Annotated in this window: 56 protein-coding genes (1 of these 56 running past the window's edge); 26 read left to right on the top strand and 30 right to left on the bottom strand. The window is 61.7% G+C overall.

Features of this window, described 5'->3' with window-relative positions; translation table 11 throughout:
* From ABR989_RS06255 to ABR989_RS06225, 7 genes are all read left to right on the top strand, one after another.
* Positions 1-523, top strand: partial view of a retron St85 family RNA-directed DNA polymerase gene (locus ABR989_RS06255; RefSeq protein WP_428126660.1) — the 3' portion only. Its footprint begins 425 nt before the window's first position; 523 of the gene's 948 nt are visible here — the last part of the coding sequence; the start codon falls outside the window, past its left edge; its stop codon occupies positions 521-523.
* A 260-nt stretch (positions 524-783) separates the two neighbouring features.
* Positions 784-1,602: a class I SAM-dependent methyltransferase gene (locus tag ABR989_RS06250; protein ID WP_428126657.1), complete on the top strand. Its 819-nt coding sequence runs from the start codon at positions 784-786 to the stop codon at positions 1,600-1,602.
* Between the two features lie 156 nt (positions 1,603-1,758).
* Complete coding sequence (gene rpoZ, locus ABR989_RS06245; RefSeq protein WP_324094404.1) at positions 1,759-1,953, top strand: DNA-directed RNA polymerase subunit omega; 195 nt, start codon at positions 1,759-1,761, stop codon at positions 1,951-1,953.
* Positions 1,954-2,015: 62 nt separating this feature from the next.
* On the top strand, positions 2,016-3,200 hold the full coding sequence (locus ABR989_RS06240) for an RNA polymerase factor sigma-32 (RefSeq protein ID WP_428126656.1): 1,185 nt from the start codon (positions 2,016-2,018) through the stop codon (positions 3,198-3,200).
* 97 nt (positions 3,201-3,297) lie between these two features.
* Positions 3,298-4,029, top strand: coding sequence for a competence/damage-inducible protein A (locus ABR989_RS06235; protein ID WP_428126654.1), 732 nt, complete (start codon positions 3,298-3,300; stop codon positions 4,027-4,029).
* 33 nt (positions 4,030-4,062) lie between these two features.
* Positions 4,063-4,614 (top strand): hypothetical protein, encoded by a 552-nt coding sequence (locus ABR989_RS06230; protein WP_428126652.1) that lies wholly within the window; start codon positions 4,063-4,065, stop codon positions 4,612-4,614.
* A 31-nt stretch (positions 4,615-4,645) separates the two neighbouring features.
* Entirely contained in the window at positions 4,646-4,996 is a 351-nt protein-coding gene (locus tag ABR989_RS06225; protein WP_428126650.1) for an arsenate reductase family protein, read from the top strand.
* 111 nt (positions 4,997-5,107) lie between these two features.
* On the opposite strand, the gene ABR989_RS06220 is transcribed toward ABR989_RS06225, so the two are convergent.
* Entirely contained in the window at positions 5,108-6,133 is a 1,026-nt protein-coding gene (locus ABR989_RS06220; protein ID WP_428126648.1) for a LysR family transcriptional regulator, read from the bottom strand.
* Positions 6,134-6,375: 242 nt separating this feature from the next.
* Between ABR989_RS06220 and ABR989_RS06215 the strand changes: the two genes are divergently transcribed.
* Together ABR989_RS06215 and ABR989_RS06210 are read left to right on the top strand one after the other, a co-directional pair.
* Entirely contained in the window at positions 6,376-7,545 is a 1,170-nt protein-coding gene (locus ABR989_RS06215; protein WP_428126646.1) for an acyl-CoA dehydrogenase, read from the top strand.
* A 74-nt stretch (positions 7,546-7,619) separates the two neighbouring features.
* Entirely contained in the window at positions 7,620-8,435 is an 816-nt protein-coding gene (locus ABR989_RS06210; RefSeq protein WP_428126644.1) for an SDR family NAD(P)-dependent oxidoreductase, read from the top strand.
* A 60-nt stretch (positions 8,436-8,495) separates the two neighbouring features.
* Here ABR989_RS06210 and ABR989_RS06205 read toward each other — a convergent pair whose 3' ends face one another.
* Positions 8,496-9,926, bottom strand: coding sequence for a 4-hydroxyphenylacetate 3-hydroxylase N-terminal domain-containing protein (locus ABR989_RS06205; protein WP_428126642.1), 1,431 nt, complete (start codon positions 9,924-9,926; stop codon positions 8,496-8,498).
* A 138-nt stretch (positions 9,927-10,064) separates the two neighbouring features.
* Between ABR989_RS06205 and ABR989_RS06200 the strand changes: the two genes are divergently transcribed.
* Together ABR989_RS06200 and ABR989_RS06195 are read left to right on the top strand one after the other, a co-directional pair.
* A complete protein-coding gene (locus ABR989_RS06200; protein ID WP_428126641.1) occupies positions 10,065-10,829 on the top strand; it encodes an SDR family NAD(P)-dependent oxidoreductase in 765 nt (254 codons plus the stop codon).
* Between the two features lie 88 nt (positions 10,830-10,917).
* Positions 10,918-12,471: a PfkB family carbohydrate kinase gene (locus ABR989_RS06195; RefSeq protein WP_428126639.1), complete on the top strand. Its 1,554-nt coding sequence runs from the start codon at positions 10,918-10,920 to the stop codon at positions 12,469-12,471.
* On the opposite strand, the gene murJ is transcribed toward ABR989_RS06195, so the two are convergent.
* The gene (murJ, locus tag ABR989_RS06190) at positions 12,410-14,083 is read right to left on the bottom strand and encodes a murein biosynthesis integral membrane protein MurJ (RefSeq protein ID WP_428126636.1); all 1,674 of its coding nucleotides are present in this window, start codon (positions 14,081-14,083) and stop codon (positions 12,410-12,412) included. The two genes, ABR989_RS06195 and murJ, sit on opposite strands and share 62 nt — an antisense overlap.
* A gap of 78 nt (positions 14,084-14,161) precedes the next feature.
* Between murJ and hemW the strand changes: the two genes are divergently transcribed.
* Positions 14,162-15,316, top strand: a complete 1,155-nt coding sequence (hemW, locus tag ABR989_RS06185) for a radical SAM family heme chaperone HemW (RefSeq protein ID WP_428126634.1) — start codon at positions 14,162-14,164, stop codon at positions 15,314-15,316.
* Here hemW and lysS read toward each other — a convergent pair.
* Together lysS and ABR989_RS06175 are read right to left on the bottom strand one after the other, a co-directional pair.
* The gene (gene lysS / locus ABR989_RS06180; protein ID WP_428126632.1) at positions 15,313-16,953 is read right to left on the bottom strand and encodes a lysine--tRNA ligase; all 1,641 of its coding nucleotides are present in this window, start codon (positions 16,951-16,953) and stop codon (positions 15,313-15,315) included. The two genes, hemW and lysS, sit on opposite strands and share 4 nt — an antisense overlap.
* 30 nt (positions 16,954-16,983) lie before the next feature.
* Positions 16,984-17,235, bottom strand: coding sequence for a hypothetical protein (locus ABR989_RS06175; protein ID WP_428126629.1), 252 nt, complete (start codon positions 17,233-17,235; stop codon positions 16,984-16,986).
* A gap of 231 nt (positions 17,236-17,466) precedes the next feature.
* Here ABR989_RS06175 and ABR989_RS06170 point away from each other — a divergent pair, with 231 nt between their 5' ends.
* Both ABR989_RS06170 and ABR989_RS06165 read left to right on the top strand, forming a co-directional pair.
* Complete coding sequence (locus ABR989_RS06170; protein WP_428126627.1) at positions 17,467-18,513, top strand: DHH family phosphoesterase; 1,047 nt, start codon at positions 17,467-17,469, stop codon at positions 18,511-18,513.
* A gap of 112 nt (positions 18,514-18,625) precedes the next feature.
* The gene (locus tag ABR989_RS06165; RefSeq protein ID WP_428126624.1) at positions 18,626-19,678 is read left to right on the top strand and encodes a hypothetical protein; all 1,053 of its coding nucleotides are present in this window, start codon (positions 18,626-18,628) and stop codon (positions 19,676-19,678) included.
* A gap of 33 nt (positions 19,679-19,711) precedes the next feature.
* Here ABR989_RS06165 and ABR989_RS06160 read toward each other — a convergent pair whose 3' ends face one another.
* Complete coding sequence (locus ABR989_RS06160; protein WP_428126621.1) at positions 19,712-20,221, bottom strand: hypothetical protein; 510 nt, start codon at positions 20,219-20,221, stop codon at positions 19,712-19,714.
* A gap of 105 nt (positions 20,222-20,326) precedes the next feature.
* Positions 20,327-20,461 (bottom strand): type II toxin-antitoxin system HicB family antitoxin, encoded by a 135-nt coding sequence (locus ABR989_RS06155; RefSeq protein ID WP_428126620.1) that lies wholly within the window; start codon positions 20,459-20,461, stop codon positions 20,327-20,329.
* Between the two features lie 325 nt (positions 20,462-20,786).
* Here ABR989_RS06155 and ABR989_RS06150 point away from each other — a divergent pair, with 325 nt between their 5' ends.
* The 5 genes from ABR989_RS06150 to ABR989_RS06130 all read left to right on the top strand — a co-directional run bounded on the left by ABR989_RS06150 (position 20,787) and on the right by ABR989_RS06130 (position 25,742).
* A complete protein-coding gene (locus tag ABR989_RS06150) occupies positions 20,787-22,241 on the top strand; it encodes an MFS transporter (protein WP_428126618.1) in 1,455 nt (484 codons plus the stop codon).
* Between the two features lie 43 nt (positions 22,242-22,284).
* Positions 22,285-22,563, top strand: coding sequence for an HPr family phosphocarrier protein (locus ABR989_RS06145; RefSeq protein ID WP_428126616.1), 279 nt, complete (start codon positions 22,285-22,287; stop codon positions 22,561-22,563).
* Positions 22,564-22,825: 262 nt separating this feature from the next.
* On the top strand, positions 22,826-24,013 hold the full coding sequence (metK, locus tag ABR989_RS06140) for a methionine adenosyltransferase (RefSeq protein WP_428126614.1): 1,188 nt from the start codon (positions 22,826-22,828) through the stop codon (positions 24,011-24,013).
* A gap of 52 nt (positions 24,014-24,065) precedes the next feature.
* Positions 24,066-25,382, top strand: a complete 1,317-nt coding sequence (ahcY, locus tag ABR989_RS06135; RefSeq protein ID WP_428126611.1) for an adenosylhomocysteinase — start codon at positions 24,066-24,068, stop codon at positions 25,380-25,382.
* Between the two features lie 72 nt (positions 25,383-25,454).
* The gene (locus tag ABR989_RS06130) at positions 25,455-25,742 is read left to right on the top strand and encodes a HigA family addiction module antitoxin (protein WP_428126609.1); all 288 of its coding nucleotides are present in this window, start codon (positions 25,455-25,457) and stop codon (positions 25,740-25,742) included.
* Between the two features lie 3 nt (positions 25,743-25,745).
* Here ABR989_RS06130 and ABR989_RS06125 read toward each other — a convergent pair whose 3' ends face one another.
* The gene (locus ABR989_RS06125) at positions 25,746-26,450 is read right to left on the bottom strand and encodes a TVP38/TMEM64 family protein (RefSeq protein WP_428126606.1); all 705 of its coding nucleotides are present in this window, start codon (positions 26,448-26,450) and stop codon (positions 25,746-25,748) included.
* Between the two features lie 133 nt (positions 26,451-26,583).
* Between ABR989_RS06125 and ABR989_RS06120 the strand changes: the two genes are divergently transcribed.
* Positions 26,584-27,366: an SDR family NAD(P)-dependent oxidoreductase gene (locus ABR989_RS06120; protein WP_428126604.1), complete on the top strand. Its 783-nt coding sequence runs from the start codon at positions 26,584-26,586 to the stop codon at positions 27,364-27,366.
* Positions 27,367-27,381: 15 nt separating this feature from the next.
* On the opposite strand, the gene rapZ is transcribed toward ABR989_RS06120, so the two are convergent.
* From rapZ to ABR989_RS06045, 15 genes are all read right to left on the bottom strand, one after another.
* Positions 27,382-28,257 carry an RNase adapter RapZ gene (rapZ, locus tag ABR989_RS06115; protein WP_428126601.1) on the bottom strand — a complete coding sequence of 292 codons (876 nt, stop codon included), beginning with the start codon at positions 28,255-28,257 and terminating at the stop codon, positions 27,382-27,384.
* 48 nt (positions 28,258-28,305) lie between these two features.
* Positions 28,306-28,767 carry a PTS sugar transporter subunit IIA gene (locus ABR989_RS06110; RefSeq protein WP_428126598.1) on the bottom strand — a complete coding sequence of 154 codons (462 nt, stop codon included), beginning with the start codon at positions 28,765-28,767 and terminating at the stop codon, positions 28,306-28,308.
* A gap of 92 nt (positions 28,768-28,859) precedes the next feature.
* Complete coding sequence (gene hpf, locus ABR989_RS06105) at positions 28,860-29,285, bottom strand: ribosome hibernation-promoting factor, HPF/YfiA family (RefSeq protein WP_428126596.1); 426 nt, start codon at positions 29,283-29,285, stop codon at positions 28,860-28,862.
* 56 nt (positions 29,286-29,341) lie between these two features.
* Positions 29,342-30,907: an RNA polymerase factor sigma-54 gene (gene rpoN / locus ABR989_RS06100; protein WP_428126593.1), complete on the bottom strand. Its 1,566-nt coding sequence runs from the start codon at positions 30,905-30,907 to the stop codon at positions 29,342-29,344.
* 14 nt (positions 30,908-30,921) lie between these two features.
* Positions 30,922-32,154 (bottom strand): LptA/OstA family protein, encoded by a 1,233-nt coding sequence (locus tag ABR989_RS06095; RefSeq protein ID WP_428126591.1) that lies wholly within the window; start codon positions 32,152-32,154, stop codon positions 30,922-30,924.
* The gene (gene lptC, locus ABR989_RS06090; protein ID WP_428126588.1) at positions 32,132-32,731 is read right to left on the bottom strand and encodes an LPS export ABC transporter periplasmic protein LptC; all 600 of its coding nucleotides are present in this window, start codon (positions 32,729-32,731) and stop codon (positions 32,132-32,134) included. The genes ABR989_RS06095 and lptC overlap by 23 nt, the downstream gene beginning before the upstream one ends.
* 149 nt (positions 32,732-32,880) lie before the next feature.
* The gene (kdsA, locus tag ABR989_RS06085) at positions 32,881-33,723 is read right to left on the bottom strand and encodes a 3-deoxy-8-phosphooctulonate synthase (protein ID WP_428126808.1); all 843 of its coding nucleotides are present in this window, start codon (positions 33,721-33,723) and stop codon (positions 32,881-32,883) included.
* A complete protein-coding gene (gene pyrG, locus ABR989_RS06080; protein ID WP_428126586.1) occupies positions 33,711-35,366 on the bottom strand; it encodes a CTP synthase in 1,656 nt (551 codons plus the stop codon). Before pyrG ends, kdsA begins: the two co-directional genes overlap by 13 nt.
* Before the next feature lie 19 nt (positions 35,367-35,385).
* Positions 35,386-36,114, bottom strand: a complete 729-nt coding sequence (gene kdsB / locus ABR989_RS06075; protein ID WP_428126583.1) for a 3-deoxy-manno-octulosonate cytidylyltransferase — start codon at positions 36,112-36,114, stop codon at positions 35,386-35,388.
* A gap of 573 nt (positions 36,115-36,687) precedes the next feature.
* Positions 36,688-36,813, bottom strand: coding sequence for a hypothetical protein (locus ABR989_RS06070; RefSeq protein ID WP_331960894.1), 126 nt, complete (start codon positions 36,811-36,813; stop codon positions 36,688-36,690).
* On the bottom strand, positions 36,810-37,997 hold the full coding sequence (locus ABR989_RS06065; protein ID WP_428126581.1) for a serine hydrolase: 1,188 nt from the start codon (positions 37,995-37,997) through the stop codon (positions 36,810-36,812). Before ABR989_RS06065 ends, ABR989_RS06070 begins: the two co-directional genes overlap by 4 nt.
* Positions 37,998-38,109: 112 nt before the next feature.
* Entirely contained in the window at positions 38,110-38,676 is a 567-nt protein-coding gene (locus tag ABR989_RS06060; protein WP_428126578.1) for a tetratricopeptide repeat protein, read from the bottom strand.
* A 432-nt stretch (positions 38,677-39,108) separates the two neighbouring features.
* On the bottom strand, positions 39,109-39,402 hold the full coding sequence (locus ABR989_RS06055; RefSeq protein ID WP_428126576.1) for a hypothetical protein: 294 nt from the start codon (positions 39,400-39,402) through the stop codon (positions 39,109-39,111).
* 192 nt (positions 39,403-39,594) lie between these two features.
* Complete coding sequence (locus ABR989_RS06050; protein ID WP_428126574.1) at positions 39,595-40,341, bottom strand: glycosyltransferase family 2 protein; 747 nt, start codon at positions 40,339-40,341, stop codon at positions 39,595-39,597.
* A 15-nt stretch (positions 40,342-40,356) separates the two neighbouring features.
* Complete coding sequence (locus tag ABR989_RS06045; protein ID WP_428126572.1) at positions 40,357-40,836, bottom strand: flavin reductase family protein; 480 nt, start codon at positions 40,834-40,836, stop codon at positions 40,357-40,359.
* 217 nt (positions 40,837-41,053) lie between these two features.
* On the opposite strand from ABR989_RS06045, the gene ABR989_RS06040 reads away from it, so the two are divergent.
* Positions 41,054-41,869 (top strand): L,D-transpeptidase family protein, encoded by an 816-nt coding sequence (locus tag ABR989_RS06040; RefSeq protein ID WP_428126570.1) that lies wholly within the window; start codon positions 41,054-41,056, stop codon positions 41,867-41,869.
* Here ABR989_RS06040 and nuoD read toward each other — a convergent pair.
* From nuoD to ABR989_RS06025, 3 genes are read right to left on the bottom strand one after another with little or no spacing between them, the layout of a single operon-like run.
* Positions 41,866-43,080, bottom strand: coding sequence for an NADH dehydrogenase (quinone) subunit D (gene nuoD / locus ABR989_RS06035; RefSeq protein ID WP_428126569.1), 1,215 nt, complete (start codon positions 43,078-43,080; stop codon positions 41,866-41,868). The two genes, ABR989_RS06040 and nuoD, sit on opposite strands and share 4 nt — an antisense overlap.
* A 21-nt stretch (positions 43,081-43,101) precedes the next feature.
* A complete protein-coding gene (locus ABR989_RS06030) occupies positions 43,102-43,602 on the bottom strand; it encodes an NADH-quinone oxidoreductase subunit C (RefSeq protein WP_428126566.1) in 501 nt (166 codons plus the stop codon).
* A gap of 5 nt (positions 43,603-43,607) precedes the next feature.
* Positions 43,608-43,961 (bottom strand): NADH-quinone oxidoreductase subunit A, encoded by a 354-nt coding sequence (locus ABR989_RS06025; protein ID WP_428126564.1) that lies wholly within the window; start codon positions 43,959-43,961, stop codon positions 43,608-43,610.
* 267 nt (positions 43,962-44,228) lie between these two features.
* On the opposite strand from ABR989_RS06025, the gene ABR989_RS06020 reads away from it, so the two are divergent.
* The 5 genes from ABR989_RS06020 to ABR989_RS06000 all read left to right on the top strand — a co-directional run bounded on the left by ABR989_RS06020 (position 44,229) and on the right by ABR989_RS06000 (position 51,219).
* Positions 44,229-45,554, top strand: coding sequence for a DUF1329 domain-containing protein (locus ABR989_RS06020; protein ID WP_428126561.1), 1,326 nt, complete (start codon positions 44,229-44,231; stop codon positions 45,552-45,554).
* Between the two features lie 164 nt (positions 45,555-45,718).
* The gene (locus tag ABR989_RS06015; RefSeq protein ID WP_428126559.1) at positions 45,719-46,798 is read left to right on the top strand and encodes a phosphotransferase; all 1,080 of its coding nucleotides are present in this window, start codon (positions 45,719-45,721) and stop codon (positions 46,796-46,798) included.
* A 15-nt stretch (positions 46,799-46,813) separates the two neighbouring features.
* Positions 46,814-47,602: a nucleotidyltransferase family protein gene (locus tag ABR989_RS06010; RefSeq protein WP_428126557.1), complete on the top strand. Its 789-nt coding sequence runs from the start codon at positions 46,814-46,816 to the stop codon at positions 47,600-47,602.
* 167 nt (positions 47,603-47,769) lie between these two features.
* Positions 47,770-49,065 (top strand): glycosyltransferase family 87 protein, encoded by a 1,296-nt coding sequence (locus ABR989_RS06005; protein WP_428126554.1) that lies wholly within the window; start codon positions 47,770-47,772, stop codon positions 49,063-49,065.
* Positions 49,066-51,219, top strand: coding sequence for a YybS family protein (locus ABR989_RS06000; protein WP_428126552.1), 2,154 nt, complete (start codon positions 49,066-49,068; stop codon positions 51,217-51,219).
* Positions 51,220-51,266: 47 nt separating this feature from the next.
* Here ABR989_RS06000 and ABR989_RS05995 read toward each other — a convergent pair whose 3' ends face one another.
* From ABR989_RS05995 to ABR989_RS05980, 4 genes are all read right to left on the bottom strand, one after another.
* The gene (locus ABR989_RS05995; RefSeq protein WP_428126550.1) at positions 51,267-52,475 is read right to left on the bottom strand and encodes a CaiB/BaiF CoA transferase family protein; all 1,209 of its coding nucleotides are present in this window, start codon (positions 52,473-52,475) and stop codon (positions 51,267-51,269) included.
* On the bottom strand, positions 52,475-53,743 hold the full coding sequence (locus tag ABR989_RS05990; RefSeq protein WP_428126547.1) for a CaiB/BaiF CoA transferase family protein: 1,269 nt from the start codon (positions 53,741-53,743) through the stop codon (positions 52,475-52,477). Before ABR989_RS05990 ends, ABR989_RS05995 begins: the two co-directional genes overlap by 1 nt.
* A gap of 2 nt (positions 53,744-53,745) precedes the next feature.
* Positions 53,746-54,438 carry an HAD family hydrolase gene (locus ABR989_RS05985; protein WP_428126544.1) on the bottom strand — a complete coding sequence of 231 codons (693 nt, stop codon included), beginning with the start codon at positions 54,436-54,438 and terminating at the stop codon, positions 53,746-53,748.
* Between the two features lie 66 nt (positions 54,439-54,504).
* Entirely contained in the window at positions 54,505-56,655 is a 2,151-nt protein-coding gene (locus ABR989_RS05980) for a transglycosylase SLT domain-containing protein (protein WP_428126542.1), read from the bottom strand.
* Positions 56,656-56,716 lie beyond the last annotated feature (61 nt).

Below are 56,716 nucleotides of genomic sequence, written 5' to 3'. Positions count from 1 at the left end.
TGGGCTAGTGATCGGCGCACCATCGTCGCCTGCCTTGTCGAATCAAATTATGTTTCAATTTGACGATCTCTTGCACCGATGGTGCGCAGACTCAAACGTGACGTATACGAGGTACGCCGACGACTTATATTTTTCCACGCGTACACCTGATGTCTTGCGGCTGGCTCGGGAAAAGGTCTTGGAGCTTTTGGGCTCGATAGAATACCCGAAGCTCAGCTTAAACGACGATAAAACGGTTCACACCTCACGCAAGAAGAAGCGCCTGGTTACCGGGCTGTCGCTTTCCTCTGACGGAAAGGTGTCATTGGGAAGAGAGAAGAAGCGCAAGATACGAAGCATGATACACAAGCATAAAGTTGTTGCGGGCTTGGAATCGAAAGAGCGGGCTTATTTGGCTGGCTACCTCGCATATGCGCGCTCCGTGGAACCGGAATTTATCGCCAGCTTGGTGCGGAAATACGGGTCAGAGACGATGCGGGCTGTGATGACGATGTCCCAGGCTCCAAGGTCTGGGCACCAATAAGGCGCCTCACCTTTCGGGCGGTTATCCGGGGTCCCTCGGCTTCGCTCGGGATGACGGAGGGAGGGATGACACAAAAGAAGAGCGCGCAAGCGCAGAAAGCTGTACCCTCATCTACCGGCCGCCAGGTGGCCTGGCGGGTCGCGCCGTGGGTGAGTGCGGGGTAACATTGTTGTCCTTGGAAACTCAGGCGCCACGCGTCTCGCAATTGAAAGAGTGGAAAAGTGAAAAAGTGAAAAAGTGAAAAAAGGGCCTCCATGCAAATGAAGCACCGAATCCGATTCCCGTTGTTCGTCCTGCTTATTCTATCGATAGTTGCGATCTCGCCGATGCCGTCGGCGAGAGCAGCCCGCGACGACACCGGCACGCAGGCCGCGCTTGCCGCGGCGATCGCCGGACCGCATCGTTCCGAGGCAAATAAGGCCCGCGACAAATATCGCCATCCGCTGGAAACGCTCACTTTCTTCGGGATTAAGCCCGAGATGACCGTGGTCGAGATCTCGCCCGGCGCCGGTTGGTTTACCGAGATCCTGGCGCCCTTTCTCAAGGACCACGGCAAGCTCTACGAAGCGGTGGGCGGCGGACCGGGCGCCAAGACCTTCGAGGACAAGCTCAAGGCCGATCCCGCCGTCTACGGCCGGATCATCGTGAGCACGCTCAAGCCGCCGGCCGAAACCGACATCGCGCCCGCAGGCACGGCCGATATGGTCGTGACCTTTCGCAACGTCCACGACTGGCTCGCGCACGGCAACGCGGCAGACTACTTCAAGGCCTTTTACCGCGCGCTGAAACCCGGCGGAATCCTGGGCGTAACCGACCATCGCGCCGATCCCTCGCAGCCGCAGGACCCTCTCGCCAAGAACGGATATGTGCGCCAGGACTATATGATCCGACTCGCGGAGCAGGCCGGCTTCAAACTGGCGGGCGCCTCGGAAATCAATGCAAATCCCAAGGACCTGCGGGACCATCCGGTGTGGTATCTGCCGCCAACCTTGCGCCTGGGTGAAAAGGATCGCGCCAAGTATCTGGCAATCGGAGAGAGTGACCGGATGACGCTCAAGTTCGTCAAGCCGCAGGGCTGAGCCCTGCACCCAGTGTTAAGACCGCGCTCCGTTGTCGCGCGCGGCCCCTGGCCGTGGCGACGGCAGCGCAGTGTTAAGACCGCGCTCCGTTGTCGCGCGCGGCCCGATCTCGGGTGCGTTGACAAGAGGCGCGATGCACCGGAGAATTGATGCCTAATGGCACGAATTACCGTTGAAGATTGCCTGGAAAACATCCCCAACCGCTTCGAGCTCGTGCTCGGCGCGGCGCGGCGCGCCAAACAGCTGCTCAAGGGCGCGCGGCCACTGGTGGAATCGGACAACAAAGAAGTAGTCACGGCGTTGCGCGAAATCGCCGCCGGCAAGGTCACGATCGAAGAACCCGACGCCTGACCGGGCACGATCGATTCGACAACAACCGACACAGCTCCTCGCCGCCGACGGCTCGAGCATTGGTGTCCGCATCTCATGCCAGCGTGTGGCGGAGCTGGAGCCAGCCTGTGGCGCGCAAACCCGGCAAACCGATCGGTCGCAAGCGCACAACGAAACGCGATAGCAAAGCCGGCGGCGAAGTTCGTCGCAGGCGCGCGATCGCCGAGCCGATCGCACCTGAAGAGTCCGAATCGGATCTCGACCTCGAAGCCGGCGCCGTCGCCGAAGCTGCCGACGAAAACGCGCCGATCGAAGTCTCCGAGTTTCATCCGGTCGCAGGCGCCGACGACGAAGCGGCCGCAGAACCCGTGGAGTCCGCCGAGGTTGAAGCCGACGCCGCCAAGGACGGCGGCGCGCTCGTAGCCGCCGATCCGCTGGGCCGCTACCTGGCCGAGATTCGCCGCTTCCCGCTGCTGTCGCGCGAGGCGGAGGCCGTGATCGCGCGGCGCTACGTCAAGGACAAGGATCCGGAGGACGCTTACCGGCTGGTCACCGCCAATCTGCGCCTGGTCGTGAAACTCGCGTTCGAGTTCGCGCGGGCGACGAAAAACGTGCTCGACCTTATACAGGAGGGCAACGTCGGCCTGATGGAAGCGGTCAAGAATTTCGACCCCGAGCATGGAATCCGCTTTCCGTCTTACGCGGTGTGGTGGGTGCGCGCGTATATCTACCGTTACCTGATCAACAACTGGCGGCTGGTCAAGATCGGCACAACTCAAGCGCAGCGCAAACTGTTCTTCAATCTCCGCAAAGAGACCGACCGGCTGGAGCGCGAGGGATTCAAGCCGCAACCTCTTTTGCTGGCGCATCGGATGGGGGTGCGGGAAAGCGACGTGCGCGAGATGCAGGAGCGGATGGGGCACAGCGAGCTATCGCTCGATCAACCGGCCGGCGCCGACGACGATACGCGGCTGCTCGACGTAATCCCCGACGCCGGGCACAACCCGGAAACCGAAACGGCCGACCGCGAGTGGCGCGAGTTCGCCCACGACAAGGTCGAGCAGTTCGCCGCGACGCTGGCGGGCAAGGAGCTGGAGATTTTCAAGGCGCGCCTGCTGTCGGAGGATCCCGAGACGCTGCAGGTGATCGGCACGCGCTTCGGAATCAGCCGCGAACGGGTGCGGCAGATCGAAACGCGGCTCAAGCGCCGGCTGAAGGAGTTTATCGAGGCGTCGGCGCCCGACGTCGACGACGCCGGCCCGTCGTAGGCATCGCTGTTTCACACTGGGTTACCCCATTGCCGCTGATGGCCGCCGCTTGCGATAATGCGGTCCGAGGCGGATCGCGCAGGGAGCCTGCAGTCGAATGCGAGAACGCAGTTGCGCGCTGGTTGTGGTGGGTAACGAAATCCTTTCCGGCAAGGTTCAGGATTCCAACGCGTATTTCGCGGCTCGCGAGCTGCACAAGATTGGCGTCGCGCTGGCCCGTATCGCAACCATCCCGGACCAACTTGCGGCGATCGCGGGCGAAGTTTCGTACTGCTCGCGCAACTTCGATTTCGTGATCACTTCGGGTGGCGTCGGCCCAACCCATGACGATCTCACGATGGAAGGCGTCGCGCGCGCATTCAACCGGCGTCTCGTGGTCCATCCCGACCTCGAGCGCCTCATCCGCGAATATTACCGCGAGCGCTCGGTCGGCGCAGGCCTCAAGATGGCCGAAGTGCCTGAGGGCGCGGTCCTCAACGAAGCCGGCGACATCCGTTTCCCGACCGTGCAGATCGAAAATGTGTACGTGCTGCCTGGAATTCCGCAACTGTTCGAGGCCAAGCTGCGGGCGCTGAGCAGCCGTTTTGCGACCGACCCGTATTTCATGCGCGCGATTTACCTGACCGCCGGCGAGGGCACGATCGCCGATCAGCTGAACGACTGCATGCGCAATTTTCCGGAGTTGATGCTGGGCTCGTATCCGCGGATCGGAGATCCCGACTACCGCGTGAAGTTGACGCTCGAGTCGAAGGACGCCGAGTATCTCGAGCGCGCGTTTCGTCATCTGATGGGGCTGCTGCCGGCCGAGGCGGTGGTCAAAACCGAGTAGCAATTTACGCCCGAGGCGGCGGTGGAGGAAATCATGAGGAAAAGAAGTTTCAGATTCGCCGTGATCGCGCTGGGATTGTCGGTGATGCTCGCGATGCCGGCCGGTCCGCTGGCAGAGTACGCCGCGGCACAGACGCAGCCGGCAGGCGCCGGGACGCCAACGCAGGTCCCGGAGCCGAACGCAGACGCCGTCAACTGGCCGGGCATGGGTTACGGCGTCGGCGCGTTGTTCTGCAATGTTCTCTATATCCCCGCCAAGCTGGTTTACGCGCTGCTCGGCGGCCTCGTTGGCGGCGGAACCTACCTGGTGACCGCCGGCAACACGCAGGCTGCCGACACGGTGTGGCGCAGTGCGTTCGGCGGCGACTACGTCGTGACGCCGCAAATGCTGGCCGGTCAGGAGCCGATCAACTTCAGCGGGCCGACCGCAACCCCGCCTGAAGGTCCCTCGACAAGTTCATCGTCGGGTGGCGTCGCGCCGATAGCGCCGCTTCCGCAGGCGGGCTCGTCGTCGGCAGGCGGGCAGCCGCTGGATCACGGCAGCGGTCCCGCGGGCGCATCGGCGCCGAACTCGAACATCGAGTAGCAGCAAGACGCCGGAACGTGGAAGGTCGCGCATGAAGAAGATCCGTTTCGTCTGGAAATCCACCTGCACCACTTGCCGCGACGCGCGAAGTTTCCTGCGCAAGGATCTTGGCGCCGAGCTCGACGAGCGCGACTACGCGCGAGTTCCTCTGAGTGCCGGTGAGCTGAAGGATCTGTTTGCGGGCCGCGACCCGCGCGATTTTCTAAACCCGCGCAGTCCGGCCTTCAAGGCGATGGGCCTGGCGGGTAAATCGCTCACGGTCGAGCAGGCGTTTGCGCTGATGGTGAAGGAGCCGAATCTAATCAAGCGGCCGATCGTCGTCGCGGGCAGAGAAATGATCGCGGGCTTCGATCGCGAGCGGCTGCGCGCCGCGCTGAAGTAAAGTGCGGTAGATTGCACCTGATCCTGTACCCGTTGGCACGGGAGGCCAGTATTAAAAGGCCGCGCGCGACAACGGAGCGCGGTCTTAGCACTGCGCTGCCGTCGCCACGGCCTACGCCGTCTTCTCGGTCTTCTCCGCTTTCTCGGCCTTCTCGGCGCGATCCGAGTTGTTCGCGTCGTTGTTGCGTTCAGCGCGCTCGCCGCGCGGCGCGCGCTCGGTCTTGTCGCCGGTCTTGTCGCCGCGAGCACGGGGCACGACGTTGCTGGTCGTCAGCACCTCGATAAACTTGTGCACCGCAGGCGAGAGTTCGCGGCCGCGCTTGTAGATGATCGCCAGCGGACGCAGAAAGCTCCCTTCCTGGAACTCGAGCATCCGCAGAGTGCCGCGCGCGACCTCGTTCTCGATCGTCATCCGGGGCACGATTGCGCATCCAAGGCCAATCTCGACGGCGCGCTTGATGGTCTCAATGTTGTCGAATTCGAGCGCGTAGATCGGCTTGACGCCGTACTGGCGCAGGATTCGATCGGAGGCCTTTCGGGTCGGGATATCGCGCTCGTATCCGACAAACTTCTGACCCTGCAACTGTCCGACATTTACCTTCGAGTGCTTGGCCAGCGGATTGTCGGGCGGCACGGCGAGCACGAGTTCGTCATGGCGAAACGGCACCGAGACGATTTGGCTGCGCTTGGCCGGATAGGCAACGACGCCAAGATCGACCTTGCCTTCGATGAGGTCTTCGTAAATTTTGTTCGAGCGCAGATATTCGAGATGGACATTGACGGCCGGAAAGTTGCGGAGAAATTCGGTCAGATACGGCGGCAATTCGTGCAAGCCAACGCTGTAAACGGTGCCGACGCGAATCGTGCCCGCGACCACCGAGCCGATTTCACGCAACCGATTCTCCAATTCCAGGAAACGGCGCACGATTTCCTTGCTGGCGGTGTACAGAATCTGTCCGGCCGGCGTGGGTTTGACTCCGGCTCGTCCGCGTTCTATCAATCGGCAGTCGTACTTCTCTTCCAGGCTTCGGACCTGCTGGCTGACCGCCGACTGAGTAACGAAGTTTTGCGATGCGGCATAAGAAAAGCTTCCGCTCTCGATTATGTCGCAGAAGACCTTTAGCGTTTCTATATGCATGCTACCGACTTGGCGCATAAGCCTACGTGATAGATCACTCTGACGCAAGTAGTAGCCATGATGACAAAATTATCGGCCCTCAAACAGCGCACGGAACGAACGCGCGTGGGTCGAGAGGGCAGGATACGAGAGGGCATGATTCCGGTAATCCAGAAGATCGCTCGACGCGGCCGGACTGTGGCGGCGGTCTGCGTCCACAATCTTATAGTAAAACGCCTTTCGAAAATCGCAAGGAGCGCAAGATGTTGGATTTATTAAGAGACCTCGATTTTTTTCACCTCGACGAACTGCTGACCGATGAAGAACGGATGGCCCGCGACACGGCTAAACGCTTCGTGGATCGCGAAATCATCCCGCAGATCGAGCACCATTTTGCGAATGAAACCTTCCCAATGCATCTCGTACCGCAAATGGCCGAGCTTGGGATGTTTGGAGCTAATCTGAAGGGTTATGGATGCGCAGGCATGAATAACGTGGCGTACGGTCTGATCATGCAGGAGCTCGAAGCAGGAGACTCGGGGTTGCGCTCGTTCGCGTCCGTGCAAAGCGCGCTTTCGATGTACGCGATTTATGCAAACGGCAGCGAAGAACAGAAGCAGCGCTACTTGCCGGAAATGGCCAAGGGAAAATTGATCGGCTGCTTCGGTCTGACTGAGCCTGACCACGGGTCGGACCCGGGCGGGATGGAAACGCGGGCGCGGCGCGATGGCGATGGATGGATCCTCAACGGGACCAAGCGATGGATCACGAACGGCTCGATCGCGGACGTCGCCATCGTGTGGGCGAAGGTCGAGGAGGGTATAACCGGGTTCCTCGTCGAGAAGGGGACGCCGGGATTTTCGACGCGCGATATCCACGGAAAATTTTCGATGCGCGCGTCGATCACTTCGGAACTGATTTTAGAGGACGTGCGAATTCCCAGGACAGCGCATCTGGAAAAAGCGCGCGGGCTGAAGGGTCCGCTCGGATGCCTGACGCAGGCGCGCTACGGAATCGCGTGGGGCGCGATCGGCGCGGCGCGATCGTGTTTCCATTGCGCGCTGGATTACACGAAATCGCGCAAGCAATTTTCGCGTCCGCTGGCCGGCTATCAACTGGTGCAGGCAAAGCTGGTGAGGATGCTGACCGAGATCACCAAGGCGCAGATGGTTTGCCTGCGGCTGGCTCATCTGAAGGATCAGGGCAAGATGCGCCCGGAGCACGTCTCGTTCGCAAAGAGAAATAACGTCAACGAGGCGCTCAAGATCGCACGCGACGCGCGCGACATGCTCGGCGCCAACGGAATCGTGAACGAGTACCCGGTGATCCGTCACATGCTGAACCTGGAGACGGTGAACACCTACGAGGGCACCTTCGACGTGCATACGTTGATCCTCGGCCGCGACATCACGGGCGAGAACGCGTTTGAGTAAACGCCGGCTGCGCGCTTGCCGCTATCCGCAGCCGTCGTGCTAGAGATAGCACGTAGAGCGGGGAGAAAAATCGGATGGAACTCAAGGGCAAGAATGCAATCGTCACCGGCGCGGCGCGGGGAATCGGCCGCGGAATCGCGCTCAAGCTGGCGGCGGCGGGTGCAAACGTCGCGCTCGTCGATCTCGGGAGTCCGGCAGACCGCGCGCTTACCTACAATCTCAGCGCGCAAACTGAACTGAATCGCACGGTCGAGGAAGTCAAGGGAATCGGCGTGAAGGCTATCCCGATCCTCGCCGACGTGACGCGGTTCGCCGACCTGGAGCGGATGGCGTCGGAGGTGGTCGCGAAACTCGGCGCCATCGACATCCTCGTGAACAACGCGGGGATCATCGCGTTCGGGCCGGTGAGCGGCTTGGCCGAAGAAGCATGGGACCGCGTGATGGCGGTGAATGTGAAGGGCCAGTTCCTGTGCGCCAAGGCGTGTATCCCGCACATGATGAAGCAGAGCGAGGGCGCGATCGTGAATATCGCGTCGGTGGCGGGCAAGACCGGTCACGGCGGCATATCGGCATACTGCGCGAGCAAGTTCGCGTCGGTCGGCTTCACGCAATCGCTGGCGGAAGAGCTTGGCCCGGCGAACATTCGCGTCAACGCGGTATGCCCCGGGTACCTGCGCACTGCGATGTGGACCGACGTGCTCGGTCCGATCGTCGGCGTTCAGTACGGGATGAATCGCGAGGCGGCGTTCGACGAATTTATCGCGCGCAACACGTTCCTCAAGCGCGAGCAGACCCCGGCCGATATAGGCGAGGCGGTGGTCTATTTGTGCCAAGCGGAAAACATTACCGGCGAAACGATCAACGTCGCCGGCGGCGGCGAACTGCATTAGAAACTTCGCGCCGGGGGGGAGATCTGGTTGAGGACCGAAAAGTAAGCACCCTTGTTGCTCTCAGATCCCCGCGAGCTTGCGCGCGTATGCGGCCACCGTCTTGAAGTCGTACTCGCGGTAAGCCTGCAACTTCTCGGCTTCGAATCCGCCTTCCGCGTGCACCGCGAGCACTTCCTGGTAGCCGCCGAAATCCGACGACGTCAGATCGCCAATCAGGTTTAGCAGCCTGAGACGCTTCTCGGCATCGAAACCTTTCGCGCCGCCCATGTATTTGAGCACGTAAGCGCCGGTCGCCTCGCTGGTGAGATCTTCAGCGGCAGGCGCCGTCACCAGCAGACCTCCGGCGAGGTCCTGCACGATTTGCACCGCCTGATGGTAGTTGTGGGCGAAGTGATACTTCGCGACGTTGGTGAGGAGAGTATTCGGCGCCGCGACGCCGTCCTCGAACGTGCAGGTGCGCGCGGCATGCTCGATAAGTCCGCGCACGGTGGTGTGATACGCCGCGAGATGGGTGAGCTTGTCGCGGACGTGACCCGCGCGCGAGATTCCGTTGGCCTCGGCGATCGCGTGGCCGGCGCCCGCCATCAGTTCGAGCAGCGGCAGTTTGTACGAGACGGCGGTGAAGCGATGGAATCGCACGAAGGTCAGCGCGAGCAACCCGGCGAAGTCGATCTCGCCTTGCAGGAACACACGCTCCTGGGGCACGAACACGTCGTCGAAGACCGTCAACGTCTCCATCATCTTGTGCCGCGCGCTAATCGGATGCTCGAAATCATTTTTAGGCGAGCTTCCGTGGGGCGATGCGAGCAGCTTCAGTCCCGGCGTGTTAATCGGCAATGCGAACGCGACGGCGTAGGCCTTGTCCTCGGCGCGCATCGCACGGGTGGGCAGGACGATCACCTCATTTGTGTTGGTCGAGACGCTGGTGTGGACCTTCGCACCGCGCACGACGATGCCGTCGGGGCGCTGCTCGACGATTCGCACGTAGTAGTCCGGATGATCCTGCTGCGTGGGCCCGAGCGCGCGATCGCCCTTGGCGTCGGTTTGCGCGACGGCGACGGCGAGATCGTTGTCGCGGCAATTGCGGTAGTACTTGTGGATGCGCTCGCGGTACTCGGGCTTGCCGGCAGCAGCAAGCCGTTCGCCGACAATATGCAGCGCGAGCAGCGCGTCGGTGCCGATTTCCTTGATCAACACCACCAGCGTCGCGCCCTCGCGCGTCGAGGCCGCGATCAGCGCGCTGCGCTTTAGCAAGTCGTCGCCATTTTGCGGAATATGGTAGTAGCGGCTGTACTCGTCGTCGCCCTCTTTCACGACGGCGAGTCCGCGATACTTCGGATCGTGAGCCATCCGGTAGTCGAGCGCCGCGTGCTCGACTGCTATTCCGATAACAGGATGCGCGGTTACGTCCGCCACCCTTTCGCCCCTGAAAAACACCGCGCGGCCGTCGCGCAGCGAGCTTTTGTACTGTTCAGCCGTCCGTAGTCCCATCGTCGTGATTTTTTCTCCGTCGGAGATTGCACCAATCGCGCCGCGCGCCGCTTATGGCGTTCGGTTGCGGCGGGTGCGAAACGCCAATATAGAAGCGCTGAGCATTCGCTGTCCAACTGCTCGCGTGGGAGAAGCGTTATGGCGAGTCCAAAGATGTTCGATTTGAGCGGCAAGGTCGCCGTGGTTACGGGCGGCAACGGCGGAATCGGGCGCGGGATCGCGCTCGGCCTGGCCGAAGCCGGCGCGGCGGTCGCGATCCTTGCGCGCAACGAAGAGAAGAATCGCGCCGTTGTGGACGAGCTCGCGAAGGCGGGCGTACCGGCGATAGCGATCCAGCTCGACGTGACGCGGCGCGACGACCTGCGCCCGGCGATGGAGGAAGTCGAGCGCAAGCTGGGACCCGTCGCGATTCTCGTCAACAACGCCGGAATCGTGATCATGGGCAGCGCGCTGGATTTCAGGGCCGAGGACTGGGATCGAGTGATCGAAACGAACCTGAACTCATGCTTTTTCCTTTCCCAGATCGCGGCGCAATCGATGGTCGCTCGCAAGCACGGCAAGATAATCAATATCGCGAGCGAATATTCCCGGTTCGGCTCGCAGACCGGAATACCCTACGCCGCCGCGAAGGGCGCGCTGGTGCAGACGACCAGGACGATGGCGATCGAGTTGGCGCCCCACAACGTCCAGGTCAACGCGATCCTGCCGGGATGGATCGAAACCGATATGACGGCGGTCGCGCAGAGCGGACCGATGTACCAGGAAATAATCATGCGCACCCCGGCCGGCCGCTTCGGCAAGCCCGAAGAGATGGCGGGTGCGGCGGTGTTTCTGGCCTCGCAGGCGTCGGACTTCGTAACGGGATCGATCGTGTACGTCGATGGCGGCTACGCGATCAGGTGAGAGGAGCGTCCGCGTTTTCGACTGTGCTTGGCTGTTTAGCTGTTCAACCGTTTAACGCGGGCGGCGCCGCGGCGTAAGATGCCGCATCATGACTCGACGCAAAACGCCCTCTTCCGCTCGCCCTGAATCCGCGCGTCACGAGCACGGCCTGCCTGCGCTCAAACCATTGCGCGTGTTGGTAGCCGGCGAGGTAATTCTCGATCGCTACCTGTGGGGCGACGTCGCGCGAATCTCGCCCGAAGCGCCGATTCCGATCCTGCGCGTGCAACGCCGCGAGGAAAAGCCCGGCAACGCGGGCTTCGTGATGGCGAACTTGCGCGCGCTCGGCGCGGACGTGAGCGCGCTCAGCGTGGTGGGCGCGGATCGCAACGGCGGTCTGCTGCGCGAGATTTTCGCCGATCTGGGAATCGATACCCGCTCGATTCTGATCGATCCCGACCGCCCCACCATCGTCAAGGATCGAATGCTCGGTTCCGTGCAGGCGGCCCATCGCGCGACCCAGCAACTGCTGCGCGTCGATGAGGAAGACCCCAGTCCGCTCAAGCCCGCGCGCGAACGCGAGCTGATTGCGCGAGTCAAGTCCGAACTTCGCAACTGCGACGGCGTGCTGATATCGGATATCGACAAGGGGATGCTGACTGCGGCGGTGTTGCGGGCGCTGATCGATGGAGCCCGGGCGCGCGGCATCCCGGTGATAATCGATCCGCGCAGGACGGAGGACTTTTCGATTTATCGCGGCGCCACCGCGCTCACGCCCAATCGTCACGAAACCGAAGTCGCCACCGGGATGCACCTCACCGACCGCGTCGCGTGGCGCAAAGCGGCCGAAGCTCTCGTGCGCAAGCTCGGCCTGGAAGCGTGCCTGATAACGCTCGACCGCGACGGGATGTATCTGGCGGAACGCGGCGGCAAAGACACGTACGTATCGACGGTGCCGCGCGAGGTTTACGACGTGACCGGCGCGGGCGATGTGGTCCTGAGCGTGTTCGGGATGTTTTCGATCGCGGGACTGGGCTTCTCGTCGGCGGCGACGATCGCGAATCTGGCCGCGAGTATCGAGGTGACCCGGATCGGCACGGAAGTGATCACGCGCGAGGATCTCGCGCGCGCACTGAGTCCCGCTCACTTAAGCTACGAGCGCAAAATCCATTCGGTGGACGAACTCAAGGCGGCGCTGGAGCGCGAGCGGCGCGGCGGTCGGCGGATCGCGTTCACCAACGGATGCTTCGATCTGCTGCACGCCGGGCATATCCAGATGCTCGCGTTTGCGCGCGCGCAGGCCGACCTGCTCGTGGTCGGACTCAACAGCGATCGCAGCGTGCGTCGGCTTAAGGGCGACGCGCGCCCCATCTATCCTGCGGCCGAGCGGGCGAGAATCCTCGCCGCGCTGGAAGCGGTTGATTACGTGGTTGTGTTCGACGAAACGCGCGCCGAGAAAATTATTCGCGCGGTTAAACCCGACGTTTTGATCAAGGGCGAGGATTGGCGCGGCAAGCGGGTTGACGGTCAAGCGTTCGTCGAGTCACGCGGAGGAACAGTGGCGCTGGCGCCGTTGCTGGGCGGACGCTCCAGCAGCGCGACTATCGATCGGATGAATTCGAAGCCGCGCGCGGGGAAAGGCGGCGCGCGATCTGGTCGGTGAATTGCTTGAGCTCCGGCATCGCAAGCATCCAGGCGCCGAATAAGTAGAGCCCGCCGTAAGTCGAAAGAATCGCCAACCCCTGGATGCGCGGCCCGAATCCCGCCATCCGAAGTTTCAAGATGAACCCGAGCGCGGCGGCTCCAAGAGCCAGCGCCCACAACTTCGCCAGATACGAACGCTCGAGCCCGGTCCATCCGATGCGCCCGTTCAGCGCCCATCGCAGCATCGCAAACTCGACCCATCCTGCCGCGCCCGCCGACACCGTCAATCCGGCGACGCCCCACTTCTGCGCGATTCCGAGCATGGGCGGCAGCGGGATCGCGCAAAGATAGCCGAGCACCAGCGTCAGCACGACGCGGATTACCGCGAATCGAAGCGGAGTGCGAGTGTCGAACAGCGCGTAGAACGCCGAATTGTACAACCGGCCCATCGTGGCTGCGAGCAGCCCTACCCCCGAGCCCGCGAGCACGGCCCACACGTAAACGGCGTCGGCGCGGGTGAAAGCGCCGGATTGATAAACCATCGCGACGATCACGTCGCCGAGAATCAAAAAAGCCGCGGACGACGGGACCACGAGGAACGCAATCTGGCGCAGTCCCCGGTTCAATCGCACGCGCAGAATCGCGCTCATTTGCTCGGGCATCGCACCCGCGGCGCGCGACATCGCGGGCAACTCCGACGCGGCCACCGAATATCCGAACAGGCTGATCGGCACCATGTAGAGCAACTGGCCGTAGTTGAGCGCTGCGACGGCGCCGGTGGGCAAGAGGCTCGCCAGCATGTTGTCCACGTAAGCGCTCAGGTTGACGACGCCGCGGCTGACGACCACGGGCGTCAGATTGTGGAACACGGACCTGAGCGGCGCGGCGACGCGCGCGAAGTCGATGCGATTCTTTCTCAGCAGCGCGAGCGTTTGCGGAACCTGTACCGCGATCTGCAAAGCGGAGCCGACGACCGACCCCCACGAGATCGCGATCGCAAGCCCGTCCGGCGAGCGGCGGGGCCCGTAATAGAGGAGCGCCGCGATCATTGCGACGTTCCACGCCACCGGCGCGGTGTACGAGACGAAAAATTTGTGATGACTGTTCAGCACGCCGAGAAACCACGCCGACATCACGAGCAATCCCGCGCCGGGAAACAGGATGCGCACGATCTGAATCGTCAAGTCGCGCTTGTCGCCCTCGAAGCCCGGCGCGATCACGTCGATCAGATACGGGGTCACCATCACGCCGATCGCCACCAGCACCGATACGCCGAGAGTCAGAATCGCGCCGACGCCCCAGGCGACCATGTCGGCGGTTTCATTGTCGCCCTCGCCAAGCAGTTTTCCGTAAACCGGGATGAACGACGCGGACAGTACGCCCTCGCCGAACAGGTTCTGCAGAATGTTCGGGATGCGAAACCCCGCCTTGAACGCGTCTGCGGTGGCCGAGTCGCCGAGGAAATGCGCGAAGATGCTGTCCCGGATGAGACCGGCAATCCGGCTGAGCAACACGCCCGCGGCGATCGTGCCGGCTTGGCTCGTGCCCGATCCGCTCGCGCTCGCCGGGCCGGGGCGCGCCTCGACGCGCGGTTCGCTGCGATCCTGATGATTGGGTGCGATTTCGGACAAGTTCCCTCTGGCACGGGGAGTATAGCGACCGCCTCGCGCGCGTAGTAGCGGGCGTTCAAGGCGCGCTACAATCGTCGTGTGAGCTTTTCGCTCTACGTCCATATTCCGTGGTGCCAATCGAAGTGTCCGTACTGCGACTTCAATTCGCACGCGGCGTCGTCATGGCCGGAGGCGCAATACACCCGCGCGCTGATTTCGGAGCTTGAATACAGGGCCAACACTCCGTCGTATTCGGGCCGGCGCATCCGGACAATCTTTTTTGGGGGTGGAACGCCGTCGCTGTTCGATCCCAAATCCATCGGTGAGATTATCGACGCCGCCAATCGCGTTTGCGGGATCGAACACGACGCGGAGATAACGCTCGAAGCGAATCCCGGCACCGTGGACTTGGCGAAACTCGGCGGGCTGCGCGCGGCGGGCGTGAATCGAATCAGTTTCGGCGCGCAATCGTTCAATGCCGCGACGCTCAAGTTTCTCGGCCGGATCCATTGCGCCGACGAAACCCGCGCAGCCGCAAGGATGGCGCATCGCGCCGGCTTCGATCGCCTCAATCTCGATCTGATCTTCGCGGTTCCGGGACAGACGGTTGCCGATGTTCTCTTCGACGTCGAATCCGCGGCGGCGCTCGAACCGGATCACATCTCGGCTTACAACCTGACCTTCGAAGAAGGCGCCGCCTTTTTCACGGACTTGAAGCGCGGACGAATCAAACAGCTCGCGACTGACGAGCAGGCCGCGATGTATCAAACGGTGCGCGAAGAAATCCCGCGGCGCGGCTACTCGATGTATGAAATATCGAACTATGCAGCGCCCGGCCACGAAGCGCGCCACAATTTGACATACTGGCGCGCCCGAACGTACCTCGGAATCGGCGCGGGCGCTCATAGCTACGCAGGTGACGGGCGCGGCGGCCAGCGAAAGCGATGGTGGAATGAAAAGCTCCCGGCGCGCTACATTTCTGCGATCGAGGAGCGCGCAAATGCGGAGACCGGCGCTGAAACAATCGATGAAGCCGCCGCGCAGAGCGAATTTGTGTTCCTCAATCTACGGCTGCGCGAAGGCTTCGCGCTGGCCGATTTTCACGAGCGCTTCGGCCGCAACTTCGAATGCATCTTCGGGATCGTCGCGACCCCGCTGTTCAACAACGGGTTGCTGACGCTCGATCGCGGCCGAATCAAATTGACGGATCGCGGCCTGGAAATGGCCGACTCCGTGTTCGCCGAATTCGTCTAGGCAATGCCGACGCTCGCGGCTTCTTGGAGCCTCTTGACTGCCCTGAGTCGGAATTCGGCGATGTGAGCGCCGAGACGAGGGCCCCGCACCTGTTGAAGGATCGCGTGGTAGACGAGCGGAAAGATCTTGCCGGGTTTGTCGGGGTAATACTCACGGCCCAAGTCATAGATTCGCTTTTCTATTTCCTCCGCGTTCGCATTTGGGTGATCGTTCAGCCAAGTAGCAAGGGTTTTCAACTGTTCGCGCTCAACGTCCGAGAAACTATAAGGCTGCTTCGTGGGCTCAACGAAGTCCTTGTAGTAATTGATCGCGCACTCTACAAGAACTGCGACCATCGACGCGGTGTTTTCCTCTCCCTCAAAATTGGGATCACGTTTGAGCAAATAACTAACGATGACGTTGGAGTCAGCAGTGCCCAGAGCAGGAACAAGGCTCGTGATAAACCCGAAGCTCAACTCTGAGTTGAATCGCTTCGGTGTGCTTTTCTGGATCACGTATTCGAGCGGCGATTCGCGCTTCTTTTCTTCCGGCGCGGCCGCGTATTCGCACAACGCGTCGAGATATTCATCGACGTATTGCGGAATCGCCTTGAGAAACAACTTGCGCGCGCGGTGCGGATTGCGCAGCAGGAAAAATTTGAGCACCTCGATCGGCGCGTAGCGCGTCCACTGTTCAACCGTCACGCCGCGGCCGACTGACTTCGAGACCTTGCGGCCTTCCTCGTCGAGGAACATCTCGAACGGAAATCCCAGCGGCGGCTGCGCACCCAGCGCGCGGAGAATTTGTCCCGATAGCCGCGCCGAGTCGGTGAGATCCTTTCCGTACAATTCGTAATCGACCTTGAGCACGTACCATCGCAGCGCCCAATCGACCTTCCATTGCACCTTCGCCATCCCGCCGAGCACCGACTGCTCGCCGCGAAAACCGCATCCCGACCTGCCACCCGCGCTTTTTTCGCAGATGAACTCGATCGATGCGCGCTCGGTGTGGTACGCCGAGACCGTTCGCTCGACGACTTGCCCGCAGTTGGGACAAATCGGCATGAACGGCGACCATCCCGCGCGATTTTCCTCGCGCAGCGTCGGCGCGATGATTGCGGTTACCTCCGCGTGCTTGTCGAGGATCAGCTTCAGTCCCTCGTCGAAGCGCCCCGACGAATACATCTCGGCCGAACGCATCAGTTCGTACTCGACCTCGACCGGCGCCAGAAATTTGCGGAGCTGCCCGATCATGTGATCGGCAAAGCTGGCGCAGCATCCAAACGGGTCGGGAATCTTCGAGACCGGAAGGCCCAGGTACCGGTCGAAATCCGCCCGGTTCGGCACGTTCTCCGGCACTTTGCGGAGTCCATCGAGATCGTCGATGAAAACGATCAGCCGCGACGGCCGCGACAGCTCGATCAGATGAAACGCCTTGCGCACGAACGACGGACGCAGGATTTCCGCCATCGTGCCCAGATGCGGCAATCCCGACGGTCCGAAGCCGCTCTGGAAAATTACCGGACGAGCGGGCTCGTAGGCTGCGACGCGCTCTGCAAGCCGCCGAGCTTCTTCGCGGGGCCATCGGTCCGCACCGGCCGCGTTGCCGGGTTGCGAATCTGACTTGTCCGAACGGCCGGATCTCGATTCGTCCGCCATCGATTGGTTTTCTTCCTTGGACCAGCCCGCCTAGTTTTCCGGCTTGTCGGGATTCTTGCCGCGCAGCACGCTTGCGACCGCCTCGTGTATCCATGGATCGATTTGCAGGTCGCGATTTTTTTCCGAGGCGAGCCGGAGTTTAACCGCGCAGTTGCCGCAGATAAAGGCCTGCTGGCGAAAGCCCGCGGTATCTTCGACGGATATGCGCAGCAACCACTCGGCGAACGCGCGCCGGCAGATCGCACAGTGAAATTTGTTGGAATGGGAATCGGTGGAATCCATAGGCGGCTGTTATTCTATATCATTGCTTCAACTCTTTGCGCTGTGGTATTTCGGGATAACCCATGAATTCTTCCACGGTTCGCCAAGACCGAGACGACCGCTTGCATTTTCGGACCGCCGATTCCGTTATTCGAGCCGATCGCGCCCCAAACGCCCGCGCCCGAGCTGTCCGCGGCTAAACCAACGACTTCACCCGTCGTCACTCGATGCGGCGCGGGACTATTTCATCTTATGGATCAGGCGTTCACCAGGCAGAAAATCAAGGAATTGCGCGCGATGGTCGGCGAAGGCGATCGGGTTGCGATCGTGCTGCAGGACGATCCCGATCCCGACGCGATGGCGAGCGCGATGGCGCTGCGTACGCTGCTCGGGCGCAACAAGCAGACCACGCCGCTGTTCGCGTTCAAGCCGGTCACGCGGCCGGAAAATCTCACCATGGAGCATCTGCTGGAGATCGAAATCCTGCCGGCCGATACGGAGGAGCTGCGCGCCTTCGACAAGATTGCGATGGTCGATGTTCAGCCGCCGTACTTTGGCGAGAAAATTCCGCGCGCCGATATCGTGATCGATCATCATACCGGCTACCCCGGCGGCGCCGCCGCGTTCGAGGACGTGCGTACGAAATACGGCGCGACTGCGACGATCATGACCGAGTACCTGGTCACGGCTGACGAAAAAATCAGCGAGCGTCTGGCGACTGCGTTGCTCTACGGAATTCGCAGCGACACTTTGGCGTTGTCGCGCCGCGTGACCGACGACGACCTGCAAGCATTCACGCGTCTGGTTCCGCTGGCCAACTACAGTATGCTCCGGCAGATCGATCGTCCCGAGCTGCCGCTCAGTTTCGCGCAAATCCTGGCGCGCGCGATGAAACGGATGGTGGTCAAGGATCGCCTGGTCGTGCTCAATCTTGGCCCTGTCGAGCGCGACGACCTGATCGTGCAGATGGCGGACTTCTGCCTGCAGTTCGAGGGCGTGGCGTGGGTGGCGGTCGCAGGCAAGTTGGGCGGCAAGCTGGTGATAAGTGTGCGCAACCATGGCATGAGCGGCGACAACGCGGGCGAGGCGGTGAAGAATCTGTTCGCCGATATCGGCAGCGCCGGCGGCCATCGCAACATGGCCAAAGCGGTGATCCCGCTGCGAGCATGGCGGCGGCGCGAGGGGACGACCCGTGACGCGCAAATCGAATCGCGGCTGCGCGAGTTGTTCAGCGCGTGGATCAAGGGCGAGGCCGAAGCTGGCGCGGTTCGCAGCGGGCCCGGCCGCAACGGCAACTGACTCGCGCCGCGTCTACCGCGCCTTAGCAGGGCAATGTATCATCCCTTGAACCGTGGTCGACGCATACACCTGTCTATATTGCGGGGCTGCCGGCCCTTGGAACCGGGAGCACGTGCTGCAAGCAGCGTTTGGCACCAGCTGGGTGTTAGACGACGACGTGTGCGAACCGTGTAACTCGCGTTTCTCCCCCTTGGACTCGAAGCTCGTCGAGTTCGTGCGCGAGTTCGCTTATCTGGGACATCCGGATGTGGCTCCGGTAACTCGGCTATTGGAGGGCAAGATTGGATTGACCCGCGACGTCAGTTCCGGCGCTTGGATCAGCGTTCGAGTCGGTCCGAAAGCCAGGCCGATCCCCTTTCCGCAGCTCATATGGCTGCCGTCCAACCTGGTCTCTTTCGTCACCGATAGGTCGCGCTGGTCTGGAAACCCGCAGGCAATTGCACTCGGTCTCTGGGAGCGTCGGCAGATAATCACCGAACTCTCGGAGGTGTCGCGCCTTCGCCTCAGGCGCTCAATAGTCAGGCAACCAGGCGTCCAACCCGCGATCGTCCGCAGCGCTCCGTACCGGTATCTCTTGCGCGCAACCACGGAAGAGATCTTGAACGAGATCGAGAAGGTGATTCGAACAGGCTCTTTGGTGGCGTCGTTAACTACTGGAAAACCTGACGCACCGATGGCGGGTAAGCAGCGCGAGAAGGTGAGAGTGGCTCACACTTACGAATTAGGCAGCTACGCGCGAGCGATCGCCAAATCTGCCATGAACTTCGTATGTGCCGCTGTTGACCGTGATCTGTCGAGGAGCGCCGATCTCGATGTGTTGAGAGCGTTCATCAATACGGGCGTGGGCCACTTTCAGCGATTCGTGACGTTCCCTTTCCTGCAAGCAACTCCGGAGAAGACGGCGCTGGGCTTTCTAGCGAAGCCAGGTTGCCACACTTTATTGGCGACCGGTTCGGGGCGCACTCCACTCGTTTTTTTCTTTCTGTATTCCCGGCTGTTCGCGATCGTAAGGCTGTGCGAGAGCCCAATATTGGCGCCTGATCGACAAGTGGTAGCACTTTTCAACTATCGGGCTCAGACTCATCAGACATTTGACACGCAGCGAGATGCCGCAGAGTTGGTCAGAGCTCTCTTTCCCACTGCGATGGGAAACGCTTCGGCCTAGGTACAGGTCGGCAAGCTCCGTGATCGGCCTTTTTCAGCGGAAATCGAGGTCACATCTACACCAGTCGCACGAGATCGCGGGCGGGCAATCCTCGCCGCCCGGAAATTTCGCCGCCAGATCGATCCAGCCAATAGATTGATTCGCCTCGCAAGAAGCGCAGCTTTGATTATCTCCAGCGACCGACCAGCGTTTTTGCTTACCTCCCCGTTCCGCCGCATCCGCCAAGTTGCCACGGCTGCGCGCGATGCACAGCTCTCGCTGAGCTACATTGAGTGCCCGGTCCGGCGAAAACTTGAACTCCTCCCGGAATAGATCGCGCAGGCGGGTGACGGCCCAGCCCTGTTCCAAGGCGCGTACCACCGCGGCCCGAAACTGCCGACGGTTACCCTTTCCAAAATCGACGACACTTTCGCCAGCATGTGCGCCCGCGTAGCGAATTGCCGCGCGCGGCAAGAACGGGCTAGCTTTCTTCGTTGACGGCTGCTGCCGCTTCCTCGCGTTCCTTGCCACTTGGCGGAAAGCCAGAACCGAAAAAGCTGCCAATGCGATTACGCCGACTAACCACACCGTCTGGGCAACGTGATCAACCTGTCAGGGAATCCCCGCCGTTCGCACCTCATTTTCTCCTCCTCTTGTCCCTTACCTGTTCTAACAGGCCGCCGCCGGCAGCGTCTCGGCCGGAATCCCCTCACCGTCCTTGCGCAGCCCTTCCAGATGGCAGCGCAACGCGTCGCGCGCTATCGCGCGCGACGCGTCGAGCGTCCGGCAACGAAGTAGCCACATACCGCCGGATTGTACGCCCGAAGTGGACGCGCGGAAACTCTGAGTAATTTGGGTATTCCACAGTGTATGCGGCGCGTCGGGCAATCGCGCCGCAGTTGTCCCTCACCCGCGCCGGAGGCACGGCCTCTCCCGGGAAGCTGCACCCTCACCCGCGCCAGGGGTGCGGCCTCTCCCGCAACAAAGCGGGAGAGGCGGGTAACAAGTCGCGCGGAACGCGGCAGCCTAACTCGGGCGAGGTAAATCTTTATGCGAGCGCGGGGGCGGGCGGTTTACCGGTTGCGGCGATTTCCATATCGTAGTTGGCGCCGATGTGTGATCTGCTGCGATGAGTCCGAGGCTGTTCAGAATTTCCCCGCTTGAGTTCCTGGCGCCGATGATCGTCGGCTGCGCGCTGTTCATGGAGATGCTCGACTCGACGGTCATCTCGACCGCGCTGCCGGTGATGGCCAAGTCGTTGGGCGAGGACCCGATCAAGCTCAACCTCGCGATCACCTCCTACCTGCTGAGCCTGGCGGTATTTATTCCGATCAGCGGCTGGATGGCGGATCGATTCGGTGCGCGCACGGTGTTTCGCGCCGCGATTGTGATCTTCACGATCGGTTCGGTGCTGTGCGGACTGTCGCAATCGCTGCCGCAACTGGTCGCCGCGCGTATTGCGCAGGGCTTCGGCGGGGCGATGATGGTGCCGGTCGGCCGTTTGATCGTTCTGAAAACCGTGGCCAAGTCCGAGCTGGTAACCGCGATGTCGTATTTGACCGTGCCCGCGGTGTTGGGACCGGTGGTTGGGCCGCCGATCGGCGGGTTTATCGTGACCTATTATTCGTGGCGCTGGATTTTCTTCATCAACGTGCCGATCGGCATGATCGGGATCGCGCTGGTCACCTGGTACATCCCCAATATCCGCGAGGACGCGGTCTTCCCGCTCGATCTCCGCGGCTTTCTGCTCACGGGCCTGGGACTGGCGGGTCTGGTCTTCGGCTTCGAGTCGATCGGCCGCGGCGTGATTCCCGCCGGCATCATCATGTGCGTGATGGCGGCAGGCGGCATGAGCATGGCGCTCTACATCCTGCACGCCAAGCGGATCGACTATCCGATAATCGACCTTGGGTTGATGAAAATCCCGACCTTCAACGCGGCTACGCTGGGCGGCGGACTTTTTCGGATGGGGATCGGCGCGTTGCCGTTTTTGTTGGCGATGCTGCTGCAGGTGGTGTTCGGACTCACCCCGTTCGCTTCGGGAATGCTGACGTTCGCCAGCGCCGCGGGCGCGTTGTTCATGAAGATGGCGGCGACGCCAATCATCCGGCGCCTGGGTTTCCGCTCGGTGTTGATCGGCAACGGCGTGCTCAGCGCTTTCATCATGATGAGCTACGCGCTGTTCCGCTCGACGACGCCCCACTTCGTAATCGTGATGGCGCTGCTGACCGGAGGATTTTTCCGCTCGCTTCAATTCACCGCGCTGGGAAGCCTGGCCTATGCCGACGTGCCCAACTTGATGATGAGCGGCGCGAGCAGCCTGTCGAGCATGGCACAGCAACTGTTTTTGAGCCTGGGCGTGGCGCTGGGCGCGATGGTGCTGCACATCAGTCTGGGCGGGCGCAGCTCGGCTCATCTGTCGGTGCATGATTTCACCCCGGCCTTTTTGGTGATGGGACTTCTCGCGCTGGCGTCGTCGCTGCTTTTCATCCCGCTGGAGTATCATGCCGGCGCTGAAGTGAGCGGGCGGCGGGCAGGCGTCGAGCTTGCTCGCACGGCGCAGACAATTCCGGAAGCTAATTGATCGCGCGCATTTGTTTACCGAAGCGCGCGATACCTTTATCGTAATGCTCGTGAATGTGGCGGAGGCGACTGTGGAGGTCAAGAACCGGCTCGGACTTCATCTGCGGGCCGCATCCGCGCTGGCGCAGACGGCCGCAAAATTCGCCTCGCAGGTCATGATTGGCCGCGGCAAGAACCTGGTCAGCGCCAAGAGCATGACCAGCCTGATGATGCTGGGGGCGGCCCAAGGCTCCAAGCTCAAGCTGCGAGCCGAAGGAGCGGACGCGCGCGAAGCTCTCAAAGCCGTCCAGACGCTGTTCGAGCAGCGCTTCGGCGAGGAATGAGCGCGCAGATTCGATGCGCCGCGGGCAGCCCGGCAGTGTTCGCTGCGCGCCATCTTGATTCTGTCCGATTGGTCAGTTATACCCTTCACTACCCGAAAATCTTGAGGCGCGCTGCTGTTTTTTCGCTTTTCGGCAGGCGCTATGCTGACCGGTCTGGAACAAAACTCAATTGAAGCCCTCAGTCCCTCGCGCCGCCCGCATAAGTTGAATTCCGGTCTGCGACGGGGCACTCGAAAACACGCTTTTCAAGGAGCAATCGCGAATGCCGCTTAAGGATTTCCTGTTCACGTCCGAGTCGGTCTCCGAAGGCCATCCGGACAAAATGTGCGATCAGATTTCAGACGCCGTGCTGGATGCGCTGCTCACCGAGGACCCCGACTCGCGCGTCGCGCTCGAGTCGCTGGCCAAGACCGGGCTTATCGTGCTGGCCGGGGAGATAACCAGCCGGGCGCACCTCGACTATGTGAGGATCGCGCGGCAGACCGCGGTCGAAATCGGGTACGACAGCACCGACGTCGGTTTCGACGGCAATCGGTGCGCGGTGCTGACCGCGATCGAGCCGCAGTCGGCCGATATCTCGCAGGGTGTCACCGAGGGCCAAGGGCTGCACAAGGAACAGGGCGCCGGCGATCAGGGCCTGATGTTCGGTTTCGCGTGCGACGAGACGCCGGAGGCGATGCCGCTGCCGATCGCGATGGCGCATCGGCTGATGGAAAATCTGACCAAGCTGCGCAAAAGCCGCCAGCTCGATTTTCTGCGTCCCGACTCCAAGAGCCAGGTCACGGTGCGCTACGCCGACGGCCGCCCGGTGGAAGTGACGGCGGTCGTCATCTCGACGCAGCATTCGCCCAACGTCAAATACGAAAAAATCCGCGAGTCGATCATCGAGGAATTGATCAAGAAGACGATTCCCGAACAGTACCTGACCCGCGCCACGGTCTATCACGTCAATCCCACCGGCAGCTTCATCATCGGCGGACCGCACGGCGATTGCGGACTCACCGGGCGCAAAATCATCGTCGATACCTACGGCGGCTACGGCCGTCACGGCGGCGGCGCGTTCTCGGGGAAGGACCCGAGCAAGGTCGATCGCTCGGCCTGCTACATGGCGCGTCACGTGGCTAAGAATGTTGTCGCGGCGGGACTCGCCACGAAATGCGAAATCCAGGTCGCCTACGCGATCGGCGTCGCCGAGCCGGTCTCGCTGCTAATCGATACCTTCGACACCGGCATCGTGCCCCAGCACAAACTCTCAGCCACCCTGCGCGAGCTGTTCGATTTCCGGCCCGCCGGAATCATCAAGACGCTGAACTTGAAGCGCCCGATCTATCAGCCGACCGCAGCCTACGGGCATTTCGGCCGCATTCCGCATGACGGGCTGTTCCCGTGGGAGCGGGTCGATATGGCCGAGACTCTGCGCAATGCGTTCGGGCTCGACGGCCGCGGCTGATAGCCCCGCGCTCTCCACCAAACCAGACAGAAACTTTCGGAGTTTGAACACGATGGCCACGACGGCAAGAAAGCTCAAAGCAATTCCTAAATCCCGCGCCAACGGAAACGGACGCGACTTCGACGTGCACGACCTCGGACTCGCCGAGGCCGGACGCAAGCGGATCGAATGGGCCGACAAACAGATGCCCGTGCTGCGCCGGCTGCGCGAGCGATTCGCGAAAGAACTGCCGCTCAAGGGCCAGCGGCTGGGCGCCTGCCTGCATATCACCTGCGAGACCGCCAACCTGCTCCGCACCCTCAAGGCGGGCGGCGCCGAAGTGCTCGCCTGCGCGTCCAATCCGCTCTCGACGCAGGATGACGTCGCGGCGGCGCTCGTCGATCAGTACGGCATCCCCACCTTTGCCATCCACGGCGAAAATCGCGACACCTACTACGCCCATCTGCGCGCCGTGCTCGAACGCCGTCCGACGATCACGATGGACGACGGCGCCGACCTCGTCAGCCTGCTTCACACCGAGTTCGCCGGCCATGCCGGCGGCGTCAAGGCGAGCATGGAGGAAACGACCACGGGAGTAATCCGGCTGCGCGCGATGGCCAAGGATGGCGCGCTCAAGATTCCGGTCGTCGCGGTCAACGACGCACAGACCAAGCATCTGTTCGACAATCGTTATGGCACCGGCCAGTCCACGCTTGACGGCATCATCCGCGCTACCGGCGTTCTGATCGCGGGTTCGGTCGTGGTGGTGGCGGGCTACGGCTATTGCGGCCGCGGCATCGCGTCACGCGCGCGCGGGCTTGGCGCCGACGTAATCGTCACGGAAGTTAATCCGATTCGCGCGTTGGAAGCCGCGATGGACGGATTCCGCGTGATGAAGATGATCGAGGCGGCGAAAGTCGGCGATATTTTCATCTCCGCGACCGGCGACAAGCACGTTCTCACTTCCGCGCATTTCGCCCTGATGAAGGATGGCGCGTTCCTCAGCAACTCGGGCCATTTCGATATCGAGATCGACGTCGCTTACCTGAACGACGCCGCGAAAAAGATCGATCGCGACGTCACCCGCAACATCGACGCGTACCATCTTTCCAACGGGCGCATCGTCTATCTCCTCGGCGAGGGACGGCTGGTTAACCTCGCTTGCGCCGAAGGCCATCCCGCGCAGGTCATGGACATGAGTTTCGCGACGCAGGCGATGGCGTCGGAGTGGGTGGCAAAGGGCGCGCAGCTCGCGGTCAAGGTTCATGAGGTACCGGTCGAGATCGAGGAGGAAATCGCCGGCGTGAAGCTGGCCGCGATGAGTCTCAAGATCGATACGCTGACCGCCGAGCAGCGCAAGTACCTGGCAAGCTGGGAATCCGGCACCTAACCGGCTGACGCTACGCTGCGGCGACGGCCGGCGCGGATGGGGCGAACCGACACTTCGGCAAGGAGTCCCGCAATGATTATGCACAATCCGCCGCATCCCGGCGAAGTGATCCGCGAACTGTGCCTCCAACCCCTTGGCATTTCTGTTACTGCGGCGGCCAGGAGTCTCGGCGTGACACGCAAGGCTCTGTCGGAACTGCTCAACGGCAAGTCAGGAGTCAGCCCCTCGATGGCGTTGCGACTCGCTATCGCTTTCGATTCATCGCCCGAGAGTTGGCTCAACATGCAGCAGCAGTACGACCTTTACCGCGCCCGAAAGAATCCGGGCCTTCGGCGCGTCAAAAGGCTGAGCGCCGCGTAATCGCTACTCGTCGATTTTGACGCGCGACCAGCGGCGGTAGATCTCACCGCATCCGACCGACGCGCCGATCAGCAACAGCGCAAGAAAGAACCTCAGCGAGAGCGGATGCCATAGCGCGTCGCCCAAAAAGGCGAACAGGATCGTCCCCGGAATCATGCCGATCATCGTCGCCCAGAAGTAATCGTGAAACGTGATCGGAGACGCGCCCGCCAGCAGGTTCAGCGCATTGTACGGAATCACGGGGACCATCCGCAGGTAAAGGATGATCTGGAAACCGTGCTTCGCGATTCTGCGCAGCATCGACTCGAATCGCTCGCCGACGATCCGCTCGACGAACGACCTGCCGAGAAACCTTCCCGCCGCAAACGCAATCAGCGCGCCTGCATCTCCGCCGATGAGCGAGTACACCGATCCCCATTTGGTGCCAAACGCCAGTCCGCCCGCGATAGTCATCACCGCGCCGGGCACCAGGAACGACGGCCCCACCGCGTACAGCAGCATATAAACGATCGGTCCCCACGCGCCCCACTGAATCACCTGGGCTTTGACCAATGCGGGTTCGGTAAACCATTCGGAGTGCGCAATCAGAAGCCAGATTGAGCCGCCAACCAGGATCGCGATTACCGCGATCTTCACGACGTTCATCAGGCTCGAGCCGTTTGCGCTCGGCTTGCCTGCTTGAGTCCCGATTGGTTTGACGGCGGCCATGGAGCCCTCAATGATATTGGGCGGCAACGGATTGAGACAAGGCTTCGCGCGCGCGCGTTGTAGGCGCGTCACGATGCTACTAAAGTCGGCGCAGTGACCGACTCCCCAAATCGCCAGGGGAAAAACCATTTCCATGAACGAACTCTCGGATAAAGTCGCAATCATCACCGGCGGCGGCTACGGAATCGGCAAACAGATCGCGCTGAAGTACGGGGCAGCCGGCGCAAAAATTGTAATCGCGGCGCGTTCGATCGAACCGATGAAGCAGACCTGCGCCGAACTCGAGCGCATCGGCGCCCGCGCGATTCACGTGAGCACCGACGTCTCCAAGGAAGCCGACTGCGCAAAGATGGCCGCCGAGACGGTGAAAGCATTCGGCCGCATCGACATTCTCGTCAACAACGCCGGTATCTCGGGACCGACCAAGCGGATCACCGATATGTCGCTCGCGGAATGGCAAGAGACGCTCGATATCGACTTGACCGGAACGTGGCTCGCAACTCGCGCCGTGCTGCCGGTCATGGACAAGCAGAGCTCCGGCAACATCATCAACATCTCGTCCGGCGCGGGACGGCGCGGTTTCCCGATGCGCTCGCCGTACGCGGCGGCGAAGTGGGCAATGATCGGGCTGACGCAGACGGTGGCCGGCGAATGGGGTCAGCGTGGAATCCGATGCAACTGCATTTGCCCCGGCGCAATCGAGGGCGAACGAATCGAACGCGTAATGCGCGCGCGGGCCGAGGCCCTCAAGCGACCGTACGAGCAAATCCGCGCTCAGTTCGTGGCGCAGGCCGCGATGAACAGAATGGCGACGGAGGAGGAAGTCGCGCGCGTCGCGCTATTCCTCGCTCTCGATTTGTCGGCGGGAGTCACCGGTCAGACGATGAACGTCGACTGCGGCAGCATCATGAACTGAGCGTGCCGCCGGCAGCTAACGCGCGATGTCATTGTCGCGCACGCTGCTCTCGACGCCGCCGCTCTCCAACCGCTTCATCAGCTCGCGTGCGAGCACGGGAGAGCGATGCCGTCCGCCGGTGCATCCGAGACCGACCGTCAGGTAACTCTTCCCTTCGCGCTGATACAGCGGGATCAGAAAATCAAAAAGACGGCCGACCTCGTCGATAAAGCGCTGCGACTCCGGCTGCGCCATCACGTACTCGCGCACGCGCGGGTCCAATCCGGTGAGCGGCCGCAGCTCGGGGACAAAAAACGGATTCGGAATAAACCGCACGTCGAGCACGACGTCCATCCCGACCGGCAATCCGTACTTGTAACCAAAAGAAACTATCGATATCGACATCCTGGATCCCGCGCCCGCGCCCAGCACGGTCGCGGTGACCACCTCGCGCAGTTCGTGGACCGTGAGCGTGGTCGTATCGATCACCCGATTGGCCCGCTCGCGCATCTCGGCCAGCGCGAGGCGTTCGCGGCGAATGCTCTCGGCGACAGTCGCTCCGCTTGCAGCCATCGGATGCGGCCGGCGGCTCTCAGAGTAGCGGCGCGCGAGCACGTCGTCGGATGCGTCAAGAAAAATTACTTCGGGATGGATTCCGGCGGCATCGAGTTCCGCGAATACCCGCGGCCATTGCGGGAAGAACAGCCGTTCGCGCGGGTCCACCCCGAGCGCGACGCCCTGTAGAGCGGGATCGCGTCGCGCGGCTAGCATCGCGACACTTGGCGCCAGCGCAACCGGGAGATTATCGACGCAGTAGAAGCCGAGGTCCTCGAGCACGCGCATCGCAGATGCGCGTCCCGATCCTGAGACACCGGTAACTATTATCAGGCGAGGTGGCTGAGGCGAGATCATCGGGCTCCGGGTTTGCGCCGCGGTATGAGGCGGACGCGGTTCGTCGTCTCAGTACTTGTTGTCTTCTTCCTCGATCAGGGAATACAGCTCGGCGCTGTCCTTGGCCGCGAGCAGGCGGCTTCGAAAAGACCCGTCCTTAAGCAATCGCGACACGCGCGCCAGCGCTTTCAGATGCAGGCTGGCGGAATCCTCCGGCGCGACCAGCACGAAGAATAGTTGCGACGGGCCGCCGTCAAGCGAATCGAAATCGACTCCCTGGACATGACGGCCGAACACTCCGATTATCTTCGTCACGCCGCGCAACTTGCCGTGCGGGATTGCGATTCCGTCGCCGATCGCCGTCGAGCCCAACCGCTCGCGCTCCGCGAGCACCGCGGTCAGGTCACCGAGCTTGACCTCCTTGTACTTGGCGGCCAGCACTTTCGCCAGTTCATTCAAGACCTCGGGCTTGGTGGCGCCCTTCAAGTCGGCAACAACCATGTCAGGGCTGAGGATATCGGTAATTTTCATCTCGTCGTCCAGGTCCAGTGAAACAGTGAAAAATCAAAATTGAAATATGCGGATGCGGATTGGCGAACTCGCAGCCGGAGCACGGCCGCGAATCACGTTTCCTCGCTGGCGCTAAGGACCTCGCCGGTCGAGGGCGATCTGACTTTCTTCGCCTTGAATTTTTCCAGATTCTTCTTCAGTTGGCGTCCGACCTTGTCCGCGAGCAGATCGATCACCGAGTAAAGATCCTTGGTTTCTTCCTGCGCGCTCACCGACAGGCGCCCTGATTTGACAGTAACTTCGCCGTGCTGCCGGTATTTGTCAACCGTGAGAATCAGGTGAGCCTGACAGGCCCGTTTGATCAACTTGCCGACGTGCGCGAATTTTCGTTCCGCGTACAGCCGGATCGCATCGGTTGGCTCGACGTGACGAAACGTCACCGTGACTTGAGTCGCCGGGGCGTCTGCGATCCGCGCCGCGCGCCGCACCTTTCGGGTCGTCGCCCGGCCGCGCTTCCCCTGCCTGTCGATTCTGCTCATCTTGCTTTTTTCGTTTTTTCGTTTTTTCGTTTTTTCGTTGCCCGCGCCCGGAGCCGTCATCCGATCTGTTTGCGATTTGCCGACGGAGGGATTCCCATCGCGTGTCGATACTTGGCCACCGTGCGCCGCGCGATATTGATCTGCCGGGCCCGCAGCATCTCCGAGATCGCCTGATCCGACAGCGGATGTTGCGGAGTCTCCGTCGTCAGCATCCCGCGGATCTGTTCCTTGACAGTCTCGGCACTCACGTCTTCGCCGCTGGCGCCCTTCACCCCAGAGGTGAAGAAAAACTTCAACTCGTAGATTCCCTGCGGAGTATGCGCGTACTTGTTGGCGGTCGCGCGGCTGATCGTGGATTCGTGCATCCCGATATCTTCGGCGACATCCTTTAGCACCAGCGGTTTCAGCAGGCTGATGCCGTGATCGAAGAACGCACGCTGGAATTTCACGATCGAGGTCGCGACCTTGAAGATCGTCTGCTGGCGCTGGTAGATCGATTTGACCAGCCAGCGGGCCGAACGCAGCCGTTCCTGCAGATACTCCCGCGTCTCGGGCGCAACGTCCACGTCATTGAGCACGCGCTGGTAGTAACCTGCCAGGCGCAGGCGCGGCACCGCGTCGCGATTCAGCGTGACGACGTAATCCTCGCCAACCTTGTGGATATAAACGTCGGGCACCACGTAAGTCGGCTCGTCGCCGCCGTAGTCGCGTCCCGGTTTGGGCTCGAGCAGCGAGATTATTTTGGCCGCCTGCCCGACTGTTTCGACCGTTACGCCGAGAACCTTGGCGATTTCGGCGTAGCGATGCTTTTCGAGCAAATCCAGGTGATTGCTGACGATTCGCGCCGCCAGCGATTCTTCCATCCCCAGGTTCTGCAGCTGCGCGAGCAGACATTCACGAAGATCGCGCGCGGCAACACCGGGCGGATCGAAACACTGCACGCGCGCGAGCACGCGCTCGACTTCGGCGGGCGCAACTTCGAGCTGCGCCGCCAGCTCATCGAGGGGAGTTTCCAGATATCCGTCTTCGTTGAGATTGTAGATGATGGTCGCGCCGATCTGCTGGTCGGATTCGGTCAGGTTCGAAAGCCTCAGCTGCCACATCATGTGGTCTTCGAGCGAGCTTCGGCGCAGGGGCGTGTTTTCGAGCGCGCTTCGATGGTCGTCGTCGGAATCAGCGGGCGGGCTTTCCTGCCAGTTGTTCGAATAGGTCTCGAGATATTCGCGCCAGTCGAGCTTTTCGAGATTGTTCAGTTCCTTGAGTTCGAGCGCGGCGTCACGCGCTTCGTTCTCGACGCTGGACGCGGGTTTTTCCTCGCGCGAACCAGTTTCCCAGTCGTCATCGGAATTTGCGCCGGCGGCGCCCTCGGCCTCGGGCGGCAGCGGTTCACCATTGGCTTGTGCGGCGGCTTCCGGATCGGACGCCTCGGATTCGGAAGCGGCTTCGGCGGGGCTCTGATCGAGCGGCTCGAGCATCGGATTCTGTTCGAGTTCCGACTGCACGATCGCTTCGAGTTCAGGGAGCGAAAGCTGCAGAATTTTGATCGCCTGCTGGAGCTGCGGCGTCATCACCAGTTGCTGGCGAAGCCGCAGATCCTGTCCGAGTTTTACTTCCAGCGCCATCGAAGAATTGTTCGCTAATCCGTCGCAGTGCCCGGCGTCGCGCTCGCACCCGGAGATACGTCCGAATGAGGGAACAGTACCGCATGAGCGCAATCGACCACGCTCTGGCTGGTGTTGAGATAAACCGTGATCTTACAGCCGGTAATCTGATCGCTGCCGTCATGCGCGACCGGACTGCCGGTCAAGACTACGGTGTGCTTGGTCTGGTCCATGACGCCGTGCTTGCCGGTGGCCCATCGCGTGCCCTGGCTGAGCCGAACGTTCCCGTCCGCGACCATGTCCTTCATCTGTCTGAAGTCTTTGTCGAAATAGTTTACGCGCAGCTGGTCGCTTGTAAGCTGCGCGTCCGCCTGGGTAGCTTTCACATTTCCGACCCACAGGACCGAATGATTCTGGTAGTCGAGCGACATCGACTCGGACTTTATATCGATCGGGGCCTTGTTGTTGCCGAATTGCATCCCCCCAAACGGACCGCCTTGTTGCGGCGGGTTTGACGCGAGCTTGGTCTCGCCACCGGCCGCCGCCTTGGGCGCCTTTTGCGGCGCGACCGCCTCTGCCGGCGCGGTGATGCTCGCTGGGGGAGTCGCGGCCGCGGGAGCGCTTGCCGGAGAAGCCGGCGCTTCGGGCGCGACACTGTCCGCCGACACCGGTGCGAGCGTCATTGGCGGCGCGATCGCGCCAGCTGGTGGAGCTGTCGCGGCGGTCGTCACTGGCGTTGATTCCGAGGCAACCGCTCCCGGAGCGGTCGTGGTCGTAGCAATTGAGGGCGCCGCGGCAGGCGCGGCGTCTGCTGCGGTCACCGGCACGTCAGGAGCCGAGGCCGGCGCCGGAGCAGGTGCGATCGCGACAGCCGGCGCCGGGGCAGGTGCGATTGCGACGGCGGGCTCCGAAGGCGGCGCTTCTGCCGGAGCCGTCGCCACCGCCGGTTGAGCTTGCGAGCCGCTGCTGTCCGATGCGGGCGCAGATGGCGGCGCGCCCGGCACTCCGCCGGTCACGCTGATCGAATCGCCGCTTAAATCGTCGCTGTTGGCGGGTTGTGGAGCGGACGCGGCTGGCGGCGCCGAATTCGCCGGTTCGTTGCGGATCGAATCACCGACCGTCCCCGAACCAACCGCGGGCGCCGAATCCGGCGACGACATTGGCGCGTTGACGCCATCCTGAGCCCATGCCGGCAATGCGAGCGCGATGGCGACTATCGCGGTCGCGACGATACCCGACGCTCGACTAACTTTGCTTGGATTTTTCACTATCTTTCTTCGGCGTGACCACAGTCTCCACCTGCGTATTAAGCTGGAAGACGCGCGTTTTGGGATGACCGCTCAACCCCACCCCGGTCACTTTCAATCCCTCGCCCATGATCGTCACGAGACCAGGCGCTTCGACCTTGTCATCATCAGGCATGAAGGTCGCGGAATCGGTGCTGAGAACGTAATCGCCGAAGTGGATGACCGTGCCTCCGGTCAAGTACGCGCGCGTCACATGATTCCCGTTCAAGGTCAAATCCGCATGCGGTGCGTTGACGACCACCGGCTTGCCGTCCGACGAGACCATCGTGACGACAGCGTCGGTCAGCTTCAGCGTGGTCTTGTCAGCCGAATAGTCTGCCTCGCCCGCGGTCAGCACCCACTGCCGCTCGCCGGCTTTCATCTGCGTCCAGTGAAAATTATGCGCACGAAGGAGAGTTCCGGGGACCAGCCCGCCCGCTGTCTCCAACGCTTGAGTGGCTGAGCGATGGCGCACGACCCAAACGGTCGCAATCAGCAGGATAATCAGCGCGGCCGCGCCGAAACCGGCCAGCGCCTTAGCGATTTGCTTAGGACTCAACTTCAATCTCTAATCTCTCACGCTATCAAGTGCTTTTTTCCGAGTAAACCGAGCAGCGCTTCGGCACCATACTTGCAATTCGCCGCGAACTTGCGCTCACTACTTTGCAATCACCGCGCGTTACCTCACACAAACCCGGCTAGCGCAAATCAGTCGGCCTCGTGAGACAGGTGATGGATTCGCTTGAGCGTATCGAGCAACGCCGGCAGGTCGTCGAGCCGATATGAATTGGGACCATCGCTGAGCGCCCGGTCGGGGTCCTCATGCACTTCCATGAAAATTCCGTCGATTCCGGCCGCAGTCGCCGCGCGCGCCAGCGGCGCTACGAACTCGCGCTGACCGCCCGAGCATTCGCCGCCGGCGCCCGCGCCCGGAAGCTGCGCCGAGTGGGTCGCATCGAAGACCACGGGGTAGCCGAAGCCGCGCATTATCACGAGCGATCGCATGTCGGAGACGAGATTGTTGTAGCCGAACGAAAACCCGCGCTCGGTCAGAATGATTCGCCGCGTACCCGCCCTCTCGGCCTTCGCGACCACCGCCTTCATGTCCCACGGGGCGAGAAACTGGCCCTTCTTGATATTAACCGCGCATCCGGTCTTCGCGGCGGCCTCGATAAGATCCGTCTGGCGGGAGAGCAGCGCGGGAATTTGAATAACGTCGACGACCTGCGCCGCAGCCGCGGCTTGCGACGGTTCGTGAATGTCGGTCAGCACGGCCACGCCCGCCTCGCGTTTCACGCGCGCCAGAATCTCGAGCCCGCCTGTCAAGCCGGGGCCGCGAAACGAGTCGTGACTGGTGCGATTGGCCTTGTCGAATGAAGACTTGAAGACCAACGGCAGCTTGGCGCGACGAGCGATATCAGCCAGCCGCGTCGCGTGGCGGATGCATGATTCGTAGCTCTCGATCACGCATGGACCCGCGATGAGCACAAGTTCCGGCCCGCCAAAAACGGCGTCGCCGGCTTTGACCCGGGCCACGCTCACGAAACCGATCTCAGCTCCCGCACCTTCGGGCGCTTAACTCCCAGCTCCGAGCGGCGCTGTACGGCCGCGCGAATCAAGCCGCGAAACAGCGGATGACATTCGAGCGGACGCGACTTCAGCTCGGGATGGAACTGGCAGCCGAGAAACCACGGATGCCCCTTCAGCTCCATTATCTCGACCAGGCTATCGTCGGGTGAAGTGCCGGTCGCGATGAGGCCCACTTTTTCGAGCCTCTCGCGATATGAGTTGTTTACTTCGAAGCGATGGCGATGGCGCTCTGAGATGCGCGCCTTGCGGTACAGCGACGCCGCCAGCGAGCCCGACTTCAGCATGCACGGGTACGCGCCCAGGCGCATCGTGCCGCCTTTTTTCGAGACGTCCCTCTGCGACTCCATGATGTCGATGACGGGGTCGGGCGAGTCCGGCGCGTTCTCGGAGGTGTTGGCTCGCTTGAGGCCGAGCAGGTCGCGCGCCGCCTCGATCACCATCATGTGCAGGCCGTAGCAGATCCCGAGAATCGGCACGCCGTTTTCGCGGGCGTAGCGGACGGCGCGAATCATGCCCTCGGTGCCGCGCGCGCCGAAGCCGCCCGGAACGATTATCGCGTGGGCCTGGGCGAGCCGCTCCTCGACGTTTTGCTTTTCGAGCTCTTCGGAATCAACGTAGTCGATGTTGACCCTGGCCTCATTGCTGATCGCGCCGTGCGCGATCGCTTCGTGCAGGCTCTTGTACGAATCCTGCAGGTTGACGTATTTGCCGACCACCGCGACGTTGACGGTAACTTTGGGATTTTGCGCGGTCTTGACGATTCGCCGCCACTTGGAGAGGTTCGGCGCGCCGGTCCAGATGTTGAGCTTCTCGCACACGCGCTGATCGAAACCCTCGTCGTGAAAACGCAGCGGCACCTCGTAGATCGTCGGCACGTCCGGCGCCGAGATCACGCAGTTCTCCTCGACGTTGCAGAAGTGGGCGATCTTCGCCTTGAGCTTTTGTTCGAGTTGGCGATCGCATCGGCACAGCAGGATGTCAGGCTGAATCCCGAGCCCGGTCAGCTCTTTGACGCTGTGCTGCGTGGGCTTGGTCTTGAGTTCGCCCGCGGTGGGGATAAACGGGACCAGCGTCAGGTGCACGTATAGGACATTTTCGCGGCCGAGGTCCCAGCGGAACTCGCGCACGGCTTCCAGGAACGGCAGGCTTTCGATATCGCCGACCGTCCCGCCGATCTCGACAATGATCAGGTCCGCGCCCTCGGCGGCGGCGAGGATGCGCCGTTTGATCTCGTCGGTGATATGCGGAATCACCTGCACGGTCGCGCCGAGGTAGTCGCCGCGCCGTTCGTTCTGAATAACCGTGTCGTAGATCTGGCCGGTGGTGCAGTTGTTGCGCCGCCCCATCGGAGTCTGCACGAAGCGCTCGTAATGGCCGAGGTCGAGATCGCTCTCGGTGCCGTCGTCGGTTACGAACACTTCGCCGTGCTGGGTCGGACTCATCGTGCCGGGATCCACGTTGATATACGGATCCATCTTCAGCAGCGTGACCTTGAGCCCGCGTGCCTCAAGCAGCGCGCCCAGTGACGCCGCGGCCAATCCCTTGCCGAGTGACGAGACCACGCCGCCGGTTACGAAAATAAATTTTGTCTTTCCCCGCTCCACGTTGAATCCCTCCCCATCCTCAACGAGTTGATTGCGCCGCTGCCGCGCGGGCGCGCGCAAGGTCGTCCGCGGTATCTACTTCCAGCGAAGGCGCCACCGACTTAACCACTCTGATCGCGTAGCCATGCTCGAGCGCACGCAACTGCTCGAGCTTTTCCAGGCTCTCCAACACACCCATCGGAAGGGCGGCAAATTTCATGAGGAACTCGCGCCGGTAAGCATAAACACCGATATGGCGCAGCGCCTCTTTGGGCATCCCGCCGTCACGCGCGTGTGGAATCGGACTTCTCGAAAAGTATAGCGCGTTCCCGTCCGCGCCGCACACGACCTTCACCTTGCTCGGATTCGTCCATTCGGCCTGATCAACGATCGGCGTCGCTAGCGTCGCCATTTGAATCGACGCGTCCGATCGCATCGCCGCCGCAAGCGCATCCAGATCGGCCGGGGAAATGAACGGTTGATCGCCCTGCACGCTGAGATAGATATCGGCGTCGAGCTTCGAGGCGACCTCGGCGATTCGATCGGTGCCGCTCTGATGCGCCGGCGAGGTCATGATTGCTTCGCCGCCCGCCGCGCGCACGGGCGCCGCGATTCGTTCATCGTCGGTCGCAACGATCACGCGCCCAACCGACTTTGCCTTCGACGCCTGCCGCCACACCCGGACGACCATCGGCACTCCCGCGATCTCCGCCAGCGCCTTTGCGGGCAGGCGGGAAGACGCGTACCGCGCCGGTACGACGGCGATCACTGAGAGGTCGGCCAGAAACTTTCTCCGCTGTTCGAGTTTGTCGATCCGAGGGGCACGTACATTGGTAACTGACCGCCGCGGCGTTTGTCAATTTCGCGCGCGCCGATTGCCAACACCCACAAATAAACGGGCGCCCCGGTTGCAAAACCTGAGGGCTGTCGAATGGCAGGCACTGGTTCAGTTTGGATGAAGGGGATGATCTATTCAGCCTGCCCCCCGGCAGATGCAGCGTGCTATGCGTACTCTATGGTCAACCGCCAGGATATCCCGTACTCGCTGGGCTCGCCCGAAATCAGGCGACTCCGCTTCCCGCGGAATTAATTTTGACGGAACGAAACTATCCTTAGATGGCAGCCGTCCCAAAACCACTACTAATGGTATGAATTTCTCTTTTCGGCTCTTTTTCGATCAATCAGAATCGGGCCCGTCGCAGTCTTCCGGTCGACGAACTGAACCAGTACCGGCTCGATTACCAACACTTCGCCGATCCTGCCGGGCCGCCCGGCGTCACAAACAAACGGGCGGCCCCGGATTGGGCCGCCCATCGAAAAGAAATCGCGACGCGCGCGCGAACTACTTGCCGCGAATACGGGTCCGCCGCATCTTGCGCAGCCGTGACTTCGCCTGATGCGGATCGCTCTTCTTCTTTCGCGCAAGTTTGCGATTGCGCCGATTTCGCTGCTTCGAGGCTACCTTCATTGGTTCTCCTGGTTCGGATTATACGTCGGCGGCGCCGATGCGTTGTACGCCTCGCCCGGTCCCGTCTGCCGGGCGGCAAACGCGATCGGACTTATCGCCATCACTTCCGTCATCGCCTGCCCCTGGTCCTGCACGATCACTCGTCCCAGCGGTTCTCCCGACGTAACCGGCCCGTCGATTGCCGGCGGTACATCGTACACCAGCGTGACCGCCGAGGCATCGGCCTTCCGCACCACAACTTTGAGATCGCTCGCCGCGACCGGTTGAATCAGCGGACCCGAACTGACCTGCACCTGTACCGGAAGCGGCTGGCCGGACTTGAGCAGCGGCACCGAGGTGAATTGCTCGAAGCCCCACTCCATCACTTTCGCCGCCTGCGCAAAGCGTTGCTGATTCGACGGTGCGCCAAGAATCACCGCGATCAGCCGCATGTTGCCGCGCTTGGCCGTGGTCGTGACGTTGAATCCGGCCTGATACGTGAATCCGGTCTTGAGCCCGTCGCACCCTTCGAAACGGCCGATCAGATGGTTGGTATTGTTCAGCACGCAGACGCCGTTGTCGAAATCCATCTTCTCTTGGCTCGACCACATCAGCAGGTTGGTCTCGCGGATGATCGCGCGGCCCACCATGGCGAGATCGTAGGCGTCGGTGCGATCGGCGTCATGAGTCGGACGCGGCGGCAGTCCATCGACGGTCTGATACTCCGTATGCATCATTCCGAGTTCGCGCGCCCGCTCGTTCATCATGCGGACCATCGCTTCGACCGATCCGCCGATCTTTTCGGCGACTGCGACCGCGGCGTCATTGGCCGATTTGACGAGCGCCGCTTTCATCAACTCGCGCAGCGGATAAACGTCGCCCTGCTTGAGGCCGACGCGCGAGCCGCCGGTATGCGCGGAGCGTTCGGAAATTCTGACCAACTCATCGGACTTGAAACGACCGGCGTTGATCTGCTCCTGCGCGACCAGCAGGAGCATCATCTTGGCCATCGAGGCCGGCGGCCACTCCATGTCGGCGTTGTACGCCATCAGCACGCGGCCGCTGTCGGCATCTTCGAGCAGCGCACCCTTGTAGAGTGGCGCTCCCGTCGCGCTTGCCGTCCGCTTCGAGCGGACCGCCTTATGCCGGCGCGATTGCACTGTCGCGCCCGCGGGCAACGCCGCGAACACGACGGCCGCGCTCAACATCACCGCCGAGCCAAACAAGACTGCGGATTTTAAATTAACGATTGCCCGCCTCCACCTACCCAATTCCACCACCGGTTTGTCCTCTGCCGTAATCCGATTCGCCGCACTTCTAAGGAATGCGTATGAACCCGCTTGAGTCGGGCGCACCCTTCGAGCCGCTGCTTTCGACGTGTTGCAGAATCGCGAGGTTGGTCCGCGCCGGCGCGTAATTGGGAATCTCACCAACCAGTTCTTTCCATTCCTGGCTCGCTCTGACGTACTTGCCTTCCTCGGCGTAGATTGCGCCGAGCGTGTTGCGCGCGTCCGGTTGACTCGGATCTATTTGCAGCGACAGTAGCGCTTCCTGCTCGGCTTGTGCGAGCGCTCCGCGCCGCTCATATGCGAGTGCGAGGTTGAAATGCGTCTCGGGCCGTTCCGGTCCGAGCAGCGCCGCCAGCCGCAGCACTTGAGTCGCGTCGCGAGTCTGCCCGCTTTCGAGGTAGAGCAGGCCGAGGTTCAGGAACAACTGCCAGTCATCGAGGCCAAGACCGATCGCCTTCTGATACTCGGCGAGTTCCTGGCGATGCTGTCCGACGACGCCGTACGCGAAGCCCAAGTGGTAATGTGCGAGCGCGTTGGTTGGATTATGGTTGATAACTATGCGATGACGGCGGATTGCCTCGGGGTAATCTTCCATACCCAGAAAGTAGTCCGCCAGCGGATCGCAAACTTGCTCGTCGTAAGAACTGCTTTTGGCGCTAGCCCGCGCGCTGATCGGCGACTGGAGTACCAGCGCGATCAGAACCAAAAGACAAATGCTCGAACTGCGACAGCTCAACAACTTATTATCTCCCGCGGCCCGCGGCCCGCGTCCCGCAGGAAGAAATCCGATGCTAGCAGGAATTTTCGATTAAAAAAAACGCGCAGCGTGTTTTGGACGCCGCCCGCAGGAAAAAAAAGCGTCGTGCCAGCCGTGGACCGGATAAATCCGCGTTCGCGCGGCCGGCCGGACGCCGGAGGCAAAGCCGTCTCCGCCCCCCGACCCTGGGTGGATCGATGTACCTTAAGCGATTCGATCCAGGGCGGCTGCCAATGCAACCGCCCTTGTGGTTATCAAGCCTGAGCGAAATTACGGAGTAGCGGGAGCCGGAGCGGCTGCGCCACCAGCCGCTGCACCGGCCGATTTGCCTGCCGCTGCGCCTGCCTCGGCACCGGCTGCTGAGCCAGCCGCCGCGCCTGCTTCGACCGCCTTCTTGTGGCGATGATGTTTCTTCTTGGCTGCCGCCGTCGATGCTGCCGCGGCCGGGGCTGCCGCGCTCGCCTCCGCCGCTGGCGCTGCAGGCGGGGCGTCTTGGGCGAAAGCCGGCATCGCCAACGCGGCGGCGAAGAAAGCTGCGGAAAGGATTGAAAGGGTGCGCTTCATACTCTTGGATCTCCTTGATCTGGGCGGCCCTTAATGGGCCGCAATGTGACTATTAGGGCTATTGCTATACCCGTGCCATCGGGGTTTCCGCAAGATCCCTACGGAACGACAAGGTAATTTCGCCGGGCGGACGGTCCCCGATGACGCAATCGGTCTATCGTCTATCCGCTTTGCGTCTGCGTTTGTCTCCTTTCACGGTCGCCCCGGACCCCCATATCCTCGCCCCTGGCGCTCAGCTCTGAGCTCTCTATATAGCGCTATTAGCTCCTTAAACGCCCGCGCGACCACTTTGAGATTGGCGCCCGACTGCTCGCCCGTCAGCCGGGGCAGATGCTTTACGTCCACCTCTATTACCTTTGCGTTACGGCCCGCCAGCCGCGCCATCAGCTCAGTCGAGATCATCGCGCCATGCGCCCGCAAATCCATCCCCTCGAGCTTCTCGCGCTTGAACAATTTGAAGCCGCAATCGATATCGCTGATGGTGATGCCGAGTAGAACACGAACCAGAACCGTCCACGCCTTGCCGTTGATTCTGCGAATCAGATGGTCGGCACGGCGCACTCGGTGCCCGGCAACAACGTCGTATTCGGGAACAAATGGCGTCAAACGCTCCAGATCTGAAGGATCGAACTGCCCATCGCCGTCGCATAGCAGCACGTACTGCTTGGTCGCCGCCCGGATTCCGGAGATTACCGCACCGCCGTAGCCCTTGTTGGTAGGATGACGCACGACCTTGACGTGCGAATCCTCCGCGGCGAGGCGCTCGGCGATCTCGCCGGTGCGATCGCGGCTGCCGTCGTCGACCACGATTACCTCGAAGTCGTCTGCGACACGCGGCAATTCGGCCAGGTATGAGCGCACGACGCGCTCGACGTTGCCTTCCTCGTTATGCGACGGCAGGAAAACGCTGATTGCGGGGATTCGGACCGGGGAGCTCACGTTGGCATGGGCGATCTAGTCGCCGAGCTCACGGTATCCGCCGCGGAAAAACAGCAGCGGCTTGCCCTCGTGGGGCGTTTCGGCCTGCTCGACCTCGCCGATGTAAATGGTATGGTCGCCGCCGTCGATCGCGCTGGTCACTTTGCACTCGAGATAAGCGAGCGCACCGTCGAGGATCGGGGCGCCGTTCGCGCCAATTTTGTGACTGACGCCCTCGAATTTGTTGCCGCCGCTGATCGCGAATTTGCGCGACACCGCTTCCTGGTCGCAGGCCAGTATATTGACGGTGAAGATTTTGCTCTCCTCGAAGCAGGGATAGCTCTCGGCCTTCTTGTCCACGCAAACCAGGGCCAGCGGAGGAACCAGCGAGACCGACGTAAACGCGTTGGCAGTCAGGCCGTGCAGCTCACCCGAGCTGCGACGCGACGTGACCACGGTAACGCCGGTTGCGAAATGACCCATCACGCGCCGCAGTTCGTTCTTTTCGATTGCCATCCAAATCTCTCTGCGCGCAGATGCTATCAGACGATTTTGCCGACCGTCAAAGCGCAAAGCGCGGCCGCGCGCGAGGTTGTTGTCCGTCGATGAATGCTCCCGGCAATGCTCGCCGATAAAAAAAATCGCAGATTGACGCTACTTTACAATTGACCTGGACACCAAGCGTTCCCAAGATAGAGAATGTGACCGCGATGCTGGAGCTTTGCTGGAGTTGATGGGCCGGATTGTTGGATCGATCGCCGCCGGATTGGTCGTTGCGGCCATAGTCATGATGTGCGCCGCCGAGCCCGGGCGTGCCGAATCCTCGGCGGCGATCATGTTGCAGGACGTGCCGATCACCGCCGGCGACGCGGAGAAAGCAGGCACAATGCCGCCGCCTCCGCCCTACGATCCGACCGCGGTGAAATACGTCGATCCGGGGATGCCGACGCCCGATCCGCGGGCGACTCTCACTCCGACGCCGACCGCGACGCCAACTCCTCCCGCGCAGGTGAAAATCGACGGGGTCCGGACCGATCGCGTGCCGACTCCGGGTCAACTTCTCTTCAAAGCGACGCGCGACATAACTTTCATGGATCCGCTCAGTTGGTCGGTGAATATTTTCAAAAAGCGCCACCAGTTGATCGTCTATTACAAAGGCCGGATGTTTAAGAACTACCAGGCCGTGTTCGGGCGCAGCTTCGAGCCCGGCACGAAACTGTGGGAAGGGGACCGGCGCACGCCCGAAGGCGTTTACACGATCGTCGGGAAGCATCCGAGTCGCCGCTGGGGTTGGTTCCTGACGCTGAACTATCCAAACCTGCTTGACCGGCGCCGCTACGAAGAACTGCGCGACGGCGGCGCGGTGCCGAGCGAAGACGGCCATCCGGTTGGAATGGGCGGCAGAATCGGAATCCATGGCACCGACGAACCGCTGCTGAACAGAGGCAATATCAACTGGACCACGGGATGCATCTCGGTGGACGACGAAGATGTCGAAGAGCTGAAGCGGCTGCTCCCCGACGGCACGGTAGTGATAATCAAACCCTAGCGATCGCACTCTCCGCCGACCATGTTGATCATATCGAACGTCGTGATGATGTCCGGGATCATGTGGCCGATGAGCATCTTGTTGAGCGCGCCCATGCCGAGAAAGCACGGCGGCCGCACGCGCACGCGATATGGCCGGCCGCTGCCGTCGCTCACGATGTAAAAGCCCAACTCGCCGTTGGCGGCCTCGACCGCCTGGTAAACCTCGCCGGCGGGCACGTGGATGCCCTCCATGATCAGCTTGAAGTGGTTCATCAGGCCTTCGATCGAGTTGTACACCTTCTGCTTTTCGGGCAGGACAACCCCGGGATCGGTGATCATGACGGGACCTTCGGGCAGCGTCGCGAGCGCTTGCTCGATGATACGCTTGGACTGATACATCTCCTGGAAGCGGACGTTGAAGCGATCGTAATTGTCGCCGCGGTCTCCCGTCGGGACCTCGAACTCCATCCGGTCATACACCAGGTACGGATGCGCCTTGCGAACGTCGTACGACACGCCGGCCGCGCGCAGCAGCGGACCACTCAGCCCGTAGGAGATTGCCTCCTGCTTCGATAACTTCCCGATCCCCGCCATCCGGTCGATGAATATGCGGTTGCGGCTGAGCAGCTTGTCGCAGTCGGCGAGAACCTGATCGAGGCGCGCGAACGAAGATTTGATCCGATCGGTGAAGTCCGCCGGCAGGTCATGGGTCACGCCGCCGACGCGGCACCATGTCACGGTGACTCGCGCGCCGGTCACAGCCTCGATCAAGTCGTAGAGAAACTCGCGCGCCTCCATCATGTAGAACAGAACGGTCTGCGCGCCCATCTCCATCGCCCCCGCACCGAGGCAGGTCATATGGTCTGTGATGCGCGAAACTTCGCTCATGATCAGGCGCACGTACTTGCATCGCTCAGTCGTGTCGATGCCGAGCAGGCGCTCGACGGCGAGCGCGAAGCCGACGTTGTTGATGCAGGGCGAGGCGTAATTCAGGCGGTCGGTGTAGGGGAAGCATTGTGTCCAGGTCCCCTGCTCGCACATTTTTTCGAATCCGCGATGCAGGAATCCGACCTCGACGTCGCAATCGACGATCCGCTCGCCGTCGAGCTTGAGGTTGAGCTTGATGGTGCCGTGGGTAGTGGGATGCGACGGCCCCATCTGGAGTTCCATGATCTCGTCGGAGGGGTCCGACGGTACGATTTTGTCCTTCCAGCGCGCCGGTAGTGCCATGGCTTGTATCGGGTCGTGTCTTCAGCGCGAGGAGCGAATCGGATTCACGACCGGGTCGATCTCCGGGACGATCGGTTGGCGTTTGTTGTAGTGGTAGTCCTTGCGCAGCGGATGACCCTCGAAGGAATCGTACATCAGGATGCGGCGCAAATCGGGATGGCCCTTGAAAACGATTCCGAACATGTCGAAGCATTCGCGCTCGAGCCAGTCGGCGGCGCCCCACAGGCCAACGACGCTGTGAACCCACGGATCGGCGCCGTCCACGCCAATCTTGACGCGGATGCGATGGCCGCGGGTGAGCGAGTTCAGTTGATAGACGACCTCGAAGCGCGGTTTGCGCTCGGGCCAATCGACGGCGGTCACGTCGGTCAGGAAATTGAAATCGAAGTCAGGCTCGTCGCGCAGCGCGCGGAAAAAATCATACGCGCGTTCGCGATCGATGGTGAAAGTTTCCTCGTCGCGTGCATTTTGCGCGTCGAGAATTTCCCCGCCAAAGCGTGCCTTTAGTTTTTCAATCAACATCTCAGCTAGTCCCAATCGAGCGCGCCGCGCTGCCAGGCGTAGAGCAGGCCGACGCACAGAATCGCGATGAAGATAAGCGCCTCGACGAAGCCGAACATTCCCAGGTAGCGCAGCTCGACCGCCCACGGATACAGAAAAATCACCTCGACGTCGAAGATCAGAAACAGGATTGCCGTCAGGTAGAAGCGCACCGAAAACCGCCCCCACGCCGAGCCGCTCGGCGGGTTGCCGCATTCGAAAGCTTCGCTCTTGATCGCACCGGGACGCTTGGGACCGATCAGCATGTTGATCGTGCACATGACGCCGACGATCACGCCGGCAACAAGCAGGGTCACAGCCACGGGATACCAGGTTGTCATTTCTCGATCTGCCTACAAGCACTTCTTATCTTGATATCAATACCTGATGAGCGGGTCTTTTGGAACGGTCGCCGATTTTTTTGAGGAGGCGCGACCGCCGTCGGCAGGCGCTAATCGAGCCATTAGACCCCAACCGGTTCGCCACGATTAGCGCTATTGACGATTTCGAGCCGCCGGACTAATTTCACAAGCCACATAATGATGTTAACGGATTGTTGCGGGACGAAATTCCAAACACCGGCAAGCACTTGCCGAAAGGGAATCAACATGAATCGCGCAATCGGATGGGGAGCTTGGTGCGGCGGAGTTCTGACTGCTTTGATGCTGGTGGTCGGTATTACCAACGCGCCGGTATCGGCCCAGGTAAAGCCGGGAGATTTCATCACCCCGGACGACGCGTCCAAGGTCAAAGACCTGCTCCCACCAGGCGCGTACTTGCGCGTCCTGCACGGTATGTCGATCAAGGTCGAGCCAACCGAACGCATAGACTGGCCTCAGCCTTACACCGAGGCGACCGAAAAGTACTCGAGCCAGACCAGGCTGACCCCCGACCATCGCAGCCTGATTGGCTACGTCGCGGGTCAGCCGTTTCCGATCATCGACGCCAACGATCCGCAGGCAGCCGAGAAGGTGATGTGGAACGAAGTCTTCCGGCCAATATCTACCGACGACTACGATCTGCGCTGGTTCGATTGCGACAGCGTGTACTGGGGCCGCAACAAGCCGTTTTTCGAGATCACTGACATCGAGATCGGCCACTATGCGGGCTACAACGAAGTCGGACGCACCGAAGTCGAACCGCTGCCGATCGATCCCGATTTCAATACAACTGGACGCTTTTACGAGGCGCTGCTCTATCCGGTTCTCGCTCCGGCACAAGGTCGGGGCAACGGGATCCTCAAGTTCCGCTACGCCGATCCGAGACACGATGACGACAGTTGGACCTGGGAGCCCGGTACGCGCCGGCTCCGGCGTCTGAGCTACACGTTGAGTGACAACCCTTCAGGCGGCGCGCAGTCTTACGATCCCAACCACTACGAGGGCTGGAGCGGCAAGCCCGAGGACTACAATTTCAAGTTCCTGGGCGAGAAGACCATGCTCGCCGCAATCGACATCCATCATGGCGTCGATCCGCGCTGCCCAACCGACGGCGGCGCAAGCCATTGCCCGGACCCGTGGCAACTCAGGCGGCTCTACATGATTGAGGCCAAGGCACGGCCGGGACGGTACGCCAGCTCCCTTTACAGCCGCGAAATTATCTACATCGACTCGGAGGCCGACTTCCCGATGTTCGTGGACATGTATGACAACCGGGACCAGTTGTGGTTCAACTACACCGGGTGGATGAACTATGCCGATCGGGCGCGCGCCGACTCGCGCATCGCGATTTACCCCTTCAAGCGCCAGTTCCAGGTCGGATCCTCGACGGTTGACGTGCAGGGCGGGCTTTCCACCGTTTGCTACCATCCGTCGATGAATGCTCCGTCACCCGAGGGCTGGTTCATCAACATGGGCGCCGTGGATCGCGACTGGTTCACTCCCGAGGCGATGGCGCGCGCGGCCGAGGGCGGACATGGGTTAGCGGGCGACTGATGCCCGGCGTGATCGAGTAAAAGAGTCGCGCGACTGATTGAGAAATAAACCGGCGCGGCCACCAACGGCCGCGCCGGTTTTTCGTCTCTCACTTTTCACTTTTCACCTTTCACTGGCGCGCGTGATACTCGCGCAGCCGCGACTCCGCCGATAAGATTCATCACGTGCAACACGACGAAGAGTTGGAAAAATGGGCGGCAGAGGCGGTGGCGCGGCGATGGCCGCGCGCGCGCATCGACAAAATCGCCGCTCTCCGCGGCGATCTCTCAACGCGTCGTTTCTGGCGCGTATCGATTGCGCAGCACAAGGAGAGCGCCGCCCCGCAGGACGAAACCGGCGCGCCTCCCACCGCGATCCTCGTCGATCTCGGGCCCGACGACTTCCCCCGCTACGTTCGCGCGCTGAATCTTATCCGTGGCCGCCGCTACGAGCCGCCGTGGATCGACGTGCATCGGTCGCTCGAGTCGATCGGCGCACCCGTTCCCGCACTCTACGATGCGGCGCTCGCCCGGCGCGCGATGCTGGTGGAAGATGTCGGCGAACTCTCCCTGCTCGGCGCCGTCCGCCGTCCCGGCGCCGACGCCGCGGACCTGTTCCGGCTCGCCGCCTCCGAACTGATTCGCCTGCACGTTGACGGCACCGGTCAAATCGACCGTCGATGCGTCGCGCGGGAGATCGCCTACAGCGGCCGGCTGTTCGAATGGGAGATGAAGGAATTTGCGGAAGTTGGCCTCGCCGCCGTCGCACCGGGCGCCGACTTTTCACCCATCGCACCCGAGCTGAATCGGCTGGCCGCGCGGCTCGATCGCTTCCCACGCGTGTTCTCGCATCGCGACTACCACGGCCACAACCTGTTCATCCAGGACGGCCCGCGAATTCGAATCATAGATTTTCAGGATGCGCTCATGGCGCCGGCCGCGCAGGACCTCGCCGTGCTCCTGACGACCCGCGACACCGATGAATTCATTACGCCGGTAATCGAGCGCCGCATCCTCGACTTCTACTGCGCGGGACTCGCGCGGCGCGGCATCCCCGCCACGCTCGACGCGGCGCAATTCATGAGCAGCTATCGCATGTGCGTTTTGCAACACGCGCTCAAGATGATCGGACGCTTCGAGATGTTCGAGCGCGGCGGCAAGACCGGATACCGTCCCTACATTCCGCATGCGCTCGCACAGGCGCGCCGGATGCTTGCTCAGATGCGCGCCGAGTTTCCTGAACTTTGCGCGGCGCTCAGCGCTTAGCAGGGTGTCTATCCAATGAAGGCATTGGTACTGGCAGCCGGGATGGGCGAGCGGCTTCGCCCGCTGACTGACGTGACGCCGAAACCGATGCTTGAACTCGGCGGTCGGCCGTTGATCCATTATCCGCTCGCGATGCTGCGGCGCGGCGGCATCACCGAGGTCGCAATCAACGTCCATCATCTGGCGTCCACCGTTCGGCGCGGACTCGGCGACGGATCGGGGCTCGGACTGCGCATCACGTATGCGCCCGAGCCGGTTTTGCTCGGTACCGGCGGCCCGCTCAACAACCTCCGGGAGTTCCTGGGTGGCATCGAAAACGAAAATACATTCGTAATCGCCAACAGCGACACGATCCTCGACCTCGACCTGCGCGCGATGCTCGCGTTCCATCGCGACCACGCCGCACTCTCCACCATCGCGCTGTTCCGCCCCGCCAACCTCGATTACTACAGCCGTCTCGAAATCGACGCCGGCCAAAAACTCCGCCGGATGCGCCTGCTTGCGCGCCGCGACCCGCTTCAATACGACGACTACCCGGCCGCGCTCGCGGCCGACGTCGCAGGATCGCTCTCGCCGTTCATGTATTGCGGCGTGATCGTCGCGGATCAGGCGGTATTCGACCTGATGCCGCCGGCGCCACCCTGGAGCATCATGGCCGGCCTGTTCGCGCCGATGGTCGCAAACGGAATGCCGGTGTTCGGCTACGTCCATCGCGGATACTTCCGCACGATCGACGATCTCAAGACTTACGACGCGCTCAAAGCCGAGTTCGCCTCCTCGCCGCCGCAGGGAATCTTCATTTAAGTGTCTGTGAACTCCAGCGCCAGGCAGAACCGGTCCGTTGCGGGGCCGTGGAAAGCCCCTTGGACTCAAAACCGAGCTCGAACTTCGCGTTTGCAAGCCGCCCGGTGCTGGCGCTGGTCCGAATCAGGATTCAAAATGGTGGGATGAACCCAGCCCCGTTTTCTAAAATGGGAATTCCAGCTCAGCCGCGGCTTCCGATTATCAGGGCTGGCGCGGCGATCCTCGCGATCGTCGCGGCGCTCTCGCTCGCCCAACGCCTGCGCGCGGTCTCGCACCGCTACGACGACGTCGATTTCGTCATGTTCTATGGCTGGTGGACCGATTATTCGAGCGGCGGCGACCCGTGGATGGTGTCGCGCGAACAGGTCGATTTGCGACCCGGTCTATCGCTTCCGCGCTATTGCAATTATACGCCGTTTTTCGTCGAGGTATTTTCTCCCCTCGCCCGGCTCGACCAGAAAACCGCATTCTGGATTTGGGAGGCCGCGCAGATGATGTGCCTGGTGGCCGCCGTGCTATTGCTGGCGCGCGGGAACGCTCCGCCGCTCGAGGCAGCGCCCACGATCATTGTGCTTTCACTACTGCTGCTATCGCGCCAGTTCGCGGGCACGCTGGTGATGGCCCAAGTCACGCCGACGCTGCTGGCGCTGTTGTCCGCGTCATGGTTCTGCGCGCGCCGCGAGCGTCCGGCGGCAGCCGGGCTGTGCTTGGCGCTCGCGGCGTTGGTCAAGCTTTATCCCGCGGCGGCCGGCGGATATTTTTTGTTTGGCCGCCGTTGGCGTGCGCTCGGCTGGACCGTCGCCTTCTTCGCCGCCGGCGTGCTGCTGACGAATCCCTTCCGGTGGATCGAGCTCGCGATGCAGGGAATGCCCATTTCGTACGACACCATCGTCATGCTGCACGTTACCTTTGCCCTCGGGCACGCCGAACTCACCGTGCTCGCTTTTGTGCGAAAAATCGTAGCGCACTTCGCTGGCACTTCGATCATCGCAGCGCCGCTCTTCGCAGTCTTGGGGTTCACCGCGCTGATCGACCTCGCGCTGCTCGCAATCGCCGCGGCGGCCACTATAACGGGCCGCGAAAGCGCCGACCTCGACGGTCTCCTGTTCGGACTGTGGGTCGCGCTAGCGCTCCTGATGTCGCCGCTTGCGTGGATCCACGAGACCCTGCTCCTGCTGCCCGCGTACTTGTTCGGGACGCTCGCCGCATGGGATGGTTTCCACTCCCGCGAACCAGCCCGGCACATCGCCTTGATCGCCGGTGCCGCGATGCTCGCGGTCTGCATCGTGACCGGCCTGATCAAGGCGGTGCCGCATCCTGGATTTCCGGTGCTGTTGGCTGCATACCTCGGCGCCGCGCTGATCTTCCGGGCGCGGATGCAGTCGGATTCGCCGCGATGTGGCTCGGCGGTTCGCGCCTCAGCTCCGGCGCGTGCGCCACGGAACGGAGAATTCACCACTTAAATGGCGAGACTAGCGCAGGAATATCGGGCGCAGGAACATCGTGCGATAGGTCTTTGCGGTCTGTTAAGTCTTGCGGGTTACTTCGCACTGGCGATCTTGTTCTTTGGGCGCCCGCTGTTCGAAGGACTCTCATCGTTTGTGCTCGGCAAAAGCACTGACGCCGGAACCTACATTTGGTCGCTGGTCTGGTGGCCGCACGCGGTGGCCACCGGCATCAATCCATTCATCACCAAAGCCATTTGGGCGCCGCTCGGCGTCAACCTCTCATGGGCGCCAGCAATCCCGCTTGCAAGCTTTGTGGCATATCCACTGACCAACTCACTGGGACCCGTGGCATCCTACAACCTGCTCGTATTGCTATGCCCTGCACTCGCCGCCTGGAGCGCATTTTTGCTTTGTCGGTACATATCAGATCGCTATTGGCCGTCGTTTCTGGGCGGATACGTATTCGGTTTCTCACCGTATGTTCTTCACCATATCGCCATCGGACACTTGCCCCTCTTGTTCGTATTTCCAATCCCACTCGCGGTGTATGTTGTACTTCTCAGGCTCGACGATCATATCAGGGACATGAGCTTCAGTGTCCTCCTTGCCGCGATATTCATTACTCAGTTCCTGCTCTTCATCGAAACCTTTGCCACTCTCGTGGTATTTGGAGCTATCGGTATCTTGGTCTTCTATGCGTTCGCGGAGCATGAGTTGAGAGAACGCATCGCCCGGATGATCAAACCTATCGCGATGAGTTTGGTATTTGTCGTGGTCTTGCTGGCGCCGTACTTCTACTACATCTTCGCTTCTGGCTTTCCCAACGAACGGGTAAACTCGCCAACAGCTTTTTCCATAGACGTCCTGAACTTCTTCATTCCAACCCCCGATCTTCTGGTTGGCGCAAACCATTTGCTCATCAAGGTGTCAGACACCTTTGCGAAAAGTAGCGAACCGACCGGCTACCTGTGCCTGCCCCTTCTGGTAGGTCTAATTTGGTTCGGTTACCGGCGATGGGGCGATCTGATCGGCAAAGCACTAGTTGTATTTGTGAGCGTTACGTGCGTGCTGTCCATCGGTCCTCGATTACATTTCGCAGGACACGTCGGACCAGGGATGCTGTGGAAACTAGCCACTCATCTTCCGCTTTTGAACAGCGCGCTTCCGTCGCGGTTCATGATCTATGCATTTCTCGCACTGGCTGTGGTTGTGTCCCTGCTTATGAGTGCACGAGATATGTCAGCACCTCGGAAGTATGCAGCGGCTGCTTTGATAGTTCTTTTTCTATTACCTAACCCGTTGAGCGAATATTGGAGGGCCATAAACACATCTCCGGAGTTCTTCACTACTGAGTTATTCAAACAATATCTGGCCAGGGACGAAACTGTGGTTGTGCTTCCCTATGGAATGACTGGTAACTCGATGCTCTGGCAAGCTGAGAGCGACATTTACTACCGGATGGCCGGGGGCTACACAATGGCTGTTCCGCCAGACGCGTTTTTGGCCTGGCCGATTACCAATTACTTTCTTCATAGAGATGCTATTCCGGATGCGGAAGATCAGTTGAAGGCTTTTCTCGCGACTCATGACGTCCGCACCGTATTAGTCACTGACGAAGCATGGTCTCTCTGGAAGCCGCTGATGTCCACCCTTGCTACCAGCTTTCAACATGCCGGGGGCGTGTACATCTACCGCGTTCCGGCCGAGGAGTTGGCGCGTTACCGGACGCTTACCGCAATCGAGATGGAAACCCGGTTCGATACTGCTCGATTCGATGCGCTGTTAATCGCTGCGCAACAATACGTCGCAAACCGAGGTGAAGTTTCAAAGCTGACGCCTTTCGAGCTTCAATCGCGTCGGTTGCTGCCCTCCGGCTGGGTCAGCGATCGCGACATTAGAACTCGAAATGGACTGTATGTCGCACCCGCGGCCAACGATGAGATGGCCGTGGGCATCACCGGCTCTTACGAAGCTTTGAAACCCACCATCAAGCGCTATTGCGGCTTCGCCAGAGAGATCTATTTCCCGTATCCCAGAAAACTTTCCGAGCCGCCGCGAGGAAACACTTTCATGCGGCTCCTCGTAATGGATTTCAGTCGCGATGGCCTCGCGAAGGCCGCGCAAGCAGCGAAGCAAGCAGGCGCCATCTCGCCGGTCCCTGCAAAGTAACGTTGGGTCTGGGGAAATCCTGATCCGACTCTGCTTCCGTCCCATCCCTAAATGAGCACTTTCGCTTCCTTGAGCCTTGCGATTTCCGCGGCACTGTAGCCGAGCAGCTCGGTCAGCACTTCATCGGTATGCTCGCCGAACATCGGCGCGCCGCGATATTCGAGATCGATCGCGCCGAAATTCACCGGAAGTCCCGGCACGACGCGTTCGCCGACTTCCGAATGCTTCAACTTCACGAGCATGCTCGAGCGGGAGAAGACGGGATCCTCCATCAATTCGGGAGTGCTGTAGACCGGGCCCGCGGCGAGACCGCGCGCGCGAAGTTTCGCGACCAGTTCATCGCGCGGATGGACGCGCGTGCGCGCCGCGATTTCGCGCTCGAGTTCCTCGACGTTCGCGAGGCGGCTGAAGAGTCGGGCGAACTTCGGATCGGACCCCATCGAAGGCGCTCCGAGCGCCTCGCACAGCTTGCTGAACTCGTCGTCGGCGGCGATCGCAATCGCGATCCATTTGTCGTCACCCGCCGCCGGGAACACGCCATGCGGCGCCATCGACTCGTCGCGATTCCCAATCGCGGCCTGCTCGCGCCCGTTCATCAGAAAATCCATCATCGCTTCGGGCATCATGGTCGTAATCATCTCGGCCATCGACAGGTCGATGTACTGCCCCTCGCCGGTCCGATCGCGATAGTGCAGCGCCGCGAGCATAAAGAACACCATGCCGGCGCCCACCGCGAAGTCCGGCCACGTTCCGCCGATCCCGCACGGAAACGAATCGGGATAGCCCGTGATATGGCACAACCCGGCAAAGGCCTGCGTCGTCGGCCCAAAGCCTACACTACCCGCGAGCGGACCGTCCTGCCCGAGCGGAGTGCCGCTCAGCATGATTATGTCGGGTTTGATTTTCACGAGATCGTCGTAGGCGAGATTGTATTTCGCCATGTTGCCGACGGTGAAATTTTCGGTGACGAAATCGCTCTGCCGGATAATCTTTCGCGCGATTTCCTGCGCCTCGGGCATCGCAAGATTCAGCGCGATACTGCGGCGCGAGGAATTGATCGCGTGGAAAATTCCGCTGCGGTTGGCGCCAATCGATCCGTCGGTGCCGGTCAGAAATCGCACCAGGTCCGGCGCGCCCGACGTCTCGATCCTGATTACGTCGGCGCCCAGCGCGCCCAGCCACGCGGTCGCGTGCGGAACGGCGTAAATCCATCCGAAATCCGCGACCCGGATTCCTTCCAGCGGCCGGGTTCCCATCAGATGATCCCCGCCGCGGCGAGTCCTGCGAGCTCCGCATCCGACCGCCCGATTCTCTCGCCAAGTATCTTTTGATTGTGCTCGCCCAGCATCGGCGCCCCGCGCACGATTCGCCATGGCGTGCGCGCGAACTTGCACGGAGCGCCGGGCATCCGCACTTCTCTGGCGGCGGGATGCTCGAGGTCGATGAAAAATTTCCGCGCCTTGTATTGCCCGTTGCCTGCGACTTCGGCCGGGGAATACACCGGGAAGCACGGCACGTGCTCCGCCTGCGCCTTCTCGAAGGCCTCGGTTCGCGTCTGCGTAGATAGCCAGTCGATTACTCCGGCTTCGATCGCGTCGATATGCGCGGTGCGGCCCATGATAGTATCGAACAGCTCGCTATCCATCCACTCGGGATTACCCATCGCCTTCTTGGCGCCACGCCAGAAGCGATCGGTGCCTGCGTTGAAGCTCACCCATCCATCCTTGCACGGATAGACCCACTGCGCGGCCATTTTGCGGCGGGTCGAGAGCCGCTGGAACGACGGCGAATCGGGCGCCTCGTGAGAGTAACACCCGATATTGGGGCGAATCATGCTGATCATCGAGAGCCACTGGCCGACATCGACATGCTGCCCCGCGCCATTAGTCTTTCGGCTGTATAGTGCGCACATCGCGGCGGCCGCCGCTGTATAGCCAGTCAAATAGTCAGACTGCCTGCCGCCGAGCTTCAGCGGCGGTTGATTCGATGGGTCGGTCACCTGATGCCACGGGGTCTCGTAGCCGACGCCGCTCATGTGTGTGGCGACCAGGTCGCCGCCGCGTAGATTCCGGTAGGCCGACTCGGCGCCGAAAAAAGTTATCGACACGACGATCAGTTTCGGAAATCGGGCCGTGAGCGTGCGCCAGTCAATCCCCAGCTTCTCGTTCAGTTCCGGACGATTCGGATTGAAAACAATGGCCGCCGGCGCGAGCAATTCGAGCGCAAGATCGCGCCCGCGCCGATTTTCAAGGCCGATCGTCACGCCGAGCTTGTTGGTGTTGAGGTAGAGATGCAGCCCGCCCGTTTCGGGGTCGGGCATCTCATCGCGAAACGGTCCCAGCGCGCGTTCCTGCGATCCCGTTCGCGGCGGCTCGACCTTGACGACCTCGGCGCCGAAATCCGCGAACGACTTCGCGGCCATCGATGCGGCCAGAAAAGGCATCGTGTCGAGGCACGGCAGCTCGACGACCTTGAGGCCTTCGAGCGCGCGTGGCGGCTCCTGGAAGGGCTCGAAACGCGCCATCGCTACTCGAGCATTTCCGCTTTCAGATTGTCGATGAGGTCGATCAGATCAGCCATCGAGCTGATCACGTAGTCGGGTTTGAAATACGGATGGGTCTGCAGGTATTTGAACGACGCCGCGCCGGTGGCGACCGCCACCGACGCGCCGTAGCCCGCGCCGAGCGCGGCCATGGTGTCGCGTGGCTCGTCGCCAACGTACATGCAGGCTCGAGGATGAATCGCGGCCTTGAGCGCGGTCTGTTTGAGGCTCTGGGTCTTGTCCAGCGCACGGATCGAGCTTGTGGTCTGCGTCACGACCTGGTCCAGGTACGAGGCGAGCCCGACCATCGCGAGCTTCTCGACCAGCCGCTGCGAATCACCCGGGCGGCTGGTAATCACGCCGGTCGCATAGCCGCGCCGTTTGAGTTCGGCCAGGGTATCCTGCACGTGCGGCAGCACCTCGAGGCGCTCGGTCTTGTCGATTTCAGCCAGGAAGTATGCGTACGCGAGCTTCACGTACTCGGGCCTGAGATGCTCCGGCACTCCGAGCCATACGTCATCGCTGGAAAGCGCCTCGCGAAAGCGCTCGTGGGTGAGCGGCGGATCGTGGCCAAGTTCGTCGAGCGCGTTCTTCGCGGCGATATACAACGGGCCATGGATATCGACCAGCGTGCCGTCGAGATCGAAGAAGACCGCCTTGAATTTGCGCGATGCCAACAAAATTCCTCGAAGGTTCCCAACCGGAGTGTGTAGAGATGGGAAGCGCGCTGTCAAGCGGGGTCGCTAAGGACTCCGCTGATACAGCAGCAGATACTCGCGCCGCCCTCCGATCACTTTCTTTACGTACTCGCGCGTCTCTTTGTACGCGATATTCTCGACCCACTCGTCGTCAGCGCCGGAAAAATCGGCCACCCACTTCGCAACCGCGTGCTCGCCCGCGTTATACGCGGCGACGGCCCGAAACGCGTTGCCGCCGAACATCTCGAGCAGGTTTTTCAAATACGCCGTACCCAGCTCGACGTTAACCGAGGGATCGTAGAGACGGATTGCCTCGCTATCGATGCCGTGCTCGGACGCCATCTTCTCTGCCGTCGAAGGAATCAACTGCATCAAGCCGCGCGCGTTCGAACTCGACGTGGCATTGGGGTTAAACAAGCTCTCCTGCCGCGCCAACGCGAGCACCAGGTAAGGGTCCAGCGCGAGCCGGGTGGACGCGGACTGAAAGAGATCCCAGTACGCGCGCGGATAGCGAACCCGCTCGGCGGCGGCGTGGCTCATCTGCCCGTTCTTTTCCATGTGCGTGGCAGCCACGATCGCGTCATACCACGCATCGGCGCTCGCGAATCCGGCCAGCACGAAACGCCGCATCTCGACGGTGCCGCCGGCATGTTCCTCGAGCGCCTTCAACTCGCCGGGTTCAAGTTCCTTGAGTCCCATCGCGCGGATCGTTTGAAGCCGCGCCATGTGATACTCGGCGGCGCCGGTGACGGCCGGCGCCGCGCCGTATTCCGGGTCCGGCGCCGACGCGGCCGGAAGATCGGGTCTGGATGCCGCAACGCGCCGGCTGGCGAGCTCGGGATAGTAGTTGGTGTCGGTGCTATCGGCGAGTTTTGCGAAAATCGCGCGAGCATCGACGGAATCGCCCGCGTTTTCCAGCGCACGCGCACGCCAATACTCGCACATGTCAAGATTGGTCGCATCTTTCGCGTAAGCGCCGGCAACCTTGAATCCCGCCACAGCGCTGCGGTAATTGCGCGCCAGATACAAGGTCCAGGGTATGCGAAACCGTGCGTCCTGGGCCGCGTCGCTCCCGGGATAGCGCGCGGCCAGCCGTCGATATTGCGCACGGGCGGAATCAAGCCGGTGCTGTTCTTCGAAGATTCTACCGATACGGAGCATCGCACCGGGCGCGAGCGCGCTGGCCGGGAAATTCGCGACGAGTCTGTTCAGCGTCGCACGTGCGAGGTCGTCTTGATCGTCGTGCCAGTAGATAAGCGCCAGAGCTTCAAGGGCCGCCGGCGCGTCCGGTCCGCGGGGCGCGATTCGCAGATACTCGAGGATGGCGCGCCTGGCGCGGTCGGGCTGCGGCTTGAGCGCTCGCGCGGTCACCCAAACCAGTTCCGCGCGAACCGATGGCTCCGGCGCCATCGCAAGCCCCGCGCTTGCCTGCTCTTCGGATGCGGACAAATCGCCCTCGCGCAGCAGCAACTCGGATTCGTCGCGATGATAAGCGAGCGAGGCCGTGTCGGCCAGCTCGGGGTTCGACGCGAGGAGCGAATGAACGATCGTGCGCGCTTCGCCGTCCGCGTCGGAGCGCGGATACTTGTCCCGCAGTTCCATCGCATCCGCATAGGCTGACTTTGGATTCCCGAGCGCGACAAGCGCCTTCGCCTCGGCGATGCGCGCGGGCTGCTCGATAGACGCTTCGGGCGTCCGCGCAATCAGCCGCGACGCGACGCCGTAGGCCTCGGCGTTGCGGCCGAGCTTCAGCAGATTGTCCGCCAGGGTCATCTCGGCGCGATCGATCAACACGCTATCCGGATACGACCTGACGAGGCGATCGAGCGTGTCTGCCGAGGCGTTCAGATCGCCCTGGTCGTGCTCGGCAAGCGCAAGGTAGAAGAGCGCATAGTCGCCGAGCGCGGGAAAATTAGAGGCGGCGAATTTGAGACGATCGATCGCGCGTGAATTGTCGTGGTTCTGGTACGCGCGATAGCCGTCGAGGAACGCCGTCTGTGCATCGGACGGCGGCTCGATTGGCGCGGCGATGGCAGCGGGATGCAACGATAACGACGACGGCGTGGTTTCGGCCTGTGGCGCAGCTTGCGAGGACGCGGCCGCTGAGTCGGCACGCGCGGGCGCCGACGCGCATCCGGCGAGCAGCATCGCGGATAGAATCACTATCGTCCCCTCGCGCCACCATTTCGCTCCCATGCGATCTGGGTTAGCGCATGCCCGACGCGGCTTCAATTGGCCATCACCTCTTTCTGGCAGA

It is taken from the genome of Binatus soli (SeqCode), assembly GCF_050015535.1.
Taxonomy (GTDB): Bacteria; Desulfobacterota; Binatia; order Binatales; family Binataceae; genus Binatus; species Binatus soli.
The sequence above is the reverse complement of the archived record's forward strand: the minus strand, read 5'-3'. Positions and strand labels throughout refer to the sequence as shown.

Coding starts and splice junctions, on each gene's coding strand:
- rapZ (WP_428126601.1), bottom strand. CDS start 28,257: ATGATCTCGCCTCAGCCACCTCGCCTGATAATAGTTACCGGTGTCTCA.
- ABR989_RS06030 (WP_428126566.1), bottom strand. CDS start 43,602: ATGTTGATTGAAAAACTAAAGGCACGCTTTGGCGGGGAAATTCTCGAC.
- hpf (WP_428126596.1), bottom strand. CDS start 29,285: ATGAGCAGAATCGACAGGCAGGGGAAGCGCGGCCGGGCGACGACCCGA.
- ABR989_RS06070 (WP_331960894.1), bottom strand. CDS start 36,813: ATGAAGGTAGCCTCGAAGCAGCGAAATCGGCGCAATCGCAAACTTGCG.
- ABR989_RS06235 (WP_428126654.1), top strand. CDS start 3,298: ATGCGAGAACGCAGTTGCGCGCTGGTTGTGGTGGGTAACGAAATCCTT.
- ABR989_RS06045 (WP_428126572.1), bottom strand. CDS start 40,836: ATGGCAATCGAAAAGAACGAACTGCGGCGCGTGATGGGTCATTTCGCA.
- ABR989_RS06055 (WP_428126576.1), bottom strand. CDS start 39,402: ATGAAGCGCACCCTTTCAATCCTTTCCGCAGCTTTCTTCGCCGCCGCG.
- ABR989_RS06040 (WP_428126570.1), top strand. CDS start 41,054: ATGGGCCGGATTGTTGGATCGATCGCCGCCGGATTGGTCGTTGCGGCC.
- ABR989_RS06060 (WP_428126578.1), bottom strand. CDS start 38,676: ATGGAAGATTACCCCGAGGCAATCCGCCGTCATCGCATAGTTATCAAC.
- ABR989_RS06205 (WP_428126642.1), bottom strand. CDS start 9,926: ATGGGACTACGGACGGCTGAACAGTACAAAAGCTCGCTGCGCGACGGC.
- ABR989_RS06230 (WP_428126652.1), top strand. CDS start 4,063: ATGAGGAAAAGAAGTTTCAGATTCGCCGTGATCGCGCTGGGATTGTCG.
- ABR989_RS06195 (WP_428126639.1), top strand. CDS start 10,918: ATGACTCGACGCAAAACGCCCTCTTCCGCTCGCCCTGAATCCGCGCGT.
- rpoZ (WP_324094404.1), top strand. CDS start 1,759: ATGGCACGAATTACCGTTGAAGATTGCCTGGAAAACATCCCCAACCGC.
- nuoD (WP_428126569.1), bottom strand. CDS start 43,080: ATGGCACTACCGGCGCGCTGGAAGGACAAAATCGTACCGTCGGACCCC.
- ABR989_RS06020 (WP_428126561.1), top strand. CDS start 44,229: ATGAATCGCGCAATCGGATGGGGAGCTTGGTGCGGCGGAGTTCTGACT.
- ABR989_RS05990 (WP_428126547.1), bottom strand. CDS start 53,743: ATGGCGCGTTTCGAGCCCTTCCAGGAGCCGCCACGCGCGCTCGAAGGC.
- ABR989_RS06150 (WP_428126618.1), top strand. CDS start 20,787: ATGAGTCCGAGGCTGTTCAGAATTTCCCCGCTTGAGTTCCTGGCGCCG.
- ABR989_RS06130 (WP_428126609.1), top strand. CDS start 25,455: ATGATTATGCACAATCCGCCGCATCCCGGCGAAGTGATCCGCGAACTG.
- ABR989_RS06000 (WP_428126552.1), top strand. CDS start 49,066: ATGGCGAGACTAGCGCAGGAATATCGGGCGCAGGAACATCGTGCGATA.
- ABR989_RS06145 (WP_428126616.1), top strand. CDS start 22,285: ATGCTCGTGAATGTGGCGGAGGCGACTGTGGAGGTCAAGAACCGGCTC.
- ABR989_RS06175 (WP_428126629.1), bottom strand. CDS start 17,235: ATGGATTCCACCGATTCCCATTCCAACAAATTTCACTGTGCGATCTGC.
- ABR989_RS06005 (WP_428126554.1), top strand. CDS start 47,770: ATGGGAATTCCAGCTCAGCCGCGGCTTCCGATTATCAGGGCTGGCGCG.
- lysS (WP_428126632.1), bottom strand. CDS start 16,953: ATGGCGGACGAATCGAGATCCGGCCGTTCGGACAAGTCAGATTCGCAA.
- ABR989_RS06250 (WP_428126657.1), top strand. CDS start 784: ATGAAGCACCGAATCCGATTCCCGTTGTTCGTCCTGCTTATTCTATCG.
- ABR989_RS06110 (WP_428126598.1), bottom strand. CDS start 28,767: ATGAAAATTACCGATATCCTCAGCCCTGACATGGTTGTTGCCGACTTG.
- rpoN (WP_428126593.1), bottom strand. CDS start 30,907: ATGGCGCTGGAAGTAAAACTCGGACAGGATCTGCGGCTTCGCCAGCAA.
- ABR989_RS06125 (WP_428126606.1), bottom strand. CDS start 26,450: ATGGCCGCCGTCAAACCAATCGGGACTCAAGCAGGCAAGCCGAGCGCA.
- ABR989_RS06225 (WP_428126650.1), top strand. CDS start 4,646: ATGAAGAAGATCCGTTTCGTCTGGAAATCCACCTGCACCACTTGCCGC.
- ABR989_RS05980 (WP_428126542.1), bottom strand. CDS start 56,655: ATGGGAGCGAAATGGTGGCGCGAGGGGACGATAGTGATTCTATCCGCG.
- ABR989_RS06010 (WP_428126557.1), top strand. CDS start 46,814: ATGAAGGCATTGGTACTGGCAGCCGGGATGGGCGAGCGGCTTCGCCCG.
- ABR989_RS06215 (WP_428126646.1), top strand. CDS start 6,376: ATGTTGGATTTATTAAGAGACCTCGATTTTTTTCACCTCGACGAACTG.
- ahcY (WP_428126611.1), top strand. CDS start 24,066: ATGGCCACGACGGCAAGAAAGCTCAAAGCAATTCCTAAATCCCGCGCC.
- metK (WP_428126614.1), top strand. CDS start 22,826: ATGCCGCTTAAGGATTTCCTGTTCACGTCCGAGTCGGTCTCCGAAGGC.
- ABR989_RS06200 (WP_428126641.1), top strand. CDS start 10,065: ATGGCGAGTCCAAAGATGTTCGATTTGAGCGGCAAGGTCGCCGTGGTT.
- ABR989_RS06210 (WP_428126644.1), top strand. CDS start 7,620: ATGGAACTCAAGGGCAAGAATGCAATCGTCACCGGCGCGGCGCGGGGA.
- ABR989_RS06120 (WP_428126604.1), top strand. CDS start 26,584: ATGAACGAACTCTCGGATAAAGTCGCAATCATCACCGGCGGCGGCTAC.
- ABR989_RS06220 (WP_428126648.1), bottom strand. CDS start 6,133: ATGCATATAGAAACGCTAAAGGTCTTCTGCGACATAATCGAGAGCGGA.
- ABR989_RS06025 (WP_428126564.1), bottom strand. CDS start 43,961: ATGACAACCTGGTATCCCGTGGCTGTGACCCTGCTTGTTGCCGGCGTG.
- ABR989_RS05995 (WP_428126550.1), bottom strand. CDS start 52,475: ATGGGAACCCGGCCGCTGGAAGGAATCCGGGTCGCGGATTTCGGATGG.
- ABR989_RS06170 (WP_428126627.1), top strand. CDS start 17,467: ATGGATCAGGCGTTCACCAGGCAGAAAATCAAGGAATTGCGCGCGATG.
- ABR989_RS06155 (WP_428126620.1), bottom strand. CDS start 20,461: ATGTGGCTACTTCGTTGCCGGACGCTCGACGCGTCGCGCGCGATAGCG.